We start from the raw sequence: 40684 nt of genomic DNA on the forward strand, positions 1-40684 counted from the left end.
TCGTCGCCCCGGGAGCACTGGCCGGGGCGGCGATCGGTTCGTCCGGATCGGGGAGCGACACGGACCCCCTACCGCTTCGACTTCTTCTTCCCGCGGCCGCCGGCTCGGCGGGCGGCTTTGCTGTTGAGGGCCGGGCCGCGTTCGCCGCGACCGCCGGTCTTGTCGCGGCGACCGCCGATCTGCTGAGTCGTCGCTTCTTTCTGAGCGGCCTCGGCGGCGGCCTGGGCCTCGGCGATCTTCTCCTTGAGCCGGGCCATCGGCTTCTCCGTCATCCGGCCGATCGCCCGGCCGACGGGGCCCTTCTGCTTGGGTTCGACCTCGTCCGGCAGTTCGAGCTGCGCGTTGCGGGTGCGGTCCAGCAGCTTGCGTTCGGTCAGCGTCCAGAAGGCGCTCGCGATGCTATACAGGCACCAGCCCGCGGGCAGGTGATAGATGAACAGCGACGACAGCGGCATCATGTAGCCCATCAGCTTATATTGCATCTCCTGCTCCGGCGTTTGAGCCGGGGGCATGAACAGCTTCTGCTGGAAGAACCACAGCCCCGCCAGCGCCACCGGCAGGATGTTGAGATACCAGCCGAGATACGGGATGCGGAACGGCAGTCGGAAGATGTTGTCCGGGGCGGCGAGGTTGTCGATCCATAAGAACTCCGCCAGCCGCAGGTCGACGCTGTTTAAAAGGGCATTATAAAGGGCGATGAAGACGGGGATGGTAAAAAATACCGGCAGGCAACCCATTAACGGGTTCACGCCGTATTTATTCATTAACGCCCATTGCTCGCGGCCGGCGGCCTGGGCGTCGTCGCCGCAACGTTTTTTGATCTCGGCGATCTTGGGGGCGAGCGCCTTCTGCTTCGCGGCCATCAGCGCAGTGCGCTTCGACAGCGGGAACATCAGCAGCCGCACCAGCACCGTCAGCGAGATAATCGCCAGCCAGTAGGGGAAGCCGAGGTCGTGCAGCTTCGTCATCACCCACAACATCCCGCCGCCGATCACGCCGAACCAACCCAGGTCCATCACGCCGTCGGCTTGCAACGGCTCTAACAACTCCAGCCGCTTCGGGCCGGCGAACAGCGTGAAGGACCGCGTCGCTTCGCCCGCCACGTCGCCCTGGGCGGCCGGGACGCGGACCGGGGCGCTGGTCAACCGGACGGAGACGTCGTTGTATTGCGGCTCGTCCTTGACCGGCTCGTCCACCACCTGCGGGGCGGCGCTGTGGATCGTCGGGGCGTCGAACACTTCGCCCAGGCCGGGCAGCAGACCTTCCTCATCCTCAGCGTCCTCCAACGCCTCCGCGGGCTGCGAGGCGCCGGTGCGGGGGAACAGCAGGGCCGCGAAGTATTGAGCCTCCGTCCCGACATACAGCAACGGTTTGCGGTACTCCTCCAACCCGCCGACCTCCGCGAGGTCCTCTTCACGCTGGGCCAACTCGAGTTCGGCGGCCGCATAGAGATCCCGATACCGCTGCACCGCCGCGGCGGCGTCCTCCGCGGCGGCTTTCTGTTCGTCCGTGGCACCGTCGAGCGCCGCGATCTCCGCGGCGGCGTCGGCCTTCGCCTCGGCGATTTTGAAGTCCCGATCCAGATCCTTCAGGTTCTGTTCGACGCGGCGAATCTCCTCGTCGGCCGCGAGGCTTTCCTTCGCCTTCTTGACCGCCGCGGTCGCGTCGGCGGCGGAGAGATACGTCGTCTCCAGCTCGCCTTCCTCGTCGTAATACCCCAGCTCGAGGTCGCGGAACTTGCGGGCGTTCTCCCGGTTCTCCAGCGGCAGACCGACCGGTCCCTGCAGCGTGAAGCGGGCGTCGCGGGCCTTGTCGGAGAGGTTCCTCAGCGTGAGGTCCACGTCGAGCATATAGCCGCGCGGGTCGGTGTCCCGGTCGCCGCCCTGCTGATGATCCTCCGCCGACAGATCCGGCGTGCCCTTCCGCAGGCGAAACCGCTTCACCGCTTCGAACGAACCGTCCGGCGCCGTCAGGGTGAAGACGGCGCCCCGGGCGATCTGCGGATCTTTGGGGTCGGGGATCGTCTTCGTCAGCGCCCAGTCGGCCCGCACGGAGTCCGTGCCGAACGGACGGAGCGCCGCATCGAGCGCGTCGACGCGGCTCTGGAAGGTGTTCAAGACTGCATCGCCGTTGCCCAGCACCTTCAGCTTGGCGTCGCGATCCTCCAACTCCCGATAGCGCCCGTCGTTGAGGGTCATCTTCTCGACCGCGGCGCCGCGGCTGGTCAGCGTGACCTGCGTGTAGTACCCCAGCTTCGCCGCCTGCGAGGTCAGCCCGCCCAACTGAGCGGTCGCCTTCGGGTTCGGCTCCCACTGCGGTTCGTCCGCGGCGCCGTCGGGGTCCGACGGATCGGCTTCGGGGTCGGCATCGGCCGGGTCGGCGTTCGCCCGTGCACGGTCGGCGTCCGCGAGGAACCCGCGGGGGCTCTCGCCGACGTCCTTCAGCTCGACCGGTTGCTGCGGCTGAGCCGGCGCCGGGGGGAACCAGGTGGGCTGGATGAACCCGAACCACAGCGCCCATAGGGCGAGCGTGGTCACCAGCCACATGGTGAACCGGTTGCTCTCCGGCGGGGCGGCGTCTTTCCCCGCCCCGGTTCCGGTCTTCTTCGAACCGGCGGAACCGGAGGACGCGGGCTTTTTGTCCGGCACGGGGCGAACGCGGGGGTGGAGCGAAAGAACGGGTGCGGGGCGGGGCGATCTGAAAACGACCGTCGCCGGGACTCAGGGATTCGCCGGGGGGGCGGGGATCTTCCCCAGGCTGAGGATGATCTTCGCAGACCGGGGCGAATCATCCACCCCGGGAGGGTCGGAACCGACCGGCGCCGCCGGTTCTCAAACAAATCCGAAACAAACGATCAGGACCGCTCACTCGCGCGCAAGTAACGGCCTAAACCCTGCCTGTGCGAAATGGCGATCGCCGGTCAGAACCGCGGTCAGTCCCTCCCGCTCCATCGTCACCATCGAGAGACAGTCCGTCAGAGACCAGGCTTTGTCCGGGCGGTCGCGAAAACGGGCGACGCCTTCGCTGAGGAGGTCCGAAGCGTCCGGCACGATTCGCATCCGGTCGTCCGCTTCGATCGCGTCCCACAGACGACCGAACCAAACCCGACGGCTCGGCGCCGACAGAAAGTTCCCGGTTTCGACCAGCACGTATTCCGTCGTCACCCGCGGGCCGGTGTGACGCCCTGCGACCGCCGTTGCTGAAGCGTGCAACTCGTCTCGGGGATTCAAGAGGGCGACGTAAAACGCCGTGTCGACGAACGCCGGCGACGACGGATCGAAGGACGCGGCGCCGACGCTCATGGCTGGGATCCGTAGAGCGTCTCGTCGACGGCGCTTGCTGCGTCGGGCGGGAGATCGTCGACCCGCCCGACTACATCCGCCAGCGAGTCCAATAGCGTCGGGGGACCGGCGTCGTCGCCTGTTCGCTTCGAGTCGTTTGCCGGCTCCGGAGTCGGCTGCGTCTTCCCCGGCACGACGTGCAGCAGCAGGGCAGTGCCGTCAGGCAGTTCGATCGGTTCGTCCGAGACGATGCGACCGTCGAGCACATGGGCGGTGATCGTCATTCGCGAAGCGGGATCGGCGGTTCAGGTCCGTTACTGTCCGTTAGCGAGGCGATCGCCGAGGTAGTTGTCCAGGTCGGGGATCTCGTAGATCTTCGCGGCGGTGGCGCGGTGGTCGTATTCGACGCGGCGGAAGGTCAGCTGATCGCCCTCCAGGGTGACGTAGCTGGCGCGGGCGTCGCCGTCGCGGGGCTGGCCGACGCTGCCGACGTTCACCAGCGCCTTCGCCTCGCCCAGCACGTACTTGCCGTCCAGGTCCGTCGGGGAGAGGAAGTCGAGATCTTCCGTGAACACGCCGGGGATGTGCGTGTGGCCCTGGAAGCAGTGCCGACCGACGAGCTGGAAGATCTTGGACATCTTCGGCCCGTTGTAGATGTCTTCCGGGAAGACGTATTCGTTCAGCGGGTTGCGGGCGCTGCCGTGGACGAACAGCAGGCTGTCGTCGCGTTCGGCGTGGGTGCGGGGCAGTTCGCCGAGGAAGTCGAAGCGTTCCTCGGCGCCGCGGCCGTTCTCCAGCGTGCGGCGGGTCCAGAAGATCGCCCGCTCCGCGGTGCGATTGAAGCCTTCCGGGTCGAACAGACTGGCCTGATCGTGGTTCCCCAGCAGGGTCAGGGCGCAGCGATCGCGGACCAGATCGATGCAGTCGGCCGGATCGGGACCGTAGCCGATCACGTCGCCGAGGCAGTAGATCTCGTCGACCCCGGCGGCGCCGTTCAGGCCGTCGATGTCCGCAAGAACCGCTTGCAGCGCCTCCAGGTTCCCGTGAATGTCGGAGAGGATGGCGCGCACGAACCGGGACTTCGGACCAGAGGGTGAATAAGGAGAACGACCCCGGGGACGGGCGGAATCGAGACAGCGTACGGGGGCGGGTCGCGCGACACAACCGGCGGTCGCCGGGCGGCTGCGGAGGGAGAAGTGATGGGGGCGAAGCTTCGGCGAGCGGCGGGCGTCAGCCCGCTGAGCGTCCCCGCAATCAGGTTCCAGCGACCCCGTCTCAGCCCAGCACGCGCCGCACGACCCAAAGAATGAGCAGCCCGATCCAGCCGGTGATCAATACGGCGACGACGCAGAGAGCTTGAGCGACGCCGCCCCATGTCGCGCACATCTTGTAGGCAATGATCGCTGGGATCACGCTCCAGAGCGGGATCACGACGATCTCCGACACCCCGGGCATCATCGCGACCGTCGGGGCGAACGGGATCATGTGGATCGGCATGCGGGCGAACGAGCGGAGTTGAAGCGGCAGGAGAAATGTAGTGCGGGGCGGGGCGGGGCGCCCGCGGACTTGTGGCGATGGAGAGGAACCGATTCGCTGGGGCGACTCGCTCCTCTCTCTCGCCCCGCCCCGCCTGTGCTGCCCTTCGCTCCGCTCCTGCTCGCCGTCGCGTTCGCACCGGCGGACCCGCCGACGCTGGACACCTTCAGCGCCGCCGGGGTCGCCTTTCCCACGGAGCCGGGGCGGCTGTATCAGCTGCAACGCCGGATCGACGTCAAGGGCGGGGACGAATATGAAGACGTGGACGTCGCGATCCGCGGCACCGGCGAGCGCGTCGTGCGGTTCCTGCCCGCGGGGGACTACCGCCTCGTCCGGCCGACCGGCTGGGCGCTGGTTTGGCGGGACGAGTTCAACGGCGAGCAGCTCGACCTGACCAAATGGGGCAAAGAGGTCGACAACTACGGCGGCGGCAACAACGAGCGGCAGGCGTATCTCCCCGACGACAAATACGCCTTCGTGAAAGACGGCGCATTGAACATCGCCGTCTATCGCGACCCGCACACCACCTCCGACGGCAAGACGCAGCCCTATTCCTCCGCCCGCCTCCGCACCCGCGGCCGGGGCGAGTGGAAATTCGGCAAGATCGAGGTGCGGGCCAAGATGCCCGACGGGCAGGGCATCTGGCCGGCGATCTGGATGTTGCCGACCGAGTCCCCGTACGGCGGTTGGGCGGCCGGCGGGGAGATCGACATCATCGAATCCCGCGGCAGCGCCGTGCAGGAGACCACCGGCGCCCTCCACTTCGGCGGCGCCTGGCCCCGCAACGCCTACGTCGCCCACAGCTACCCATTCCCGGATAAGAACGCCGCCGAGGCGTTTCATACCTATACGGTCGAATGGGACGCGGACGCGATCCGATGGTTCGTCGACGGCACGCTCGCCCAGACCCGCACCAAGGACGAATGGTTCTCCGAAGCGGCCCGCGAGAACCCCTCCGCCCCGTTCGATCAGCCGTTCCATCTGTTGATCAACGTCGCCGTCGACGGCCGGTTTTTTGAAAAGGTCGACCAACAAGCCGACCGCCTCCCCCCGGACGCCTTCCCGCAAACCCTGCTGGTCGATTACGTGCGGGTTTATCAGAAGGGGGAGTGAGGACGCGAGAGGCGGAAAGATACTGTGCTCCCCTCTCCCTCGAGGGAGAGGGGCCGGGGGTGAGGGTGAGCGATCCCTCACCCGGCGCCGTTCGCGAGATGACGGGCCGAGGCGACTCCGAGAGCGGCGGCGACGTGAAGGGCGATCGAGCGGTGAAAGCCCCCTCACCCCCGACCCCTCTCCCCGGGGGGAGAGGGGAGAACGTGGACCGCGGCTCATTCCCCCCTCGCTTCGCTCGCCCGCACCCATTGGCGATATAAGTCTCGGAGGTGACGAACCCCGCCGTAGGCGCCGACCACCGACCGGCTGACGCCCGCGGCCCGGGCGAGCTGGGCGCCGGTCAGCGGGCGGGTGCGGTTGCGGTTGAGATGCAGCGACCGGAGCAGCGCCGCCAGCGTACTGGCGCGGCGGTCGGGGCGGGCCATCGCCGGCGGCAGACCCGCGGCGGCACGCAGCGCCGGCCAACTGTCCGCGTGCCGATAGAGCGTCGAACTGGCAACGCCGGCCCAGCGGCAGAACTCCAGCACGCCGAAGTCCGTGCCGCGGGCCTTGGCGAAACGCTTCACCAAACGAACGAATTGCGACTGCGTCCAGGTGTCGCCGTGACGACTCGGCGGGCCGACCGGTCGGTCGGGCCGCGGCGGCCAGAGGTCATAGCGAACGGCGTGCTCCGTCGGCCCCGCCTCGCCCAACGGCGGCACGTTCTTGAGCGGACCGGTGGTGAAAACCGCGCGCAATCGCGCCCGCCGTTCGACCTCCGCCCGCCGCGTCGCCGGCGTATAGAGCGAGGCGAGTCGGTCGGCTCGACGGTTCGCGTCCTCCTCCCGCGTGCTCGGCAAGGAGGGCTGTTGTACGGGCGGGGGCGTGAAGAACGCGGCCAGCTCCGGCGGCGGCGGATCGCTGTGAAACGGATCGAAGGAGGGTTCGGACATTGCATCGCCTGATCGAATGGAAACCGTCCCGAAGATTAATTGGTGTTCGCTCGTTCACAAGAGCGATCCCGCCGCTTCTCGATCAAGCGGGGGAAATGTTTGAGAAGCGTGTTTATGAACGACGGGCGGTCGTTTTGAAGGGGAATCGCGCCGCTCGACTCTGAATCGAGCCGCGACCGTCAGGGAGCGTCTCCGGCGGCGCGCGACCGTCCCGAGACGCTCCCTGACGGTCGCGTGCCTGCTCCCGCTCGCGATCGCTTGCCGCGGTCGGCGGGGGGGTTTAGCGTCGGCGGGTTCGTCCCCTGTTTCGCTCGGAGATCCGATGATTCGCCCGCTCGCGTTCGTCCCGTTGCTGTGCGCCGGCCTGGCGCTGCCCGCCGCCGCGGAGGTCGTTCCGGCGCCGATCTTCGGCGATCACATGGTGCTGCAGGCCGGGGTGAAGGCCCCGGTGTTCGGGACGACCGAGCCGGGGGGCGTAGTGGCCATCTCCGCGAACGTCGTGACCCGCGACGAGGGCGGGGCGGTGGTCGGGTACCCCAGCGGGTCCTTTGGGACCGTGACCGCGGACGACGACGGCCGCTGGGAGTCTGCGATCGGCCCGTTCGACGCCGGCGCGGAGTTGTGGCTGATCGTCGCGGCCTCCGGCACGCCGATCTTCTCGAGCGGGCAGACGTCTGAGGAGCGTGAGGAGCAGCCGGACTCCGCCGACCGGAAGGTCTTCACCGACGTACTCGTCGGCGACGTCTGGCTGTGCAGCGGGCAGAGCAATATGGAGTGGCCGCTGAACAACACCCTCGACGGTGCCCGCGACGTGCAAGCCGCGAAGAGCGACGAGATCCGGCTGTTCACCGTCCCCAAAAATAGCGTTCGCGAACCGCAATCGACGCTGAAGGGGCAGCCGGGGCAGGGGGAGCCGTCCGCGGCCCAATGGGTCAAACTTAGCCCCGAGGCCGCGGGGAATTTCTCCGCGGTGGGGTATCACTTCGGCCAAACGATTCATAACGCGACCGGCCGACCGGTCGGATTGATCGATTCCAGTTGGGGCGGCACGCCGTCCGAGGCGTGGACCCGCGAGGAGACGTTAAAAGAATTAAAAACGACCGCTCCGCTGTTGGAACGCTGGGCCGGGTACGACGCGGCCGTCGCTGCCGGCAAGGAGACCCCCGGCAACTGGGCCGGCAAATACGGCCCCACGCACTCCCATCACCCGGCGAACCTCAATAACGGGATGATCGCCCCGCTGGTTCCTTTCGCTCTCAAAGGCGCGATCTGGTATCAGGGCGAATCGAACGCCGACCGGGCGGAGCAATACGACGAGATCTTCCCCGCGATGATCGAGGACTGGCGGGATCAATTCGGGCAGGAGATCCCGTTTTACTGGGTGCAGCTGGCGAACTATCGTGACTATCAAGAGGATCCGAACGCCGCGTCCGACTGGGCCGAGCTGCGGGAAGCGCAGGACAATACGCTGGAGGAACTGGAGAACGTCGGGCAGGCCGTGATCCTCGACATCGGCGAGGCCGCCGACATTCATCCCCGCAATAAAGCGGACGTCGGCAAGCGGCTGGCGCTGGCGGCGCTGCGGGACGTGTACGGCGTGAAGAAGTCCGGCATGAGCAGCCCGCGGTTCAAAAAGGCCGAGTTGAAGGGGAACACGGCGACGATCGCCTTCGAGACCGACGGCGATTCCCTGCAAAACCGCCGCGATGTTTATGACGAGGCCGGCGGCCAGCATGTGCTGGGCTTCACCGTCGCCGGGGCGGACAAGACGTTTTATCAGGCGACCGCGGAAGTGACCGGCCCGGACACGGTCCGGGTGACGGCCCCGGCAGAGGTCTCCGAGATCGCCGCCGTACGATACGGCTGGGCGGACAATCCGCGGGTCACGCTGTTCAACACCCGCGGCCTGCCCGCCGCCCCCTTCCGCACCGACGACTGGCCGGGCGTCACCGACGGGAAATACTGAGCGGACATCTCGTGAGCCGTCCTCTTGAAGAGGAAGAGGACGGCTCACGAGGGCGAGCGGGTCTAAACCTCCGCCGTTTCCCGCACGACGAGATCGACCGCGGCCCGGACCTCGCCGGCCTCCTCGACGGCCGCCCGCTGACGGTCGGCGCTGTTCCCGCCGTCGAGGATCTCCCGCACGCGCTCCCGGACGAAGGCGCCCTCGCCGAGATCGTCCAGTTCGACGGCGAGCTCGCCCAGCATCCGTTCAATCTGTTCGGCGGCGGGGCGGGACTTCCCGGCGGCAGTATCGACCAACTCGCCGTGCACGCCGCTGCGGGCGGCTCGCCAACTGGCCGCTCTCAATAATTCCGGTCGCGGTCGGGGGGCCGGCTCGCCGGCGGCGGCGGCCCGGGCGCAGCGCAACGCAATCGCCCGCACCAGCCCGGCGAGCATCACCGCGTCGTCCAGATGCGGACAGACGTCGCCCACGCGGAATTCGATCGTCGGTTTGTCCGGCGGGACGCGGATGTCCCAATAGACCTTCGACGCGTCCGAGATCACCCCGGCGCCCACCAGCCCGGCGACCGTGCGATCGTAGTCGGCCCGGCTCTCAAAATGCTGGGGGGGGCCGGTCATCGGCCATTTGAGCCACATCAGCGTGCGAAAGCTGTCGTAGCCCGTGTCCTCGCCCACCCAATAGGGCGAACTCGCGGTGAGGGCCAACAGGGACGAAAGATGCACCCGCGAACGGTTCATGACCTCCACCGCGAGATCCGGGTCTTCGATGCCGACGTGTACGTGCTGGCCGAAGATTAATAATTCTCGGGTGAGATACTGATAGTCGCTGACCATCCCCAGGTAGCGGTCCTTCGGGGTGATCGTTTGGTCGTGCCAGTCGGAGAACGGATGCGTTCCGGACGCGGCGATCGTCAGGCCGAAGTGCGAGGCGCTTTCCAACAGGTCGCGGCGGGCGGCGCCGAGTTTCTCCCGCACCTCCCCCAACGATCCGCAGATCGGCGTGGCGGTTTCAATCTGACACAGGTGCAACTCGTTTTGCGGCGCCAGCTCGCCGTGCAGGTGGGAATCCCGTTTCAGCTTCTCCGCCCGGCTGGCGAGCTGGCCGGTGGAGGGGTCGATAATCTGGAATTCTTCCTCGCACCCCATCGTCAGCGAGTCCGGGTCGGGGGCGGTGAAAGACCGTGCGGCCATCAGGGTGAGAATCCAAGGGGGGCGATGGGGGCGTTTCGAGAGGGTTTTGCTCATCCAAGCAAACCAGGCGCCGATCCGGGCATGGGGGTTGCTGATCGTCGTTTCGCGTGCCCTGCGCGCCGGCTCCGCGAAACCTTCGACCGCCGCCCGACCAGCGGGACCGACGGGCGACCAACGCTTCCCGCCGGCCGTTCGCCCGTCCTTCCCCTTCTCGCTTCCGCTCACGCCCCGTATGTCGCTCGCCAATTTGGATCTCTCCGAACTCGCTTTGTTGGAGGGGCCGCCGCGCTCGTTCCTGACGTTCTACTTCGCGGGCGAGACCGGACCGGGGGACTTGAACAACCGCGCCCGCGCCGCCCGCAGGCTGATCGAACATGACGAACCGGAGCATCTCGCCGCGTTCGACGCCGCGCTGGCCGGTCTGGAAGCCCTCATCGAACGCGAATCGTTGGAGGACGGCGCCGGCTATTGCCTGATGTCCTGCCCGGAGGCGAACGTCGAGTACGGCTACAAGCTGACCGTCCCCCCGGAGACGTCGTTTCGCGCCGCCCGCGGCCCCAATCTCCGACCGTTGGCGGAGTTTCAGGATGAATACGAACCGTTCCTGCTGGTCGCCGCCGACAACGACGGCACCCGTATCCTGCAGATCGCCGGCGCGGTCGCCGGCGGCGAAGACACGGTGAAGGGCGGGGTGAAGAACCGCGTCAAGAAGGGCGGCTGGAGCCAACAACGCTACGCCCGACGGAGGAAGGGCCAGTTGAAGCGGTACGCCGGCGAAGTCGCGGAGCGTCTGGCCGAGCTGATCCGCGAGGACGGTCTCGATCGCATCGTGCTGCTGGGTTCGCAGGAGACCTGTCAGCAGATTGAGGAGGAACTCCCGGAGCATCTTCGGGACAAAGTCATCGCCGACGAGGGCTTCGATCTGCACGCGGCGGAGGACGAACTGGTGGAGGAGGGCCTGCGTCTGTTCCAAAAGGAGGAGCGCCGCGAGGAAAAGGCTCTGTGGAAGCAAATTCAGAACGAAGCCCTCTCCGGCGGGCTGGGAGCGATCGGCGTCGACGACGTGCTCACCGCCCTGCAAACCGGTCGCGTGGACGAACTGGCGGTCGATCATGACGTCACGATCGACGGCAGCCGCTGCGAGCAATGCACGACCGCCTTCGCCGAGGTGCACGAGACCTGTCCCCTCTGCGACAGCGACCAGGTCGCCCCGATCAAACTCGTCGAGGAACTGGTACGTCTCGCGGAGCAAACCGACGCCGACGTGGAGTTCACCCAGGACGTCGAGGGGCTGACCAAAAACGGCGGCGTCGCGGCCCTGCTCCGTTGGTGAACCGCTCCCGGGTCGGGCGTGCCGCGTGCCCGGGACCGCCCCCGGGTCGGGCGTTCCATGTGCCCGGGACCGTGAACCCGCGTAGAATCGTACGGTAAGGTCATGTCCCCGTTCGATTCTTGCCGCCCGGTCGCCGATGCCCGCCCCGCTGCTCCTCGCCGCCCTGCTGCTTCCCGCCGCGGACGTTCCGGCAGAGAAAGGGCCTGAGGAGGGCGGACAAGAGGTCGAGTTCGCGCGGGACGTCCGGCCGATCTTCAACGCCCACTGCTCCGCCTGCCACGGCGGCGTGCGCGAAGCCGGCGACCTCAACCTCATCGACGAAGAAGCCGTCGCCCTGCTGGTGACGCCCGGCGATCCGGAATTCTCCTATCTGCTGGATCGCGTCAAAGATCCGGACGACGAAACCCGCATGCCGCCCGCGGAGCACGGCCCGCGGCTGACGGACGCCGAGGTCGCCACGCTCACCCGGTGGATCGAACAGGGGGCAAAGTGGGGCCGGCACTGGTCCTTCGATCCGCCGCAGCCCGTCGCCCCGCCGGAGGTCGAAGATGAAGCCTGGACGCACGGGCCGATCGACCGGTTCGTGCTGGCGAAGCTGGAAGCCGCCGGCGTGACGCCGAACCCCGCCGCGGAGCCGGATCGCTGGCTGCGTCGCGTGACGCTCGATCTGACCGGCCTGCCGCCCGCCCCGGCAGAGCGAACCGCGTTCCTCGAAGCCGTGCAGACCGAGGGCGAACCGGCCTATGCCGCGGTCGTGGATCGCCTGCTGGCCAGCCCGCGGTTCGGCGAACGCTGGGCGAGCGTTTGGCTCGATCAGATTCGCTATGCGGACAGCAGCGGCTTGGGGCAGGATCACCGCCGCACCGTCTGGCCGTACCGCGACTGGGTGATCGACGCTTATAACGACGACCTGCCCTACGACGAATTTACGATCAAACAGCTCGCCGGCGATTTATTGCCGGGCGAATCGATCGAAAACCGCGTCGCCACCGCCGCGCATCGGCTCACGCAGTCTAACGAGGAGGGCGGCACCGACGACGAAACCTTCCGCACCGAGGCGATTCTCGATCGCGTCAGCGTCACCTGGCAGGTCTGGCAGGGGCTGACGATGGAGTGCGTGCAGTGCCATTCGCACCCCTACGATCCGGTCGGGCATGAGGAGTTCTATCAGTCCGCGGCGTTCTTTAATAACACCGCCGACGCCGACCTCGGCAACGCTCATCCGCTGTTGCAGACGCCGAAGAACCCGAACGACTACGAGCGGGCCGCCGCGATCGACGCGCAGCTCGAACCGCTGCGGCATTCGATCTGGCAGCGGGAAAACGCCCTGCTGCAAGACCCGTCGCGGTGGCGCTCGCCGGAGTCCATGACCGCCGAGGTCACCCGCACCCCCGGCATCGAGGTCGACGACACGCCGGAGGGGCCGACGTATCGCCTCACGGGCAACGTCGCCAGCAACACCGCCGTCACGCTGACCGCCCCGCTGCCCGAGGGGCTGGAGCAGCTCACCGCGGTTCGCTTCACCGGCCTGCCGGTGGACCTGGAGAAGGCGTTGAAGGACGCGGAGTTCGGCTTCACCGTCTCCAAGGTGCGGGCGGAAGTGCGACCGGCGGAGGGAGAACCGCAGCCGGTCAACTTCACGGAGGTGCTGTTCGACGAGCCGACCCCCGCTCGCAATCCGAAGGACAGCTTGAACCTCAAGAACAACAGCGGCGTCGGGCCGTATACCAAGATGAATCGCCCGCGGTCGGCGGCGTTCGTGCTCGGCAAACCGCTGCCTGTAAAGCCGGAGTCGACGATCGAGATCACGTTGGAGTTCAACGTCTTTGAACTCGCTTCCTTCCCGCTGGTCGCCCGCCGCGGGCGAATCGATTTCAGCGGCGATCAGGCGTTTCAAGACCTGTGGTGGGACGAAACGATCAGCGCCGACCGCGCCGAACTCGCCCGGTTGGAGCAACAACGACGGGCGATTCCCTCGGCCGCGATGCCGGTGATGGTCGAACGCGAGCCGCAACTCGCCCGGCCCACGCACCGCTTCGACCGCGGGAATATGATGTCCAAGGAAGAACGGGTCGCCCCCGGCGTGCCCAAAGCCTTGGGGAACCCGCTGACGTCTTCGGGGGAAGGATCGGACGGGCAGGGGGCGAACCTCGATCGTCTCGCCCTCGCCCGCTGGATCGTCAGCGATCAGAACCCGCTGACCGCCCGCGTGGAGGTCAACCGCCTCTGGGCGCGGCTATTCGGCGTCGGCTTGGTGCGGACCGAGGAAGACTTCGGTTCCAGCGGCGAACCGCCCTCGCACCCGGCGCTGCTCGATGATCTCGCCCTACGGTTCTCGCAGGATTTCGACTGGAGCCGCAAACGCATCCTGCGGGAGATGGCCCTCAGCGCCGCCTATCGCCAGAGCGCCGCGGCCCGGCCGGAGCTGAAGGAACTCGACCCGAACAACCGCCTGCTGGCCCGCGGCCCGCGGCAGCGACTGTCCGCGGAGGCGCTGCGCGATCAGGCGTTATTCGTGAGCGGGCTGCTGACCGAGCGTCTCCACGGTGAGCCGGTGCAACCGCCGATCCCGGACGGCGTCTGGAAGCCGTTTGATAACGAAAAGTGGAACACCGCCAGCGTCGGCGACCCGAACCGCACGCGGCGGAGCGTTTATACCTACGTCAAACGCAGCGTTCCGCATCCGATCATGGCGAGCTTCGACGCCCCCAGCCGGGAGTTCTGCGCCGCCCGCCGGCCGGACAGCAACACGCCGGTGCAGGCGTTGATGACGCTCAACGACACCACCTTCACCGAGGCCGGCGCCGCCCTGGCCGATCGGATGCGCACCGCCGGCGACTCGCCCGCGGAGCAGATCGACGCCGGCTTCCTCCTCGTCTGCGGCCGCGATCCGGGGGAGCAGGAACGGGCCGCACTCGTGACCCTCTATGAACAGATCGCCGCCCTCCCCGACGGCCCCCCGCCGCCGGAGATCATCGCGGAGGTGTTGTTGAACCTCGACGAAGCCCTGACCAACTAACCCGACGCGTTAGCGAGGGACGGGCGGTCATCACGTCGAGTCCCTCGCTGACGCTTCGGGTTGCTATTGATCTTTGAACGAACCAAGCCGAACTATGAATCCCGCCGCCGAAACGCTCTCCCACGTCACGCGTCGCCACTTCCTGCGGGACGCCTCCGCCGGGATGGTGGGCGGGCTGTGGCTCTCGCATCAAGCCGCCGCCGCCGACGAGGCGACCGCCGGGAGCGAAGCCGGCGGTACGCACGGCGGCGGGGCCGGGGGAACCGGCGGCCGGCCCGGCCCGCACCACGCCGCCACGGCGAAGCGGGTCATTCATATTCATATGGTCGGGGCGCCGAGTCAGCTGGAACTGTTCGACTATCGCCCCGAGCTCGCGAAGTACGACGGCAAGGACTGCCCGCAGAGCTATCTCGACGGGCAACAATTCGCCTTTATTCAGGGCGTGCCCAAGTTGCTCGGCCCGCAGTTTCCGTTCAAACCGCGCGGGGAGAGCGGCACGCCGGTCTCCGATCGCCTGCCGTACTTCGCCGGGGAGGTCGACGGCTACGGCTGTCCCGCGGACGAGGTCTGCTTCTTGAAAACCGTGCAGTCGGACCAGTTCAATCACGGTCCGGCTCAGGTGATGGTCCACACCGGCGACGCCCGCATCGGCAAGCCGAGCGTCGGCGCCTGGACGACCTGGGGGCTGGGCACGGAGAACGAAGACCTGCCCGGCTTCATGGTGCTGCTCTCCGGCGGTCGCCCGCCGCGGGGCGGGAACGCCTTATGGGGCAGCGGCTTCCTGCCGGGCGTCTATCAGGGCGTGCAATGCCGCGGCGCCGGACCGGCGATTTTGAACGTCGACAATCCGCAAGGCGTCTCCCGCAGCGCCCGCCGGGCCGCGCTCGATACGCTGCGGGAATTGAACGAGTCCGCCCACGCGGAGTTCGGCGATCCCGCGACCCTCACCCGCATCCAGCAATACGAACTCGCCTATCGCATGCAGGTCGCCGTCCCGGAAGCGACGGACCTCTCCGGCGAAACGGAGGAGGTGCACAAGCTCTACGGCACGACCGACGGAGCCAGCTTCGCCAATAACTGCCTGCTCGCCCGGCGCCTGGCCCAGCGGGGCGTGCGTTATATTCAATTGTTTGATTGGGGCTGGGACAGCCACGGCGCCGGCGCCAATGAAGCCCTGAACCGGGGCTTCAAGGACAAATGCACGCAGATGGATCAGCCGCTCGCCGCGTTGATTCACGACCTCAAACGATTGGGGATGTTGGAGGACACCCTGGTCGTGTGGGGCGGCGAGTTCGGCCGCACCCCGATGCGGGAGAACCGCGGCGGCGTGACGATGAGCCTGGTCGGCCGCGACCACAACCCGCACGCCTTCACCTGGTGGATGGCCGGCGGCGGCGCCAAGCCCGGCCACACCGTCGGCGAGACCGACGAACTGGGCTACCTCCCCGCCGACACCCCCGTCCCCCTGCGGGACGTGCACGCCACCGTGCAGCATATGCTCGGCTTCGATCATCAAAAGCTGACCGTCCCCTTCCGCGGATTGAACCAGAAGCTGACCGGCGTCAAACCCGCCCGCGTGGTCACCGAAGCGCTCGCGTGAACCCCCCGGCAGCCCGAGGCGCAAGCCGAGGTTGGGTTGCATGGTTAAGAGAAACGGAGAGCGGCCGGCGTCACTCGGCCTCGGCTCCCGGCCCGGGCGGCCAGCATCGCCGGCGACGGCTGGCGCCGCGAATTACGCTCAACGTGGCGTCGGGCACGCGGCGGCGGCAGAATCTGTGGTCGCTCGCCGCTCGCCCGAGGTTCGCTCATGTCCCGGCTCGTTCCCCTCGCTGCGGTTCTCTTCGCGCTGGTTCCGCCGGCCGGCGCCGCGGAGGTCGCGCCGCCCGGCACGGGGGACGCGCCGCCCAATATCGTCTTGATCCTCGCGGACGATCTCGGTTGGAGCGAACTCGGCTGTTACGGCAACGGCTTTCACGAAACGCCGCACTTGGACCGTCTCGCGGCAGACGGCGTGCGGTTCACGCAGGCGTACGCCGCGGCGCCGGTTTGTTCGCCCGACCGCGCGGCCCTATTGACCGGGCTGGCGCCGGCTCGGCTCGGCATTCTGGATTATCTCCGACCGAACTCCGCGAACGCCCTGCCGACCGACGTTCGCACGCTGCCCGAGACGTTGCAGGAGCGGGGATATCGAACGGGGATGATCGGCAAATGGCACCTCACCGGTTACGAACATCACGGGGCCGAGCGGGAGATCCGGCCCCGCGACCACGGCTTCGACTGGGACGTCGCCCGCGAGGTGAAGGGCGTCGGCAACGGGGCAAACTTCTGGCCCTACGTCTTTCGCGATCAGCCGATTCGCTGGGTCGACCTGCCGGAGAACCGGCTGGGCGAGGAGGAGTATCTCGTGGATCGGATGAACCTCGAAGCGGTCGACTTTATCGAGCGGAACCGGGACCGCCCGTTCTTTCTCTATCTCAGTCACTACGCCCCGCACACGATTCTGAACGGCAAGCCGGAACTCGTTCAGAAGTACCGCGACAAGCACCCGCCCGGCGAGAGCACGCGCAACGCCTGCTACCTGTGTAAAGACCGTGGCTTGGAAGGCGATCCGCTCGACCATTGGGCCGGCGACCATAACCCGCACCTCGCGGCGATGTTGGAGAGCGTCGACGACGGCGTCGGCATGATTCAGGCGAAGCTGAAGGAACTGGGCCTGGCGGAGAACACGATCGTGATCTTCACCAGCGACAACGGCGGCGAAACGAACGTCACCTCGAACGCCCCGCTGCGCGGCGGGAAAAGCGAACTCTATGAGGGCGGAATCCGCGTTCCTTTGATCGTCAGCGGCCCGGATCGTCTACCCGCCGGCGCGATCTGCGAACGGCCGATGATCCATACGGATCTGTCTCCCACGCTCCTGGACGCGATCGACCCGGCGCCCGTCGCCGACGTCACGGACGGCGCCTCGATGTGGGAGGCCTGGATCGATCCCGCCTCCGAGTCCGCCGATCGTTCGCTGCATTGGCATTATCCGCTGGACGGGCCGCATTTTCTGGGCGGACGATCGGCCGGAGCGATCCGCCGCGGGAATTGGAAGTTGATCGAGTTCTACGACGCCGGAACGGTCGAATTATACGACCTCGCCGCGGACCCGGGGGAGCGCCGCGATCTTGCCGCGAGCCGTCCGGAGAAGACGGCGGAACTGCGGTCGGAACTGGCGGACTGGCGAGCGTCGGTCGGGGCGCGGACGCCGTCGGCGCCGTTGCTGGTCGAGCCGAAATCACAGACCTTCGCCGATCATTTCTCGACCGGGCAGGTCAGCGCCCGCTGGCATTTTAACGGCGATTGGGAAGCGACCGACGGCGTGCTCAAACGGGTGCGAACCGGGACCGAGAACACGCGGATCTTCGCCAAGGATCTGGAATACGGCGACTCCCTCGTCCGCTTCGCGTTTCGACTGGGCGAATCGAAGGATCTGCGATTCCTGACCGGCAGCGACGGGCCTTATAACGCGGTCGTTCATATTCGCCCCGATCACTTCCGCATCCAGACCGCGAAGGACGCTCGCGGGCCGTATTCGTCCTACTGGCACGGGGACTGCGCCCACGAGTTCGACCCGGATCGCTGGTACGTGATGACGGTCGAATTTCTCGGCGACCGCCTCGTCGCCCATATCGACCGCGACCACGTCGCCTCGGCGGAACATCCGATCCTCGATCAAACCCGGGATTATTTTGCCTTCCAGGTCGACGACGGCGCCGCGGAGATCGACGACGTCCAACTCTCGACCGTCGGGAAGCACCCCCGCGTCGCGGAAAACTGGCGGGAGATTCAATCCGCCGCGGATCGCCATCCCGTGCCGCGATCGCTGGAGGAGCGGTTGGAGATCGCCGTGACGAACGCCCGCGACCGCCTTTATCGCACGGACGACCGCTACCGGGCGCTGGTCGATCGGGTCGAGGAACTGGATCGGGAACGCGAAGCCGCGTTCCCGATCGTGTATCGCTCCCAGAAGGCGATTCGCCACGACCTCTCCGATCTGCGGCGTCGGCTGCACGAGGAAGATCCTCGCTATAAAGAGCTGTTGTTCGCGACCTTCAAGGCGAAACGAGCGATCGAGGATTATCTGCTGGAACGGAATCCGGAGGTCGGGACGCTGCCTGACAGCCGTCGCAAACGCGCGCTGGATCGGCTGCACAAGGAGTTTCAGAACGACCCGGGATATACGTCGTTGGTCGAAGCGGAGCGCCGGTCGCAGGCACTGTTGGAGAGCGCGTATCCGCAGTTGTTCGTGACCGACGAGCAGATCAACGCCGACCGGGCCCGCCGTCGGGAAGAGGTGAAAGCCGATCCCGCGTTCCAAGCCGCCAACGCTCAGCGGGCCGCGGCGTATCAGGCGCAGGAGGAATATTTGATCTCTCACGACGAGCGCGTGATCGACCTGCGCGCGGAACTCGACGCCGGCGCGGACGGGAAAGAATGAATCGACCGGAACCGAACCGGTCCGGTCGAGGTACCGCCGCGGACGACGGTCTCGCGTCGTCCCCGCCGCCCCGACTTTCGAGCGTCCGATGATCGCCCTCGCTTTCTTCCTGTCGCTGACCCCGCAGGACGGGGCCGCGACGCCGCCGGTTCCTGACGCCGCTCCGCAGGCCGCGGTCGAGACGTACGACCCGCTGGCCGTGGCGGAGGGCGCCGCGGCGGGGGAGCCGATCGATCTCGACGTTCAAGACGCGGATCGCGATCGCGTGATCCCGATTCGCGTGCGGTTGCCGGTGATGGCCTGGACGGGCGTGGCGAAGCCGGCGCCGGTCTTGTTATTCAGCCATGGGCTGGGCGGCAGTCGGGCGGGGGGAACCTATCTTGCGGAGCATTGGGCCGCCCGGGGGTACGTCTGCGTGAACCTCCAGCATCCCGGCAGCGACGAGGCGGTCTGGAAGGAGGCCCGACCGCTGGCTCGAATGGCAGCGATGAAGCAGGCGGCGTCCGGAGAAAATTATTTCCTGCGAGTGCAGGACGTGCCCGCGGTCCTTGATCGGTTGGAGCGATGGAACGCGGAGGAGGGGCATCCGTTGTTCGGTCGGCTCGATCTGAGCCGGGTCGGGATGAGCGGGCATTCCTTCGGCGCCCAAACCACGCAGGCCGTCAGCGGGCAGACGGCCCCCGGGATCGGCCGGCGATTGGCCGCGCTGAAGTTCACCGACGAGCGGATCGACGCGGCGGCGATCTTCAGCCCCAGCCCGCCCAGCCGCGGCGCCCCGGAGCAGGCGTTCGGTTCCGTCGCCGTGCCGTGGCTCTTAATGACCGGCACGAAGGACGACAGCCCGATCGGGCAGCAAACCCCGGAGTCCCGGTTGAACGTCTTCCCGCACCTGCCGGACGCGATCGACCGTTATCAACTCGTGTTGAAAGACGCGGAGCACTCCGCGTTCGCCGACGCGCGCCCCGGGGCCGGCGCCCGCCGTCGCAATCCGAATCATCATCGGGCGATTTTGGCGCTGACGACGGCGTTCTGGGACGCGAACCTGAAACGCGACCCGGCCGCCGCCGCGTGGCTCAACGGCGAGGAGGCGGAACGCGTGTTGGAAGCCGACGACGACTGGCAGGTTCGGCGGGCCGGTCGAGAATAAATCGGCCGCCGTCCGCGTTTTCTGCCTGTTTACAGCGTCGCGGCGATGGCGGCGGTTCGGCGGGTCGATAAAATACGGACCGCATTGCGCTCCGATGCCGTCCGCCTTCGCTTCTGAAAAAGAAAGGCCGTTATGCTCGGCCCTTTATCCCGGTCCGCGTTCCGCGTCCGAGCGCTCCGTTCGTCCCTCGCCCTGCCGACGCTGCTGCTCTTCACCGCCCTCTCCGCAGGCTGCGGGGACAGTATGGAAAGCGGGATGGTGGAGCCCGGCGAAGCGGGGCCGCCGGGATCGTCGCCGCCGCCGGAGGACGATACCGAACCGCCTCCGCCGTTGCAGTAATTCCCGGACGGATCCGTCGATCCGCACGGCGCTCCGGAGGAACGTTATCAGGCGTTCTTGAGACGGCCCGTCGAATCGGAAGGTTCGACGGGCCGTCTTCTGCGCGTCGATTCGTCTGAATAAAATAATAGAAAGCCGCCCCGGTCGGTTCGGAAACCGACCGGGGCGGCGCTGTTTTAGAATGAAGGCGTCGAGGCGGTTCGACGCTTTGCTCAGAAAGCGTCGCTGACGACTTCGCCGCCCTGGCGGGTTCCGAGCGCGCCCCAGGTGCCGTAGTTGCTGGGGCCGCCGATGGCGTTGGGGAGGCTGAGGTCGCCGGTGTCGATCGTTTCCGAGATGAAGTTCACCGAGCCGTCGACGAGGCAAACCTGCACGCCGCCCGCATGATAGGAGCCGGCGGTCATAATGCCGCCCGCCGCATAGCCGTTCCGGGCGCCGCTCCAGCCGCCTTTATCGCAGGAGGGACCGTTCGGCGGCAGAATGGTCATGAACCCGCTGATGGACGGGTAGCCCATCGCGTAGTTCTTCCCCCGGGTATTGTGAACGGCGGCCACTCCGGAGCCGGTTTGATAGAAGCCGGGCTTCGCCCCGCTGGCGGCGGTGACGACGTCCAGGCAGTCTCGCTTGGGATTCATGTATTGGTAGGCCGCGGCGTAGGTCCCCGCCTGCTCCAGCGATTCGACCTGGGCGACGTTGCCGACGTAACTGTTCGCCCCGTCGTCGCGGCCGATTTCTCCGAAGAGCAACGTATTGGAGGAACCGTCTTTGACTCTGTTGATTCCGTAATGATATCGGCCGACGGAGGTCGACGGATTGGTGCCGTAGGCGAAGATGCCCGCCCCCATGCCGCGGAGAGCGGGACGCACTTTCTTGACGAAATATTCGCGGCCGTCGTACATGAGCACCTGTCCGTTATCGCCCCAGTTCAAGCCGTAGTTCGTATTGCCGCTGGCGACCGGAGTCGTGCCGTCCGAGGGGCAGAGCAGGGTTTTGAATTGATAACCGAACGGCGGATAGCCGCGGGCGTCGCTGGGCGATCCCCGGCTGCCGAACGGCGCGAAGGTCGTGACGGTGCCGTCGTCGGCGGTGACGGTCAGCGGTTTGCTGACCTGGTTCCAGTAAGCGGTCTCGTCCAGATAGGGGGCGAGCATCGGGAAGACGCTCCAGTCGCCGCAGATCGCGTTCGCGCCGGAGTACCCGGACGTCGCGCCGGCTCCGCTCAGGCCGGCGGGGAATGTTTTATAGGTGCTGTGGTAGTTGTGCATCGCCAACCCGAGTTGCTTCAGGTTGTTCTGGCACTGGCTTTTGCGAGCGGCCTCGCGGGCCTGCTGCACGGCGGGCAGCAGTAAAGAGACCAAGATCGCGATGATGGCGATGACCACCAGCAGCTCGATCAGCGTAAAGCCGGAGCGAGGCGTTCGCCCGGGAGGGGGCGGTGATTGAAGATGTACGCGGGGGGACATGAGTAAGGTGCTGTCGAAAGCGGAATGCGAAGTTCTTGTCGACGCGAGGAAGCCGACGCCCTGCGGAACGTGCCGGCGGGAGATCGACGAGGCGGAAATTGCGACGTTGATCGGCCGGAGACAAGTTCATTCAGCGGCAATCGATCTTGACAGCAGACAGCGTGCCGAGGCGCCCGGCCGCCGCGGCAGATGGGCGCGTCGGGGCCCTGCCCGGCAGGTCTGACCGAAGGCGAAATCGCGCCGGACGCACTCTATTTGTAGAGACAAGCCGCCTTTGCTCAACGCGGCCCGCGACGTTCCGCCCGACGACTCTTATTCATCGTCGGCAACAAGCGGCGGCGCGCTCCTGCAAGGAGCGACGGCAGGGGCGCCGACGAGGCGGGCGCCGGGCGGGCGGAGCGTGAATTACGAACTCAAAACTCGAGTCAATCCGGCCGGAACGGGCTCGATCGATCGACTATAGGTTCGCCGTTTCTTGAGCGGTTGATAGACTTGGGAATCGCATGACTCATGCGTTCAACACAGCCCGTTTTCCTTCGAGTCCTCCATGATGCCGTCCTTCCGATCGTCGCCCCGGAAACGTCTTGCCGTCCTCACGCTCTTCGCCGCTTTACTGCCGCTGGGGTGCGGCGGGGAAGGAGAAAGCGGAATGGTCGACCCCGGAGTGGAAGGGCCTCCGGAAAGCATCGTCCCGCAGCCGCAAAAGGACTTGCCCGGCTTGGGACCCGGCGCCCGGCCGAAGTCGGATCAGGCCTAATTCAAATGGGGCCTGAGTCGACTGATCGGTCGAACTGATAAGTCGAGCTGACCAAACGCCGCTCCCCCGGCGACCACGACGTGTCCTGAGTCGTTCAAGTCGCCGGGGAGCAAAACAAACGCCGCCCCGGCCGGTTCGAGACCGGCCGGGGCGGCGTCTTTATACTCGTCGGATCGACTGTTCTTCGGCGGATTCAACTCGCCGTCGCAGCGTCTTAGATGTCGCTGACGACTTCGCCGCCGGACCGGGTCCCCAACGCGCCCCAGGTTCCGTACGGGCTGGGGCCGACCGTTCCGTTCGGCTGGGAGGGATCGCCGGCGTCGATCGTGTCGGAGATGAAGCTCACCGACCCGTCGACGCGGCAAACCTGCACGCCGCCCGTGTGGTAGCTCCCCGAGGAATAAATGCCGCCCGCCTCGTAATAGTACCGCGATCCAGACCAGTTCCCGCGGGCGCACGACGGCCCGTTCGGCGGGAGGATCGTCATGAAGCCGGTGATAGCGGGATAGCCCGCCGCGTAATTCTTGCCGCGTTCGGAATGCACGGCCGTCACGCCCGAACCGCTGGTGGGATAGAACCCCGGCGCCGCGGGATTCACGGCGACGTCCAGACAGTCCCGCTTCGGATTTTCGAAGCGATAAGCTCCTGAAACGGTCGTGGTTTCAAGAGAATCGACCTGGCCGACGCTGCCGGCATAAACGCCTTCGTTCTCGTCGCGACCGATCTCGCCGAACAGCAGCGTGTTCGTGGCGCCGTCCTTCACGGCGCTGAGTCCGATGTGAGAGGATGGCTGCCCCGCGCGACCGCCGTAGTAGAACATTCCCTTGCCCATACCCCGGCAAGCCTTCGCCGTCTGGTTCCTCGGCCCGGAGTTCGAGTCGTACATGAGGACTCGCCCGTTGTCGCCCCAGTTCAATGCGTAGTTCGTCGCGCCGGTCGTGACCGGAGGGGTGCCGTCGGACGGGCACAACAGCGATTTGAACTGGTAGGCGAACGGCGGGTAGCCGCCCGTGGTGCCGACTTCAGGCCGCATGCCGAACGGTACGAACGTGGCGCTGGCCGTCGTCAGCGGACTGCTGATCTGACCCCAGTAAGCGGTTTCGTCGAGGTACGGGGCGAGCATCGGAAAGAGGCTCCAGTCTCCCTGCGTCGAGTTCGGTCCGACCGCGCCGGTGGTGCCGCCGAGCCCGCCCATCGCGTCCGGGAAGGTTCTATACGTGCTGTGGTAATTGTGCATCGCCAACCCGAGCTGCTTCAGGTTGTTCTGACACTGGCTCCGACGGGCCGCTTCGCGGGCCTGCTGGACCGCCGGCAGCAATAGCGAGACCAGAATGGCAATGATCGCGATCACCACCAGCAGCTCGATCAGCGTGAAGCCGGTGCGAGCCGAGCGTGGAGTGTTTCGCACGGATGTTAAGGGAAGATGCTTGCGCATGGAGAATCTCGGGAGGAGAGGGGAGGGGAAGGAGGGGTGGGGATGACCGATCGGCGATCAGAAGTCGTCGATCACTTCGCCGCCTTTGCGGGTGCCCAGGGCGCCCCAGGTGCCGTAGGGGCTTTCGCCGGCGGTCACGGGGTTCGTCGTGGCGTTGGGGGTCGTCGCATTGATCGTGTCGGAGATGAACGTCGCCGAGCCGTCGCCCAGAAGCACCTGAACGCCGCCGCTGTGATAGCTGCCGGCCGTCAGGACGCCCGTCGGGGGCACGGCCTCCGCGAGCGTCGAAAAGTCGGCCGTCGGCGCCAGAGGCGTGTTGGTGACGCAACTCGGCCCGTTCGGGGGCACCATCGTGTTAAACCCGGTGAACACGGCGGAGCCGTCCGGATAACGGGCGCCCCGGGGGTAGAGCGTGCCGTTCGGGTAAAAACCGGGGCGATCGGCGTCGGCGCCCGCCGTGATGCAGTCGGCCGCGGTCACGGCGCCGCTCGACTCGATGGCGTTGCCGGCGTGATTATTGTCGTCCGTCCGGCCGATTTCGCTCACCATAATCGTGGACGTCGTACCGTCGCGCAGATCGCGGAGGCCCCGCCAAACCTGCAGGCCGAATACGCCGCGGTTCGCACTGCCGGAGCCGTTGTTGCCTTGCCCGTTATCGCCCCAGTTGGCGGCGTAGTTCGTGTCGGAGATCTCCGAAACCGGGGTGCCGTCGCTGGGGCAGAGGAACACGGAGATCTCCGTGGTCCAGGGCGTGTACTGGGTATTACTGGGTTTCGGCCCCATCGCGGCGTAGTTCACGGCCGTGCCGCCGCTTGGGGGAACGAGCGAAGCCGGCTTGCTGATCTGATTCCACAGGGCCGTTTGATCCATATACGGGAGGATCGGAATCATCCAGCTCAGCCGACGGAAGTTGCCGGGCAGACCGCTTCTCGTGACGTCGTCGGTTCCCCCGCATCCGGCGGGGAACGTCTTATAGGTGCCGTGATAGTTGTGCATCGCCAGCCCGAGCTGCTTTAAATTGTTCTGGCACTGGCTGCGGCGGGCCGCTTCACGCGCCTGCTGAACCGCGGGCAGCAGTAAAGAGACCAGGATCGCAATAATGGCGATCACCACCAGCAGTTCGATCAGCGTGAAGCCGGAGCGCCGGACCGCGGGACTGGAGGAGTCCGAAAGTGTTGTCTGCACGGGGGAAGGCTTGAATTGTGGGACGAATGAGGAAGGGCGCTCTGTCGCTGGAGGCGACGGCGGCGGGAGTGACGGAATCGCGTTGCGGTTCCGCAGCCGGGCGGACGAAGGACATAAATCGTCGGCTCGGAGAAGACATTCTTGGCCGCCGGCGCAAAGGTTGGACAGGAGAAGCCCGTCGCTCAGCGACGGTTTTTGAGCGATTCGGGCGGACAAAACGTCATATAGAACGGCCCATGCGCATCCGCGACGCATCCCTGCCTCAGGCGAGGGCGAAACGGGCTGTCGAGGACGAAATGCGGTCGAAGCGCCCGCCGCCTTGCCCGCCGCTTCGCTCCGTGCGGAGCGTCGCCGTCGCTCGGCCGACTGAACTCGCTCACGACCTCGGTGAACGCAGGCAGTCGAGTCTTCCTCAAGCTCCGGCGGCGCCTCCGCGGGGCTCAACGCCGAAGGAAGCGCCGTTGCATTCGTTCTGACGGGCGAGCGGCGGTAGATTCGGTCATTCCGCTTCCCGCCGCTCGCCCGCTCCGATGATGCCGCTCGCCCGCCGCTCGATGTTCCTCGCCGCACTCCTCACGTTCGGAGCCTCCGCTCCGGCGACGTGCGCGGACGAATCCGCTACGCCGCGGCAGCCGAACATCCTGTACGTCATGTCCGACGATCACGCGGCTCACGCGATCGGGGCGTACGGCGGACGGTTGGCGGGGCTGAACCCCACGCCGAACCTCGATCGCCTCGCCGCGGAAGGCGTGCGGTTCACGAACGCGTTCTGCGGCAACAGCATCTGCGTGCCGGCCCGGGCCACGGTGATGACCGGCCAGCACGCCCATCGTCACGGCGTCCGCACGCTCAACGGCGGTCTCCCGCCGAAGCGGCAGACGTTGGCCCGGATGATGAAAGAGGCCGGCTACGAGACGGCGATGGTCGGCAAGTGGCACCTCAAGGAGGAGCCGGCCGCGTTCGACTTCTATACGGTTCTCCCGGGGCAGGGGCAGTATCACAACCCCACGTTCCGCGTGAGGGGACCGAAGCCGTGGCCGCAGAACGAGTTTCAATTCAACCGCTACGACGGCATCCACTCCTCCGAGGCGATCACGGAGCTGTCCCTGAAGTGGTTGAAGAACCGCAAAGCCAAGGGCAAGCCGTTCTTCCTGATGCACCACTTCAAGGCGCCGCACGACAACTTTCAAAACGCGGAACAGTACGACTTCCTTTATGAGAACGCCGAGATCCCCGAACCCGCGTCCCTCCGCAACCGCGAGGGCTTCGGACCGATCGGGCGCCCGCAATACGGCACCTCCGTCGGCCCGCGGAACGAACGCCGCAACATGGGGCACCATATGTTCGTCGATCCGTCGCTCTCCGCGGAGGACTACACCGGCGAGTCCTATCGCCGTTACCTGACGAAATACCTCCGCACCGTCCGCGGCTTGGATGACAACTTCGCGAAGCTGATCGACCACCTCCGCGAGACCGGCGAGCTGGAGAATACGATTATCTTCTATACCTCCGACCAGGGCTTCATGCTGGGCGAACACGACCTGATCGATAAACGCTGGATGTACGAGGAATCGCTGCGGATCCCGCTGATCGTGCGCCTGCCGGAGTCCTTCCGGGCGCAGTTCCCCGCGGCGCCGGCCCCCGGTTCCACGGAGGACGCGTTCGTCGGCAACGTCGATTACGCCCCCACGCTGCTGGACCTCGCGGGCGTCGCGGCCCCGACCGGTCCCGGCGAAGACGGGATGGACGGGACGAGCTTCGCCCCGCTGTTGCGCGGGGAGGAGCAGGATCGGCCGGAGGAGGCCTATTACCGGTACTGGATGAACATGACGCACCACGACGTGCCCGCCCATTACGGGGTGCGGACGCCGGATTATAAACTCGCCTTCTTCTACGGCCTCCCCCTCGACGCCCGCGGCGCCCTGCCGGAGAAGGTCGAGCCGTACTGGGAACTGTACGACCTGAACGAAGATCCCGAAGAGCAGCACAACGTCATCGCCGACCCGAATTACGCCTCCGTCGCCCGCAACCTCCGCGACCGCTTGAACGCCCTGCGGGCAGACGTCGGCGACACGGACGCGAAATACCCGGAGGTTCTCCAACGGGCCGAATCGAGCTGGCCGGTCGTCGATTAGTCGATTAACGGAGAGCAGCGAGCCGGTCGTCGCGGCGCTGATCGTTCCGTATTGAAACCGTCTCAAGACGGCCTTCACGTTGGTTTCGCGGCGGCTCAATGATAATCTGCACGCCCGTCTCGGACCGGCAAGTCCCGGTCCACTTTGTCTCACAACCTTCCTGAGAGCTGCCGGTATGAAGTCTCCGCGTTTTCTGTCCTGGAAGGCGCTGACGCCGCGGATCGCCGCCGCGGTCGTGGCGCTGTCCGCCGCGCTGCTGCCGATCGGCTGCTCCGGCGAAGGGGAGAGCGGGATGGTCGATCCCGGCGAGGAGGGACCGCCGGAATTGATGGAGGCGCCTGATAACCCGACCCAGCCGCCGCCGCTGCAGTAACGATCTCCCCCGGCAGTCATTTGGGGGACCGGCGAACGAACGAACGTCGATCAAATAAGCGCCGCCCGCCGGAACCCGGCGGGCGGCGTTTTCGTTTCCGGAAGCCGCACCGTGAATAGAGCCGGGCTCGGACGCCTACGAAAACGCCCCGGTCGAACCGTGCGGTTCGACCGGGGCGGATGTTCGCATTCGCGGCTCGTCGACGCTGACGACCTGTTTCAGAACGCGTCGTTCACCACTTCGCCGCCGCTGCGGGTGCCCAAGGCGCCCCAAGTGCCGTAGTTCGACGGTCCCGAGGTGGCGTTGGGCAGGGAGGGGTCGCCGGCGTCGACCGTCTCGGAGATGAATTTCACGGATCCGTCGGCCAGCGTCACCTGCACGCCGCCGGAGTGATAACTGCCGGCGGTGTAGATCCCGCCGCCCGAATAGCCGTAGCGGGCGCCGCCCCAGTTGCCCGTGGCGCAGGAGGGTCCGTTCGGCGGAAGGATCGTCATGAACCCGGTGAGCGAGGGATATCCCATCGCGTAGTTCCTGCCGCGCTCGTTATGCACCGCCGACACGCCGCTGGCGGTTTGATAGATGCCCGGCGTGGTGGTGGCGGTCGCGATGTCGAGGCAGTCGCGCTTGGGGTTCTCGTAACCCTTCGCCGTGCCGGAATCGAAGACCGCCAGGGAGTCCACCTGGGCGACCGCTGCCTGGAAGGAGTTGTCGTCCCCGCGACCAATCTCTCCGAACAGAATCGTGTTCGTGGTCCCGTCTTTGATCGACGTGATGCCGAAATGCGTCGCTCTCGCCAGACCGTCGGAGGCGAAACCGATCTGACCGGCGGCCATGCCGCGGCAGGAACGTTTGTTCTTCGAGACGTAATTGCGGTCGTAGGTGATCACCTGGCCGTTGTCGCCCCAGTTCACGCCGTAGTTCGTGTTGGCGCTTCCCTCGGCCTCGGTGCCGTCGGAGGGGCAGATGAGCGTCTTGAACTGGTAGGCGAACGGCGGGTAACCGTTGCTGGTGTTGACGTTCGGCCACATCCCGAAGGGGACGAATTCGTTGTTCACGCTGCCGTCGGTGTTGTACGTCGTGAGGGGCTGGCTGATCTGGCCCCAATACGCGGTTTCATCCAGTTGCGGAGCCAGCATCGGGAACATGCTCCAGTCTCCGACCGTCCCGCGAGGGCCGGAGAATCCGCCGCCCGGGGCCGCGATGCCGCCCGTGGCGGCGGGGAACGTCTTCCAGGTGCTGTGGTAGTTGTGCATCGCCAGCCCGAGCTGCTTCAGGTTGTTCTGGCACTGCGCTCGGCGAGCGGCTTCGCGGGCCTGCTGGACGGCCGGAAGAAGCAGGCTGACCAGGATCGCGATGATGGCAATGACCACCAGCAGTTCGATCAGCGTGAACCCAGATCGGCGCCGCTGCGGCTGCGGCGCGGCGCGGTCGGATGAGGGATGCATGATTCGTTCTCTCAAGAGAGAGGGAAGGGAAGGGGCGAAATGCGCAACATGTGCGAGTTTAGATCAACCCACCCGGCCCATCTTGACACATTCTCGACTCGACGCTCCAAAATGCGCACAATCAAACGGTGACGTCCCACGAACCCCTCGCCGCGCTTCTCGCCAGCCTCGCCGAACCGTTTACGGCGGAGTCGATCTTCGACCGCTTCCAGGACGTCGTTTACTTTATCAAGGACGCGGAGTGCCGCTATGTCGCCGCCAACGAAACGCTTATGGAACGGTGCGGAGTTCGGCGGCGCTCGGAAATGCTCGGCCGGACCGCGGAAGAGGTGTTCCCCCCGCCGCTTGGGCGCCGGTTCACCGTGCAGGACCGGGCGATCCTGCGTTCGGAGAAGCCGCTCATCGGCAAGTTGGAGCGACACCACTACGCGAATCGCAGCGTCGGCTGGTGCCTCACCGATAAATATCCGCTGAGCGCGCGGGGCGGGGGGGCGGCCGGAATCGTCGGCTTCTCGCGGGATCTCACCCACCCGAACGAGTCCGGCGAGGATTATCGCCACATCGCCGAAGCTGTCGCGTTCGCCTCACGGCGACTCGCCGAGCCGGTCAACGTGCTTCAGATGGCTCAGGTGGCGGAGCTTTCGCGGTATCAGCTGGATCGACGCATGAAGATCGCGTTCGGCCTGAATAGCGGCCAATGGCTCCTGAAGCAGCGGATCGACCTCGCCTGCCGGAGACTCACGTCGACGGACTCCGCGATCGCCGCGATCGCTTTGGAGGTCGGCTATGCCGATCAAAGCGCGTTCTCGCGGCAGTTCCGCCGAACCACGGGCATGACTCCGGGCGAGTACCGCCGGTCGATGTGAGCCGCTGTCCGGCGAGGCGAACGGCTCCGATTCCTGGCGCCCCCCCCCGGCCTCAGACAATGAAAAACGACCGCGGGGAGCCGAAGCTCCCCGCGGTCGTGATGCTCATCCCGGCGCCCGCACGGACAAGTCGTGGGGAACGCGGACAATGAGTGGACGCGGGCAGACTCGAACTGCCGACCTCCACGATGTCAACGTGGCGATCTAACCAACTGATCTACGCGTCCGGGTGTTCCACCGTCCTCGTCGCGAAACAAACTCGCGACGAGGGCGGCGAACCGGCGGACACGATAGGTCGCCGCGGGTTCGGGGTCAATCGCCCGGCGCGTTTCGCTTACGCCGCCCAGCGAAGCGCGGCTCGGGGCGGCTCGGCGGTTGCGCTTCCCGATCCAGCAAGCGGCGCGGCGACGGAGGTTCCCACGGCCTGCGTCAGGGCCGCGGTCACCTCTTCATCCCCGTGCGGATAGGTCGCGGCGATCCGCACGGCGAGGATCGGCAGCGAGGGATTGAACCCTGCGAACGCCGCGGTCCGCAGCTTCACGAGGTCTTTCTCCGTGCAGAGCACGGCCTGCCCTCCCGCCGCCGCCGCCCGCCGCAGAATCGCGTCGAGGTCGGCGGGGGTGTGGGCGTGGTGATCGGGGCGCGGTTCGAACGAGACGATCTCCGTGCCCAGCCCCTCCAGCGTGGCCCGGAAGCCGGCCGGGTTGCCGATGCCGCAGAACGCCCCCACCGTGCGCCCGCGGACGCGATCGAGGGAAACCGTGCGACCGTCCACCTGCACCAGCGACGCCGGCGTGAAGGCCACGGGGACGACCGGCGTGTCCCCCACGTGATCGGAAAGGGCGGTTTCCACGGCGGCCCGGTCGTCGTCGCTGACGGCGTCGCAGCGGGTCAGCAGGATCAATCCCGCCCGCCGGAGCGAGCCGATGCCCTCCCGCAGCAGGCCGGCGGGCAGCAGGCGACCGCGGCAGTTCGGCCGGTTCAGGCTGCCGGGGCCGAAGGGAGCCGTCGCGTCGATCAGCGCCACATCGAGGTCGCGGCCCAACCGGCGATGTTGGAAGCCGTCGTCCAGCACCAGGCAGTCCGCCCGATGCTCCCGCAAGGCGAGCGCCGCCCCGGCGACGCGGTCCGGGTTCTGCACCTGCGGGATGCCGGGCATCAAGGCGTCCAGCAGCAGCTTCTCGTCGTTCGCCCCCTCGCCCGGCAGTGCCTTATAGCCACGGGAGAGGGTCGCCGGCCGCTTGCCGGCGGCCTTCAGACGAAGACAGAGGTCGGCGACGATCGGCGTTTTGCCGGTTCCGCCGCAGGTCAGGTTTCCCACGGAAATCACCGGCGCCCCGGCGTCGTGCGTGCGCTTCCACCCCGAATCGAACGCCCGATTGCGGAGCCGCATCGCGATTCCGTACGGCAGCGTCGCCGATAGCAGGGCGAGCCGCGCCGCCGCCGCGAGCGGCCCGCGCGTGCGGCCGGAGATCAGGTTGAGGTAGGCGGTTTCAGTCACGGGATCGGCATACTACGCGGAGGACGGACTGCGGAAGGCAGAACCCGCGGGGCGGTCGGTATGATCGCGCCCCTCCGCCTTCCGCCCTTCCCATTCGCTTTGCCGAACGCCCCGGACACCGCCGCTCTCGAAGCCGCCCTCGGTCATGTGTTCCGCGATCGGGCGCTGTTAAAGCGGTGTTTGACGCACTCGTCGATCGCCCGCACCTCGCTGGACTCGAACGAACGGCTCGAGTTTTTGGGCGATGCGATCCTCGGCGCCGCGGTGTGCGAACGGCTGTACGTCGCCCGGCCGGATCTGCCGGAGGGGGAACTGACGAAGCTCAAAAGCGCCCTCGTCTCCCGCCGCAATTGCGCCCTGCTGGCGGATCGGTTGGAATTGGAACCGCTGATCCGCACCGGCAAGGGGCTCGCGGGCGCCCAGCGGGCCACCGGGCGGCCGGGCCGGGTGCCCCGCAGCGTGCTGAGCAACGCGATGGAGGCGGTGATCGCCGGGGTGTATCTCGACGGCGGCTGGGAGGCGGCCCGCGACTGCGTGAACCGGTTGCTCGACGCCGCGGAAAACGACCCGGCGCCGCCTCCCTCCCATGCTCTCCCCGGTTCGCCGTCGCCGCTAGGCGGCGCGCCGGATGCACGCCGGGGGGCGGACGGCGTGAACTACAAGAGCCGGCTGCAACATCTCGCCCAAACCGCCGGCCATGGCCCGCCGAGCTATGAGATGCTGGAGATCGGCGGCCCCGATCACGCTCGCACGTTCACCGTCCGCGCCGTGATCGCCGGCGAACGCTACATGCCGGGCGTCGGCGGCACGAAGAAGGCCGCCGAACAAGCCGCCGCCGCCGCCGCCCTGGCGGCGATGGAGGGGGAGGGATGATCGTGCAGCATATCGACGTGGGCTGGACCAAAGCGAGTCGCGGTGGTCCCGGCGCGGTCGCTCGCAACTGTGTGCCGGAGGCGTTGTTGCTTCCGCCAGACCGGCCGCGGTACGACGGATTGCACACGACTCGACTGCATCAAGTGCGGTTCGGGGAACGTAATGGGTTCGCCGCACCGCTCACTGAATCTTTAGAGGCGCTTGGGGCGGAGGCCGCCGTTCGTTTGGGCAACGCCATGATTTCGCGATCCGGCAGTGACGTAACGCTGCAAATCGACTGGCGAGCCGGCGTCCCTCGCCGGGGTAGGGGTAACCTGTACCACCCCGGTCCCGACCCGGAGCCTGAACTGGTGGTTCTTCCTGGGCAGTGGGCAAGAGCGGTTTATAACCTTCGGAATACTGGCATGGACTGTGGCCGGTGGTGGTACGAACGCCATACGGTGAACGTCGCAAATCTCGACCCTGCCGCGGCGCCCGCCAATTTGTTCACGCGATCCGAACCCGCGGCGGAGTGGCGAAACCTCGCGTGGTTGCGGTGACAGGCTGCCGTGCCCAACCTCTCTACGCCTTGACCACCGTGCCCAGCGATTCCAGGCCGCGGGTGGCGCCGCGGGTGTCGACGACCAGCGGGGCGTGACGGACGAGTTCCTCGTAATCGACCGCGTCGTGATTCGTCGCGATCAGGGCGCAATCGAGCGACCGCAAAAACTCCGGCGTCAGCGGCGTGCTGTGCAGCGGGGGGAAGTCGTAATCCCGCTTCGTGGGCATCGTCGCGACGTGCGGGTCGTGATACGACAACTCGGCGCCCATGTCCCGCAGGCGGTCCATCAATTCAAAGCTGGGGCTCTCACGGCTGTCGTCGACGTTCTTTTTATACGCCAGTCCCAGCACGCAGATCTTGCTGCCGCGGACCGGTTTGCTCGCGTCGTTCAGGGCCGTCACGACCTTGCCGACGACGTATTCCGGCATCGAGGTGTTCACCTCGCCGGCGAGTTCGATAAACCGCGTGTTCAACCCCTGCCGACGGGCCAGCCAGGTGAGATAAAACGGGTCGATCGGGATGCAGTGCCCGCCCAGCCCGGGGCCGGGATAGAACGCTTGGAAGCCGAACGGCTTCGTTTTGGCCGCGTCGATCACCTCCCAGACGTCGACGTTCATGCGGTCCAATAAGACCTTCAATTCGTTGACCAACGCGATATTCACCGCCCGGTAGGTGTTCTCCAGAATTTTGCAGGCCTCCGCGACCTCCGGCGAACCGACCGGGATCACCTTCACCACCGCCGCTTCGTACAGCAGGCAGGCGAGTTCGCCGCTGAGTTCGTCCAGCCCGCCGACGACCTTGGGGATGCCGGCGGCCGTATAATCGGGGTTGCCGGGGTCTTCGCGTTCGGGGCTGTAAGCGAGGAAATAATCCTCGCCCGGCTTTAGGCCGCTCTCGGCGAGAATCGGCAGCAGCACGTCGCGGGTGGTGCCGGGGTAGGTCGTGCTTTCGAGCGCCACCAGCTGCCCCGGACGCAGCGCTTTGGCGATCGCGCGGGCGCTGCTTTCGACGTAGGAGAGGTCCGGATCGCGGGCGTCGGTCAGCGGGGTGGGAACGCAGATCAGCAGCACGTCCGGTTCGTTCAGACGGACGAAATCGTCCGTCGGCTCGAAGGCTCCCTCCCGCAGCCAGCCTTCGATTTTCGAGCCGGGCACGTGCTTGATATAGCTGCGGCCGGCCAGCAGGGCGTCGACCTTCTTGCGGTCGACGTCGAACCCGATCGTCTTGAAGCCGGCGTTGATAAAGGCGTCCAACAGCGGCAGGCCGACGTACCCCAACCCGATCACGCCCACCCGGGCGGTGCGATTTTTGAGAGCGGTGCGGAGGGCGTCGGCGGCGGCGGTCATGCCGGCACTCTATTCGACGCGTCGGGGCAACGTCAGCCGAAGTCCCGCGTTCCATGCCCGCGAACGGGCGCCCTCTTGTGGAGGCGGGGGCGCCGGCCGACAGTGAGGCGTCGGTCGGGCGCCCCGCCGCCCGCCGTTTCCCCGCATTTCCAAGCTGTCTGAAGGGCCTCGACGATGACGAAGACCGCTTTCCCGGCCGTCCTGACGCTGTGCGCGATCGGCCTCCTCGCCATCCCTGGACCGGTCGGTTCGCTCCCGGCGCAAGAGGGTTCGGCCGACACCGAAACGGCCGCCGACCTGATTCCGTCGCCGACTCGCGACGACGTGCCGGCGCGGTTCCAGATCGTCGTGACGGAATACCGGCTCGACTCGCCGCCCGCGCCGACGGCGACCGCGGCGGAGATTCTGGAGCGGTTGAAGTCCGGCGACGGGGCGGCCGTGACGGATTCCGTGCGACTGACCGCTTCGGTCAGGCAAAAGGCCCAAGCGCAGTTCGGTCGCACCGCCTATGTCGTCACCGGGCGTACGTTCGCCGGTCGAGGAGAACCGGTGAAGAGTTTCAGCGCGACGCATTTCGGCACGATGGTGGAGGCGACGGTCATGCCGCAACGCGGCGCCTACGAAGTCGCGCTGAACTACGAGGTCTCTCGCCCGGAACGCCCCGCGGACGCCGCGGGCGCCGAGGACGAAACGCCCCCGGGGATGCAGACGTTCAACGTGCAGACCGCGCTGCCGGTGCAACTGGGACGCCCCGCATTGATCGCCGGGCACAGCGGCGACGCCGTGGCTCTCACCCTGACGGTGACGCAGAACGATCCCGCGAACTAAGGACGGAAACCCGCGGTTCTCACCCGTACCGCCACCACAGCAGGCCGCAGCCGACGCCGTAGCTTGCGGCGAACCCCAGCGTGCCGCAAATGATCTCGATCGCGATTACGTTCCAGCCCGCGCCGGGTCGCTCGTTCTTCGACCAACGGCGAACCAGCAGGACAAACGGCGCCGCAGCGGGCGGGCCGGCGAGGAACGACCACTCGAACGCCAGCCCCAACCGCTTACAAAGCCAATAGTACAGCCCGAACAGCGCCGCCAGCGCGACCACGGCCACGTCGTCCGTTCGCCGCGCCTTCGCCCGGGTCGCGATCAACGCCGTGGCCCACAGCGCCGCGTGCAACGCCAACGGCCAGGTGAACTGGAACGAGCCGAAGGCGTGCCCGATCGCCGTCGTCCCCGCGGCGCCGAGAAGAAACGCCAGCGGCGGCCACCACAGCCGAAAACGACTGGCGAACGGGCGAGCTGATGCTCGGCCGAACGTCCCCGCGAACCCCAAAGCGAGGGCGGCGCTGGCCCACAGCAGCCCGACGCAGAGGACGAACCAGTCCCGCAGCATCGTGCGGGTGGGGGCGTCCATCATGTATTCCGGCTCCGCCGGGAGGACGGTGGCCGTCCATTGCCGCGGGGGAGTCAGGTCGCCAGTGGTACGGGAGTCTGCGGGAGTCGCCGACTCTCTGTTGTCTCTCTCCGGGCCGTCGGTGACTCGCACGGCGACGGCCCGGTCCTGATGGCGGGCGAACAGCACGCTGCGATTCAACAGCGGCTTCGTCCAGACCACCGCGCCCGGCAGCAGCGGCGTGCGACCCAGTTCCTCGTATCGCTCCGGGTTTGCGGCGGCGAGGATCAGCTGGCCGGAATCGTTGAGCATCAGCAACCGCGGTTCCCCGTTCGCCCCCGCTGCCACGAGGATCGTGCTCTGACCGATCGCCTCCGGCTCCGCTTCGCGGCGAGCCTTCATCGTGCCCACGGTCCAGCGTTCCTCGCCGGTGAGGAAGTCCACGCAGCGAAACGCTCCGCGGCTGGGCCGATGCGGCTTCGCCTGCACGTCCTGGATATCGAATCCGTACAGGCTGTCGCCGACGAGGACGGAGCTGCACACGTCGTTGCTCAGCAGGTCGCTCACCCAGATCTGCCGGACGCCGGGCGGGTCGTTCGTGACCTCGAACAATTCCGACCCCGCTCGGAACGGTCCGCTGATCCACAGGTGCGGCTCTCGATAGATCGGCAGGGCAGCGTGTTCGTCGTAGCCGTCGGAGAGCCGCTCCCGCCACAATTGCTCCCCCGTCTGCCGATCGAAGGCGACGAGGGCATTGCGTAGATAGCCGAGAACCAGCGGTCGCCCGTCCAACTCGATCGGGATCGCCGGGCAGTGGCTGGCTTGGTCGGCGCCGGCGTGCCAGATCGTCTGCCCCGTCCGCGGGTCGAGCGCGACCATCGCCGCGTCGTCGCCCCCGACCGGTAGAAACAGGCGACCGTCAGCGAGAACCGGCGGGCAGGAGTAGCCGAACTCCACCTCCTCCGCGGCGAAGCGTTCATAGAGGCTGAACCGCCAAACGACCGCCCCGGTCGCGGCGTTCAAGCAGCCGATCGTGCCGTGCGGCTCCGTGTAGTAGACCCGTTCGCCATGCACCAACGGCGTGGAGCGCGGGCCGGGATAGAGGCCGGCGGGGTTCCAGGCGTTCGCCGTGCGGCGTTCCCAACGCGTCTCCCCGGTCGCGGCGTCGAGGGCGATGACGGACTGCCCCAGCAGGGTCTGACCCTGCGTGAACAGCGTTTCGCCGTCCGCGGAGGCGGCGAAACCGCTGTAGCCCTGCCCGAAGTCCGCCTCCCACAGCACCGGCAGACCGTTCGCGGGGAAGGCGTCCGGCAGCGTTTCGTCGGGGCCCGTTCCAGCACCGGGTTCGGCGCCGGGATTCAGGGCGAAGAGCAGGGCGGCGGCGAGGGGGAGGCACGGCGTCACTCCGTCAGCGTACCCGTCTTTCAGTGGGGAATGTCCGCCGGTGAAGGCCCCGCACGGCGACCGGCGCGATTCCCGTGCCGCTCTGACGCTGCGGGCGAAACGATCGAGGCTCCCCTCGCTCCGTTCGTTTCCCCCCACCGAGCGCTCCCATGAAAGCCGTCGTTTGGCATGACATCGGCGACATTCGTCTCGACACCGTCTCCGATCCCACGATCCAGGAACCCACCGACGCGATCGTTCGGCTGACCGCCAGCGCGATCTGCGGGACGGATCTGCACTTCGTCCGCGGCACGATGCCCGGCATGCAGGCTGGCACGATCCTCGGGCATGAAGGCGTCGGCGTGGTGGAGGAGGTCGGCAAGAACGTGCGGAACCTGTCCGTCGGGGATCGCGTCGTCATTCCCTCCACCATCGCCTGCGGCCACTGTTCCTACTGCCGCAGCGGCTATCAGGCCCAGTGCGACGAGGCGAACCCCAACGGGAAGGACGCCGGCACCGCCTTCTACGGCGGTCCGACGAGCAGCGGCCCGTTCGACGGGTTGCAGGCCGAGTACGCCCGCATCCCCCACGCCGCCACGGGGCTGGTAAAGCTCGGCGAAGCGGTGACCGACGATCAGGCGATTCTGATCTCCGACATCTTCCCCACCGGTTACTTCGGGGCGGAGATGGCGGGCGTCGAACCGGGCGACACCGTCTGCGTGTTCGGCTGCGGGCCGGTCGGGATGTTCGCGATTCTGTCCGCCCAATTGATGGGCGCCGGCCGGGTGCTCGCCGTGGACTGCGTGCCGGATCGCCTCGCCAAAGCCCGCGATCGCGGGGCGGAGGTCATCAACTTCAATGAAGAAGACCCGGTTCAGGCGATCAAAGAGCTGACCGGCGGCATCGGCGTGGACTGCGCGATCGACGCCGTGGGCGTGGACGCCGAACCCCCGACCGCCGGCCCCGCCAAGGCGGAGGCCGACAAGCTGGCGCAGGAGTTCCGCCTCGAAGTCCGCAAGGCCGCCCCGAACGCTCAGCCGGACGGCGACCGCAGCGCCGGCGACTGGGTGCCCGGCCAGGCGCCCAGCCAGGTGTTGCGATGGGCGGTCGAGGGATTGGCGAAGGCCGGGGCGCTGTCGATCATCGGCGTCTACCCGCCGACGGCGATGGTGTTTCCCATCGGTCAGGCTATGAACAAAAACCTCACCATGAACATGGGCAACTGCCATCATCGGCATTACATCCCAAGGCTCGTGGAACTGGTGCAGGCCGGCCGCGTGCGGCCGACGGACATCCTCACTGTGCAGGACGAATTGACGGACGCGATCACCGCGTACAAGCAATTCGACGAGCGCAAAGCCGGCTGGATGAAGGTGGCGCTGGACCCGGCCGCCTGAGGTTGCGGGTCGTCCGTCCCTCCCGCCCCGCAAGCCGGCGAATCGCCGTCCCGCGGGTCGGAGTGAGTGGCGAAGCGACAGGCGGGGCCGCACACTGCGGCCCCGCCCCTCGTATGCGTTCGTTCCGATGTCCTCCGACAGCCCTGCCCCGCTGCCCGCCGATCCGGGACCGGGGATTCCGTCCTCCGCCGACCCGGCCGCGTCCGCCGCTCCGGATTGGGTTCCGCCGCCGGAGGAGTTGTTGACGTATAACGCCAAGCTGGGGCTGGTATTGTTCGCGGTTTATACGTCGCTGTACGCGAGCTTCGTGCTGGTCAGTGCGTTCTGGGTCGATTGGATGGGCGTGCTGTGGGGCGGGGTGCCGGCGAGCGTCTGGACCGGGTTCGGACTGATCGCCTTCGCGGTGTTTCTGGCGGTTTTATATGGGGTTATGGCGCGTGACGAGTTGCAAGGCGAAAGGGGCGAGGCGTAAGGCGACAGTCCTGAACGCAACGTCTCCCCGGTCTGCGGGATTATTCCCACTTACGCCTTACGCCTTTCTCCTCGCCCCTCAAGAATGCAGCACGAAGCCTCCCTCACCGCCGTCGTCATCTTCGGGCTGTTCGTGGCCGGGACGTTGATTTTGTCTTGGTGGCTGGGCAAACGCACCAAGGGCGCCAGCGGCTATTTCGCCGCCCACGGGCAGATCCCGTGGTTCGTCAACGGCGTGGCCTTCGCGGGGGATTATCTCTCCGCGGCGAGCTTCCTGGGCATCTGCGGGATGATCGCCTTCTACGGCTACGACGGCTTCCTGTATAGTATCGGCTTTCTGGCCGGCTGGGTGGTGGCGCTGTTCGTGATCGCCGAGCCGATGAAGCGGCTCGGCAAGTTCACCTTCGCGGACGCGCTCGACGCCAAGTTCAATTCCAAGGGCATCAAGATCGCCGCGGGGCTGAGCACGCTGGCCGTCAGCGTGTTCTATCTGATCCCGCAGATGGTCGGCGCCGGGGCGCTGGTCACCCCGCTGCTGGGCCTGCCGCACTGGGCCGGCGTGACGCTGGTCGGCGGGGTGGTGATCGCGATCGTGACGACCGCGGGGATGGTCTCCACGACCTGGGTGCAGTTTATTAAAGGCGGGTTGCTGGTGGTATTCAGCACGATCCTGGTGGGGATGGTGCTGTGGCGGGGATTGAACGAGACGGGCAGCCCTTACCCGACGACGTACGCGGTCTCGGAGGACGGCTCCGCGGTGGAAATCTCCGTCTCGGCCCCCCCTTGGGCGAGGATCCAACCGCTCGGCGAGGACGAATCGATGCCGCTGGGACGCTATACCAGCTCCACGGCCGTGCCGCCGGAGGGCTCGCTCGGCCCGGTCGAATATCTCCGCGCCTTCGGCGAGGGCGAGATGATGCTGCCGCGGACCGTCGACGGGCCGCCGCCCCTCGAATCGCCGAATCTCGACCCGGACGCCGCGGTGATCACGGAAACCCCCGTCGCCGGCCGCACGCTCCTCACCCCCGGCAACCACCCCAAGTTCGCCGACATCAAATCCGACGAACTGCTCGGCAAGATCAACTTCCTGTCCTTGATGCTGGCCCTGTTCTGCGGCACCGCCAGCCTGCCGCATATCTTGATTCGGTATTACACCGTCAAGGACGCCGCGGCGGCCCGCAAATCGACGATCGTGGGGATCATCGTCATCGGGTTTTTCTACGTCCTGACGCTGTTTATCGGCTTGGGCGCGATGACCAGCGGCGCCCTCGACCCCACCGACAGCAACATGGCCGCCCCGCTGTTGGCCCGGACCTTCGGCGAGTGGTTGTTCGCCTGCATCAGCGCCGTGGCCTTCACCACGGTGCTGGGGACCGTCAGCGGCCTGATCCTCGCCAGCGCCGGCGCCGTGTCGCACGACCTGATGACCCACGGCCTGGGGATCGAGATGGACGAGAATCAGCAGGTCCGCGTGGCGAAGTTCGCCAGCGTGGCCGTGGGGCTGATCGCGATCGGATTGGGGATCGCCTTTCAGGGGATGAACGTCAGTTATCTGGTCGGCTGGGCGTTCAGCGTGGCGGCCAGCGCCAACCTGCCGGCGCTGGTCTGCATCCTGTTCTGGAAGGGCACGACCGCCCGCGGCGTGATCGCCGGCGTGACGGTGGGGATGCTCAGTTCGCTGGCCTGGATCCTGCTCTCCAGCGACACCTTCGAGAAGGTCTACGGCCTGGATCCGGCCGACGCCCTGACCCCCTTCACGCAGCCGGGCCTGGTGACGATCCCGCTGG

The 40684-nt window shown here is 66.9% G+C and carries 30 protein-coding genes and 1 tRNA gene; 16 read left to right on the forward strand and 15 right to left on the reverse strand.

Annotated elements, in window-relative coordinates; translation table 11 throughout:
- Positions 1 to 68: 68 nt before the first annotated feature.
- The 5 genes from yidC to LzC2_RS06635 form a co-directional block, all read right to left on the reverse strand.
- A complete protein-coding gene (gene yidC, locus LzC2_RS22780) occupies positions 69 to 2648 on the reverse strand; it encodes a membrane protein insertase YidC (protein ID WP_171185055.1) in 2580 nt (859 codons plus the stop codon).
- Between the two features lie 216 nt (positions 2649 to 2864).
- Positions 2865 to 3302 (reverse strand): type II toxin-antitoxin system VapC family toxin, encoded by a 438-nt coding sequence (locus LzC2_RS06620; protein ID WP_171185057.1) that lies wholly within the window; start codon positions 3300 to 3302, stop codon positions 2865 to 2867.
- Positions 3299 to 3565 carry a hypothetical protein gene (locus LzC2_RS06625; RefSeq protein WP_171185060.1) on the reverse strand — a complete coding sequence of 89 codons (267 nt, stop codon included), beginning with the start codon at positions 3563 to 3565 and terminating at the stop codon, positions 3299 to 3301. The genes LzC2_RS06620 and LzC2_RS06625 overlap by 4 nt, the downstream gene beginning before the upstream one ends.
- A 30-nt stretch (positions 3566 to 3595) precedes the next feature.
- Positions 3596 to 4351 carry a metallophosphoesterase family protein gene (locus tag LzC2_RS06630; RefSeq protein ID WP_171185063.1) on the reverse strand — a complete coding sequence of 252 codons (756 nt, stop codon included), beginning with the start codon at positions 4349 to 4351 and terminating at the stop codon, positions 3596 to 3598.
- A gap of 205 nt (positions 4352 to 4556) precedes the next feature.
- Positions 4557 to 4778 carry a hypothetical protein gene (locus LzC2_RS06635; RefSeq protein ID WP_171185065.1) on the reverse strand — a complete coding sequence of 74 codons (222 nt, stop codon included), beginning with the start codon at positions 4776 to 4778 and terminating at the stop codon, positions 4557 to 4559.
- 135 nt (positions 4779 to 4913) lie between these two features.
- Between LzC2_RS06635 and LzC2_RS06640 the strand changes: the two genes are divergently transcribed.
- Positions 4914 to 5930: a glycoside hydrolase family 16 protein gene (locus tag LzC2_RS06640; protein ID WP_171185067.1), complete on the forward strand. Its 1017-nt coding sequence runs from the start codon at positions 4914 to 4916 to the stop codon at positions 5928 to 5930.
- 215 nt (positions 5931 to 6145) lie between these two features.
- On the opposite strand, the gene LzC2_RS06645 is transcribed toward LzC2_RS06640, so the two are convergent.
- On the reverse strand, positions 6146 to 6862 hold the full coding sequence (locus LzC2_RS06645) for a hypothetical protein (protein WP_171185069.1): 717 nt from the start codon (positions 6860 to 6862) through the stop codon (positions 6146 to 6148).
- Positions 6863 to 7184: 322 nt separating this feature from the next.
- On the opposite strand from LzC2_RS06645, the gene LzC2_RS06650 reads away from it, so the two are divergent.
- Positions 7185 to 8828 carry a sialate O-acetylesterase gene (locus LzC2_RS06650; RefSeq protein WP_171185071.1) on the forward strand — a complete coding sequence of 548 codons (1644 nt, stop codon included), beginning with the start codon at positions 7185 to 7187 and terminating at the stop codon, positions 8826 to 8828.
- 62 nt (positions 8829 to 8890) lie between these two features.
- On the opposite strand, the gene LzC2_RS06655 is transcribed toward LzC2_RS06650, so the two are convergent.
- Positions 8891 to 10018, reverse strand: a complete 1128-nt coding sequence (locus LzC2_RS06655) for a carboxylate-amine ligase (protein ID WP_171185073.1) — start codon at positions 10016 to 10018, stop codon at positions 8891 to 8893.
- Positions 10019 to 10250: 232 nt separating this feature from the next.
- On the opposite strand from LzC2_RS06655, the gene LzC2_RS06660 reads away from it, so the two are divergent.
- The 6 genes from LzC2_RS06660 (at position 10251) to LzC2_RS06685 (ending at position 20339) form a co-directional block, all read left to right on the forward strand.
- Entirely contained in the window at positions 10251 to 11351 is a 1101-nt protein-coding gene (locus LzC2_RS06660; protein ID WP_171185076.1) for a baeRF10 domain-containing protein, read from the forward strand.
- Positions 11352 to 11487: 136 nt separating this feature from the next.
- Positions 11488 to 14370, forward strand: coding sequence for a PSD1 and planctomycete cytochrome C domain-containing protein (locus tag LzC2_RS06665; RefSeq protein WP_171185077.1), 2883 nt, complete (start codon positions 11488 to 11490; stop codon positions 14368 to 14370).
- A gap of 94 nt (positions 14371 to 14464) precedes the next feature.
- Positions 14465 to 15970, forward strand: coding sequence for a DUF1501 domain-containing protein (locus LzC2_RS06670; RefSeq protein WP_171185080.1), 1506 nt, complete (start codon positions 14465 to 14467; stop codon positions 15968 to 15970).
- A 207-nt stretch (positions 15971 to 16177) separates the two neighbouring features.
- Positions 16178 to 18853: a sulfatase gene (locus LzC2_RS06675; protein ID WP_171185082.1), complete on the forward strand. Its 2676-nt coding sequence runs from the start codon at positions 16178 to 16180 to the stop codon at positions 18851 to 18853.
- Positions 18854 to 18941: 88 nt separating this feature from the next.
- The gene (locus LzC2_RS06680; RefSeq protein WP_171185084.1) at positions 18942 to 20000 is read left to right on the forward strand and encodes an alpha/beta hydrolase family protein; all 1059 of its coding nucleotides are present in this window, start codon (positions 18942 to 18944) and stop codon (positions 19998 to 20000) included.
- A 132-nt stretch (positions 20001 to 20132) separates the two neighbouring features.
- Positions 20133 to 20339: a hypothetical protein gene (locus LzC2_RS06685; protein WP_171185086.1), complete on the forward strand. Its 207-nt coding sequence runs from the start codon at positions 20133 to 20135 to the stop codon at positions 20337 to 20339.
- Between the two features lie 212 nt (positions 20340 to 20551).
- Here the strand turns inward: LzC2_RS06685 and LzC2_RS06690 are convergent, their stop codons facing one another.
- The 3 genes from LzC2_RS06690 to LzC2_RS06700 form a co-directional block, all read right to left on the reverse strand.
- Positions 20552 to 21802 (reverse strand): DUF1559 domain-containing protein, encoded by a 1251-nt coding sequence (locus tag LzC2_RS06690; protein WP_171185089.1) that lies wholly within the window; start codon positions 21800 to 21802, stop codon positions 20552 to 20554.
- Positions 21803 to 22773: 971 nt separating this feature from the next.
- A complete protein-coding gene (locus LzC2_RS06695) occupies positions 22774 to 23967 on the reverse strand; it encodes a DUF1559 domain-containing protein (protein ID WP_171185090.1) in 1194 nt (397 codons plus the stop codon).
- Positions 23968 to 24051: 84 nt separating this feature from the next.
- Positions 24052 to 25179 (reverse strand): DUF1559 domain-containing protein, encoded by a 1128-nt coding sequence (locus tag LzC2_RS06700; protein WP_171185093.1) that lies wholly within the window; start codon positions 25177 to 25179, stop codon positions 24052 to 24054.
- Between the two features lie 533 nt (positions 25180 to 25712).
- Between LzC2_RS06700 and LzC2_RS06705 the strand changes: the two genes are divergently transcribed.
- Together LzC2_RS06705 and LzC2_RS06710 are read left to right on the forward strand one after the other, a co-directional pair.
- Positions 25713 to 27314, forward strand: coding sequence for a sulfatase family protein (locus LzC2_RS06705; RefSeq protein ID WP_246254819.1), 1602 nt, complete (start codon positions 25713 to 25715; stop codon positions 27312 to 27314).
- 175 nt (positions 27315 to 27489) lie between these two features.
- Positions 27490 to 27687 carry a hypothetical protein gene (locus LzC2_RS06710; RefSeq protein WP_171185095.1) on the forward strand — a complete coding sequence of 66 codons (198 nt, stop codon included), beginning with the start codon at positions 27490 to 27492 and terminating at the stop codon, positions 27685 to 27687.
- A 218-nt stretch (positions 27688 to 27905) separates the two neighbouring features.
- Here LzC2_RS06710 and LzC2_RS06715 read toward each other — a convergent pair whose 3' ends face one another.
- Positions 27906 to 29132: a DUF1559 domain-containing protein gene (locus LzC2_RS06715; protein WP_171185097.1), complete on the reverse strand. Its 1227-nt coding sequence runs from the start codon at positions 29130 to 29132 to the stop codon at positions 27906 to 27908.
- Positions 29133 to 29260: 128 nt separating this feature from the next.
- Between LzC2_RS06715 and LzC2_RS22785 the strand changes: the two genes are divergently transcribed.
- On the forward strand, positions 29261 to 29998 hold the full coding sequence (locus tag LzC2_RS22785; RefSeq protein WP_171185099.1) for an AraC family transcriptional regulator: 738 nt from the start codon (positions 29261 to 29263) through the stop codon (positions 29996 to 29998).
- Positions 29999 to 30151: 153 nt separating this feature from the next.
- Here the strand turns inward: LzC2_RS22785 and LzC2_RS06725 are convergent.
- Positions 30152 to 30225: transfer RNA gene (locus LzC2_RS06725), tRNA-Val, on the reverse strand.
- 107 nt (positions 30226 to 30332) lie between these two features.
- A complete protein-coding gene (gene lpxK, locus LzC2_RS06730; protein ID WP_171185101.1) occupies positions 30333 to 31499 on the reverse strand; it encodes a tetraacyldisaccharide 4'-kinase in 1167 nt (388 codons plus the stop codon).
- A gap of 60 nt (positions 31500 to 31559) precedes the next feature.
- On the opposite strand from lpxK, the gene LzC2_RS06735 reads away from it, so the two are divergent.
- The gene (locus tag LzC2_RS06735; protein ID WP_171185103.1) at positions 31560 to 32372 is read left to right on the forward strand and encodes a ribonuclease III family protein; all 813 of its coding nucleotides are present in this window, start codon (positions 31560 to 31562) and stop codon (positions 32370 to 32372) included.
- Between the two features lie 561 nt (positions 32373 to 32933).
- Here the strand turns inward: LzC2_RS06735 and LzC2_RS06740 are convergent.
- Positions 32934 to 34259: a nucleotide sugar dehydrogenase gene (locus LzC2_RS06740; RefSeq protein WP_171185105.1), complete on the reverse strand. Its 1326-nt coding sequence runs from the start codon at positions 34257 to 34259 to the stop codon at positions 32934 to 32936.
- 174 nt (positions 34260 to 34433) lie between these two features.
- On the opposite strand from LzC2_RS06740, the gene LzC2_RS06745 reads away from it, so the two are divergent.
- Positions 34434 to 35087 (forward strand): hypothetical protein, encoded by a 654-nt coding sequence (locus LzC2_RS06745; RefSeq protein WP_171185107.1) that lies wholly within the window; start codon positions 34434 to 34436, stop codon positions 35085 to 35087.
- Positions 35088 to 35106: 19 nt separating this feature from the next.
- Here the strand turns inward: LzC2_RS06745 and LzC2_RS06750 are convergent, their stop codons facing one another.
- Positions 35107 to 37050 carry a PQQ-binding-like beta-propeller repeat protein gene (locus tag LzC2_RS06750; RefSeq protein ID WP_171185109.1) on the reverse strand — a complete coding sequence of 648 codons (1944 nt, stop codon included), beginning with the start codon at positions 37048 to 37050 and terminating at the stop codon, positions 35107 to 35109.
- A gap of 149 nt (positions 37051 to 37199) precedes the next feature.
- On the opposite strand from LzC2_RS06750, the gene LzC2_RS06755 reads away from it, so the two are divergent.
- From LzC2_RS06755 to LzC2_RS06765, 3 genes are all read left to right on the forward strand, one after another.
- Positions 37200 to 38426: a zinc-dependent alcohol dehydrogenase gene (locus LzC2_RS06755; RefSeq protein WP_171185111.1), complete on the forward strand. Its 1227-nt coding sequence runs from the start codon at positions 37200 to 37202 to the stop codon at positions 38424 to 38426.
- A gap of 127 nt (positions 38427 to 38553) precedes the next feature.
- Positions 38554 to 38898 (forward strand): DUF485 domain-containing protein, encoded by a 345-nt coding sequence (locus LzC2_RS06760; protein ID WP_171185113.1) that lies wholly within the window; start codon positions 38554 to 38556, stop codon positions 38896 to 38898.
- A gap of 84 nt (positions 38899 to 38982) precedes the next feature.
- On the forward strand, positions 38983 to 40684 hold a 1702-nt coding region (locus tag LzC2_RS06765), incomplete at its 3' end, for a sodium/solute symporter (RefSeq protein WP_246254820.1).

It is taken from the genome of Alienimonas chondri (genome assembly GCF_013036045.1).
In the GTDB taxonomy this organism is placed as follows: domain Bacteria; phylum Planctomycetota; class Planctomycetia; order Planctomycetales; family Planctomycetaceae; genus Alienimonas; species Alienimonas chondri.

Excerpts from the sequence above, each read along its gene's own strand:
- LzC2_RS06755 (WP_171185111.1), top strand. The coding sequence starts at position 37,200 with ATGAAAGCCGTCGTTTGGCATGACATCGGCGACATTCGTCTCGACACC.
- LzC2_RS06635 (WP_171185065.1), bottom strand. The coding sequence starts at position 4,778 with ATGCCGATCCACATGATCCCGTTCGCCCCGACGGTCGCGATGATGCCC.
- LzC2_RS06645 (WP_171185069.1), bottom strand. The coding sequence starts at position 6,862 with ATGTCCGAACCCTCCTTCGATCCGTTTCACAGCGATCCGCCGCCGCCG.
- LzC2_RS06675 (WP_171185082.1), top strand. The coding sequence starts at position 16,178 with ATGTCCCGGCTCGTTCCCCTCGCTGCGGTTCTCTTCGCGCTGGTTCCG.
- LzC2_RS06760 (WP_171185113.1), top strand. The coding sequence starts at position 38,554 with ATGTCCTCCGACAGCCCTGCCCCGCTGCCCGCCGATCCGGGACCGGGG.
- LzC2_RS06680 (WP_171185084.1), top strand. The coding sequence starts at position 18,942 with ATGATCGCCCTCGCTTTCTTCCTGTCGCTGACCCCGCAGGACGGGGCC.
- LzC2_RS06655 (WP_171185073.1), bottom strand. The coding sequence starts at position 10,018 with ATGGCCGCACGGTCTTTCACCGCCCCCGACCCGGACTCGCTGACGATG.
- LzC2_RS06670 (WP_171185080.1), top strand. The coding sequence starts at position 14,465 with ATGAATCCCGCCGCCGAAACGCTCTCCCACGTCACGCGTCGCCACTTC.
- LzC2_RS06705 (WP_246254819.1), top strand. The coding sequence starts at position 25,713 with ATGCCGCTCGCCCGCCGCTCGATGTTCCTCGCCGCACTCCTCACGTTC.
- LzC2_RS06735 (WP_171185103.1), top strand. The coding sequence starts at position 31,560 with ATGATCGCGCCCCTCCGCCTTCCGCCCTTCCCATTCGCTTTGCCGAAC.
- LzC2_RS06745 (WP_171185107.1), top strand. The coding sequence starts at position 34,434 with ATGACGAAGACCGCTTTCCCGGCCGTCCTGACGCTGTGCGCGATCGGC.
- LzC2_RS06740 (WP_171185105.1), bottom strand. The coding sequence starts at position 34,259 with ATGACCGCCGCCGCCGACGCCCTCCGCACCGCTCTCAAAAATCGCACC.
- LzC2_RS06625 (WP_171185060.1), bottom strand. The coding sequence starts at position 3,565 with ATGACGATCACCGCCCATGTGCTCGACGGTCGCATCGTCTCGGACGAA.
- LzC2_RS06660 (WP_171185076.1), top strand. The coding sequence starts at position 10,251 with ATGTCGCTCGCCAATTTGGATCTCTCCGAACTCGCTTTGTTGGAGGGG.
- LzC2_RS06620 (WP_171185057.1), bottom strand. The coding sequence starts at position 3,302 with ATGAGCGTCGGCGCCGCGTCCTTCGATCCGTCGTCGCCGGCGTTCGTC.
- LzC2_RS06665 (WP_171185077.1), top strand. The coding sequence starts at position 11,488 with ATGCCCGCCCCGCTGCTCCTCGCCGCCCTGCTGCTTCCCGCCGCGGAC.
- LzC2_RS06715 (WP_171185097.1), bottom strand. The coding sequence starts at position 29,132 with ATGCATCCCTCATCCGACCGCGCCGCGCCGCAGCCGCAGCGGCGCCGA.
- LzC2_RS06650 (WP_171185071.1), top strand. The coding sequence starts at position 7,185 with ATGATTCGCCCGCTCGCGTTCGTCCCGTTGCTGTGCGCCGGCCTGGCG.
- LzC2_RS06710 (WP_171185095.1), top strand. The coding sequence starts at position 27,490 with ATGAAGTCTCCGCGTTTTCTGTCCTGGAAGGCGCTGACGCCGCGGATC.
- LzC2_RS06690 (WP_171185089.1), bottom strand. The coding sequence starts at position 21,802 with ATGTCCCCCCGCGTACATCTTCAATCACCGCCCCCTCCCGGGCGAACG.
- LzC2_RS06685 (WP_171185086.1), top strand. The coding sequence starts at position 20,133 with ATGCTCGGCCCTTTATCCCGGTCCGCGTTCCGCGTCCGAGCGCTCCGT.